The 57,671-nt window shown below is 39.2% G+C and carries 52 protein-coding genes; 34 read left to right on the top strand and 18 right to left on the bottom strand.

Annotated elements, in window-relative coordinates; all coding sequences use genetic code 11:
• The first annotated feature begins 20 nt into the window (after window positions 1-20).
• Genes ACSLUH_RS12310 through ACSLUH_RS12300 form a run of 3 tightly spaced genes read left to right on the top strand, consistent with a single transcriptional unit; the run spans window position 21 to window position 4,806 of the window.
• On the top strand, window positions 21-1,955 hold the full coding sequence (locus ACSLUH_RS12310) for a PrkA family serine protein kinase (RefSeq protein ID WP_448567402.1): 1,935 nt from the start codon (window positions 21-23) through the stop codon (window positions 1,953-1,955).
• A gap of 22 nt (window positions 1,956-1,977) precedes the next feature.
• Complete coding sequence (locus ACSLUH_RS12305) at window positions 1,978-3,255, top strand: YeaH/YhbH family protein (protein WP_448567400.1); 1,278 nt, start codon at window positions 1,978-1,980, stop codon at window positions 3,253-3,255.
• Between the two features lie 24 nt (window positions 3,256-3,279).
• Window positions 3,280-4,806, top strand: a complete 1,527-nt coding sequence (locus tag ACSLUH_RS12300) for a SpoVR family protein (RefSeq protein ID WP_448567398.1) — start codon at window positions 3,280-3,282, stop codon at window positions 4,804-4,806.
• 40 nt (window positions 4,807-4,846) lie between these two features.
• Here the strand turns inward: ACSLUH_RS12300 and fadR are convergent, their stop codons facing one another.
• Complete coding sequence (fadR, locus tag ACSLUH_RS12295; RefSeq protein WP_448567396.1) at window positions 4,847-5,557, bottom strand: fatty acid metabolism transcriptional regulator FadR; 711 nt, start codon at window positions 5,555-5,557, stop codon at window positions 4,847-4,849.
• A gap of 298 nt (window positions 5,558-5,855) precedes the next feature.
• Between fadR and ACSLUH_RS12290 the strand changes: the two genes are divergently transcribed.
• From ACSLUH_RS12290 to ACSLUH_RS12225, 14 genes are all read left to right on the top strand, one after another.
• Window positions 5,856-6,704: a DUF6671 family protein gene (locus ACSLUH_RS12290; RefSeq protein ID WP_448567394.1), complete on the top strand. Its 849-nt coding sequence runs from the start codon at window positions 5,856-5,858 to the stop codon at window positions 6,702-6,704.
• Complete coding sequence (locus tag ACSLUH_RS12285) at window positions 6,701-7,672, top strand: L-threonylcarbamoyladenylate synthase (protein WP_448567392.1); 972 nt, start codon at window positions 6,701-6,703, stop codon at window positions 7,670-7,672. The genes ACSLUH_RS12290 and ACSLUH_RS12285 overlap by 4 nt, the downstream gene beginning before the upstream one ends.
• A gap of 431 nt (window positions 7,673-8,103) precedes the next feature.
• Complete coding sequence (locus ACSLUH_RS12280; protein ID WP_448567390.1) at window positions 8,104-8,580, top strand: Na+/H+ antiporter subunit E; 477 nt, start codon at window positions 8,104-8,106, stop codon at window positions 8,578-8,580.
• Complete coding sequence (locus ACSLUH_RS12275) at window positions 8,577-8,843, top strand: MrpF/PhaF family protein (RefSeq protein ID WP_448567388.1); 267 nt, start codon at window positions 8,577-8,579, stop codon at window positions 8,841-8,843. Before ACSLUH_RS12280 ends, ACSLUH_RS12275 begins: the two co-directional genes overlap by 4 nt.
• Window positions 8,844-8,865: 22 nt before the next feature.
• Window positions 8,866-9,198, top strand: a complete 333-nt coding sequence (gene mnhG, locus ACSLUH_RS12270) for a monovalent cation/H(+) antiporter subunit G (RefSeq protein WP_448567386.1) — start codon at window positions 8,866-8,868, stop codon at window positions 9,196-9,198.
• Complete coding sequence (locus ACSLUH_RS12265; protein ID WP_448567384.1) at window positions 9,198-10,178, top strand: DUF4040 domain-containing protein; 981 nt, start codon at window positions 9,198-9,200, stop codon at window positions 10,176-10,178. Before mnhG ends, ACSLUH_RS12265 begins: the two co-directional genes overlap by 1 nt.
• Window positions 10,175-10,531: a cation:proton antiporter subunit C gene (locus ACSLUH_RS12260; RefSeq protein WP_448567382.1), complete on the top strand. Its 357-nt coding sequence runs from the start codon at window positions 10,175-10,177 to the stop codon at window positions 10,529-10,531. The genes ACSLUH_RS12265 and ACSLUH_RS12260 overlap by 4 nt, the downstream gene beginning before the upstream one ends.
• Window positions 10,531-12,036 carry a monovalent cation/H+ antiporter subunit D family protein gene (locus tag ACSLUH_RS12255; RefSeq protein WP_448567380.1) on the top strand — a complete coding sequence of 502 codons (1,506 nt, stop codon included), beginning with the start codon at window positions 10,531-10,533 and terminating at the stop codon, window positions 12,034-12,036. Before ACSLUH_RS12260 ends, ACSLUH_RS12255 begins: the two co-directional genes overlap by 1 nt.
• Window positions 12,033-13,541: a monovalent cation/H+ antiporter subunit D family protein gene (locus ACSLUH_RS12250; protein ID WP_448567378.1), complete on the top strand. Its 1,509-nt coding sequence runs from the start codon at window positions 12,033-12,035 to the stop codon at window positions 13,539-13,541. The genes ACSLUH_RS12255 and ACSLUH_RS12250 overlap by 4 nt, the downstream gene beginning before the upstream one ends.
• 1 nt (window position 13,542) lies before the next feature.
• Window positions 13,543-13,800, top strand: a complete 258-nt coding sequence (locus ACSLUH_RS12245) for a hypothetical protein (protein WP_448567376.1) — start codon at window positions 13,543-13,545, stop codon at window positions 13,798-13,800.
• Entirely contained in the window at window positions 13,793-15,514 is a 1,722-nt protein-coding gene (locus ACSLUH_RS12240) for a Na(+)/H(+) antiporter subunit D (RefSeq protein WP_448567374.1), read from the top strand. Before ACSLUH_RS12245 ends, ACSLUH_RS12240 begins: the two co-directional genes overlap by 8 nt.
• Window positions 15,515-15,779: 265 nt before the next feature.
• Complete coding sequence (gene nhaB, locus ACSLUH_RS12235; RefSeq protein WP_448567372.1) at window positions 15,780-17,369, top strand: sodium/proton antiporter NhaB; 1,590 nt, start codon at window positions 15,780-15,782, stop codon at window positions 17,367-17,369.
• Window positions 17,370-17,502: 133 nt separating this feature from the next.
• A complete protein-coding gene (gene dsbB, locus ACSLUH_RS12230) occupies window positions 17,503-18,021 on the top strand; it encodes a disulfide bond formation protein DsbB (protein WP_448567370.1) in 519 nt (172 codons plus the stop codon).
• A 129-nt stretch (window positions 18,022-18,150) separates the two neighbouring features.
• Window positions 18,151-19,866 (top strand): MFS transporter, encoded by a 1,716-nt coding sequence (locus ACSLUH_RS12225; RefSeq protein WP_448567368.1) that lies wholly within the window; start codon window positions 18,151-18,153, stop codon window positions 19,864-19,866.
• Window positions 19,867-20,025: 159 nt separating this feature from the next.
• Here the strand turns inward: ACSLUH_RS12225 and ACSLUH_RS12220 are convergent, their stop codons facing one another.
• The 3 genes from ACSLUH_RS12220 to psrA form a co-directional block, all read right to left on the bottom strand.
• On the bottom strand, window positions 20,026-21,408 hold the full coding sequence (locus ACSLUH_RS12220; protein WP_448567366.1) for an SLC13 family permease: 1,383 nt from the start codon (window positions 21,406-21,408) through the stop codon (window positions 20,026-20,028).
• Between the two features lie 28 nt (window positions 21,409-21,436).
• The gene (gene nagZ, locus ACSLUH_RS12215; protein WP_448567364.1) at window positions 21,437-22,435 is read right to left on the bottom strand and encodes a beta-N-acetylhexosaminidase; all 999 of its coding nucleotides are present in this window, start codon (window positions 22,433-22,435) and stop codon (window positions 21,437-21,439) included.
• A gap of 168 nt (window positions 22,436-22,603) precedes the next feature.
• Window positions 22,604-23,227, bottom strand: coding sequence for a TetR family transcriptional repressor PsrA (psrA, locus tag ACSLUH_RS12210; RefSeq protein WP_448567362.1), 624 nt, complete (start codon window positions 23,225-23,227; stop codon window positions 22,604-22,606).
• Between the two features lie 255 nt (window positions 23,228-23,482).
• Here psrA and ACSLUH_RS12205 point away from each other — a divergent pair, with 255 nt between their 5' ends.
• On the top strand, window positions 23,483-25,318 hold the full coding sequence (locus ACSLUH_RS12205) for a M2 family metallopeptidase (protein ID WP_448567360.1): 1,836 nt from the start codon (window positions 23,483-23,485) through the stop codon (window positions 25,316-25,318).
• Window positions 25,319-25,376: 58 nt separating this feature from the next.
• Here the strand turns inward: ACSLUH_RS12205 and ACSLUH_RS12200 are convergent, their stop codons facing one another.
• Together ACSLUH_RS12200 and rimO are read right to left on the bottom strand one after the other, a co-directional pair.
• Entirely contained in the window at window positions 25,377-26,918 is a 1,542-nt protein-coding gene (locus ACSLUH_RS12200) for a glutamate synthase-related protein (protein WP_448567358.1), read from the bottom strand.
• A gap of 254 nt (window positions 26,919-27,172) precedes the next feature.
• Complete coding sequence (rimO, locus tag ACSLUH_RS12195; protein WP_448567356.1) at window positions 27,173-28,618, bottom strand: 30S ribosomal protein S12 methylthiotransferase RimO; 1,446 nt, start codon at window positions 28,616-28,618, stop codon at window positions 27,173-27,175.
• 296 nt (window positions 28,619-28,914) lie between these two features.
• Here rimO and ACSLUH_RS12190 point away from each other — a divergent pair, with 296 nt between their 5' ends.
• Complete coding sequence (locus ACSLUH_RS12190) at window positions 28,915-29,202, top strand: DUF6626 family protein (RefSeq protein WP_448567354.1); 288 nt, start codon at window positions 28,915-28,917, stop codon at window positions 29,200-29,202.
• A 21-nt stretch (window positions 29,203-29,223) separates the two neighbouring features.
• On the opposite strand, the gene ACSLUH_RS12185 is transcribed toward ACSLUH_RS12190, so the two are convergent.
• On the bottom strand, window positions 29,224-29,853 hold the full coding sequence (locus ACSLUH_RS12185) for a response regulator (RefSeq protein WP_448567352.1): 630 nt from the start codon (window positions 29,851-29,853) through the stop codon (window positions 29,224-29,226).
• A gap of 143 nt (window positions 29,854-29,996) precedes the next feature.
• Here ACSLUH_RS12185 and ACSLUH_RS12180 point away from each other — a divergent pair, with 143 nt between their 5' ends.
• The 5 genes from ACSLUH_RS12180 (at window position 29,997) to ACSLUH_RS12160 (ending at window position 34,540) form a co-directional block, all read left to right on the top strand.
• The gene (locus tag ACSLUH_RS12180; protein WP_448567350.1) at window positions 29,997-31,613 is read left to right on the top strand and encodes an MASE1 domain-containing sensor histidine kinase; all 1,617 of its coding nucleotides are present in this window, start codon (window positions 29,997-29,999) and stop codon (window positions 31,611-31,613) included.
• A gap of 130 nt (window positions 31,614-31,743) precedes the next feature.
• Window positions 31,744-33,414: an FG-GAP-like repeat-containing protein gene (locus tag ACSLUH_RS12175; protein WP_448567349.1), complete on the top strand. Its 1,671-nt coding sequence runs from the start codon at window positions 31,744-31,746 to the stop codon at window positions 33,412-33,414.
• Window positions 33,415-33,510: 96 nt separating this feature from the next.
• Entirely contained in the window at window positions 33,511-33,663 is a 153-nt protein-coding gene (locus ACSLUH_RS12170) for a hypothetical protein (protein WP_448567347.1), read from the top strand.
• Between the two features lie 25 nt (window positions 33,664-33,688).
• On the top strand, window positions 33,689-34,072 hold the full coding sequence (locus tag ACSLUH_RS12165) for a hypothetical protein (RefSeq protein ID WP_448567345.1): 384 nt from the start codon (window positions 33,689-33,691) through the stop codon (window positions 34,070-34,072).
• A 102-nt stretch (window positions 34,073-34,174) separates the two neighbouring features.
• A complete protein-coding gene (locus ACSLUH_RS12160; RefSeq protein WP_448567343.1) occupies window positions 34,175-34,540 on the top strand; it encodes a hypothetical protein in 366 nt (121 codons plus the stop codon).
• 38 nt (window positions 34,541-34,578) lie between these two features.
• Here ACSLUH_RS12160 and ACSLUH_RS12155 read toward each other — a convergent pair whose 3' ends face one another.
• Together ACSLUH_RS12155 and ACSLUH_RS12150 are read right to left on the bottom strand one after the other, a co-directional pair.
• Entirely contained in the window at window positions 34,579-34,743 is a 165-nt protein-coding gene (locus tag ACSLUH_RS12155; protein ID WP_448567545.1) for a hypothetical protein, read from the bottom strand.
• Window positions 34,744-34,806: 63 nt separating this feature from the next.
• Window positions 34,807-35,280: an NYN domain-containing protein gene (locus ACSLUH_RS12150; protein ID WP_448567341.1), complete on the bottom strand. Its 474-nt coding sequence runs from the start codon at window positions 35,278-35,280 to the stop codon at window positions 34,807-34,809.
• Between the two features lie 99 nt (window positions 35,281-35,379).
• Here ACSLUH_RS12150 and dbpA point away from each other — a divergent pair, with 99 nt between their 5' ends.
• Complete coding sequence (gene dbpA / locus ACSLUH_RS12145) at window positions 35,380-36,765, top strand: ATP-dependent RNA helicase DbpA (RefSeq protein ID WP_448567339.1); 1,386 nt, start codon at window positions 35,380-35,382, stop codon at window positions 36,763-36,765.
• A gap of 163 nt (window positions 36,766-36,928) precedes the next feature.
• On the opposite strand, the gene ACSLUH_RS12140 is transcribed toward dbpA, so the two are convergent.
• Window positions 36,929-38,611, bottom strand: coding sequence for a M1 family metallopeptidase (locus ACSLUH_RS12140; RefSeq protein ID WP_448567337.1), 1,683 nt, complete (start codon window positions 38,609-38,611; stop codon window positions 36,929-36,931).
• Window positions 38,612-38,844: 233 nt separating this feature from the next.
• Between ACSLUH_RS12140 and ACSLUH_RS12135 the strand changes: the two genes are divergently transcribed.
• On the top strand, window positions 38,845-40,761 hold the full coding sequence (locus ACSLUH_RS12135; RefSeq protein ID WP_448567335.1) for a methyl-accepting chemotaxis protein: 1,917 nt from the start codon (window positions 38,845-38,847) through the stop codon (window positions 40,759-40,761).
• 20 nt (window positions 40,762-40,781) lie between these two features.
• On the opposite strand, the gene ACSLUH_RS12130 is transcribed toward ACSLUH_RS12135, so the two are convergent.
• Window positions 40,782-41,018, bottom strand: a complete 237-nt coding sequence (locus tag ACSLUH_RS12130; RefSeq protein ID WP_448567333.1) for a hypothetical protein — start codon at window positions 41,016-41,018, stop codon at window positions 40,782-40,784.
• A gap of 233 nt (window positions 41,019-41,251) precedes the next feature.
• On the opposite strand from ACSLUH_RS12130, the gene ACSLUH_RS12125 reads away from it, so the two are divergent.
• The 4 genes from ACSLUH_RS12125 (at window position 41,252) to ACSLUH_RS12110 (ending at window position 42,429) form a co-directional block, all read left to right on the top strand.
• The gene (locus ACSLUH_RS12125) at window positions 41,252-41,614 is read left to right on the top strand and encodes a gamma-glutamylcyclotransferase family protein (RefSeq protein WP_448567331.1); all 363 of its coding nucleotides are present in this window, start codon (window positions 41,252-41,254) and stop codon (window positions 41,612-41,614) included.
• Between the two features lie 30 nt (window positions 41,615-41,644).
• A complete protein-coding gene (locus ACSLUH_RS12120) occupies window positions 41,645-41,734 on the top strand; it encodes a DUF7661 family protein (protein WP_448567329.1) in 90 nt (29 codons plus the stop codon).
• 156 nt (window positions 41,735-41,890) lie between these two features.
• On the top strand, window positions 41,891-42,064 hold the full coding sequence (locus tag ACSLUH_RS12115; protein WP_448567536.1) for a DUF7661 family protein: 174 nt from the start codon (window positions 41,891-41,893) through the stop codon (window positions 42,062-42,064).
• 134 nt (window positions 42,065-42,198) lie between these two features.
• Window positions 42,199-42,429, top strand: coding sequence for a hypothetical protein (locus ACSLUH_RS12110; RefSeq protein ID WP_448567327.1), 231 nt, complete (start codon window positions 42,199-42,201; stop codon window positions 42,427-42,429).
• 124 nt (window positions 42,430-42,553) lie between these two features.
• Here the strand turns inward: ACSLUH_RS12110 and ACSLUH_RS12105 are convergent, their stop codons facing one another.
• Window positions 42,554-44,731, bottom strand: a complete 2,178-nt coding sequence (locus ACSLUH_RS12105; RefSeq protein ID WP_448567325.1) for an OsmC domain/YcaO domain-containing protein — start codon at window positions 44,729-44,731, stop codon at window positions 42,554-42,556.
• Between the two features lie 227 nt (window positions 44,732-44,958).
• Between ACSLUH_RS12105 and ACSLUH_RS12100 the strand changes: the two genes are divergently transcribed.
• A complete protein-coding gene (locus ACSLUH_RS12100) occupies window positions 44,959-47,046 on the top strand; it encodes a winged helix-turn-helix domain-containing protein (RefSeq protein ID WP_448567323.1) in 2,088 nt (695 codons plus the stop codon).
• A gap of 292 nt (window positions 47,047-47,338) precedes the next feature.
• Here ACSLUH_RS12100 and ACSLUH_RS12095 read toward each other — a convergent pair whose 3' ends face one another.
• The 6 genes from ACSLUH_RS12095 to speB all read right to left on the bottom strand — a co-directional run bounded on the left by ACSLUH_RS12095 (window position 47,339) and on the right by speB (window position 54,548).
• Window positions 47,339-49,576, bottom strand: coding sequence for a DUF5916 domain-containing protein (locus ACSLUH_RS12095; RefSeq protein WP_448567321.1), 2,238 nt, complete (start codon window positions 49,574-49,576; stop codon window positions 47,339-47,341).
• A gap of 220 nt (window positions 49,577-49,796) precedes the next feature.
• The gene (locus tag ACSLUH_RS12090) at window positions 49,797-51,542 is read right to left on the bottom strand and encodes a PAS domain S-box protein (RefSeq protein WP_448567319.1); all 1,746 of its coding nucleotides are present in this window, start codon (window positions 51,540-51,542) and stop codon (window positions 49,797-49,799) included.
• Window positions 51,543-51,967: 425 nt separating this feature from the next.
• Window positions 51,968-52,102, bottom strand: coding sequence for a hypothetical protein (locus ACSLUH_RS12085; RefSeq protein ID WP_448567317.1), 135 nt, complete (start codon window positions 52,100-52,102; stop codon window positions 51,968-51,970).
• Window positions 52,103-52,222: 120 nt separating this feature from the next.
• The gene (locus ACSLUH_RS12080; RefSeq protein ID WP_448567315.1) at window positions 52,223-52,618 is read right to left on the bottom strand and encodes a DUF3592 domain-containing protein; all 396 of its coding nucleotides are present in this window, start codon (window positions 52,616-52,618) and stop codon (window positions 52,223-52,225) included.
• 117 nt (window positions 52,619-52,735) lie between these two features.
• Entirely contained in the window at window positions 52,736-53,458 is a 723-nt protein-coding gene (locus ACSLUH_RS12075; protein ID WP_448567313.1) for a FimV/HubP family polar landmark protein, read from the bottom strand.
• A gap of 142 nt (window positions 53,459-53,600) precedes the next feature.
• Complete coding sequence (gene speB / locus ACSLUH_RS12070; RefSeq protein ID WP_448567311.1) at window positions 53,601-54,548, bottom strand: agmatinase; 948 nt, start codon at window positions 54,546-54,548, stop codon at window positions 53,601-53,603.
• 227 nt (window positions 54,549-54,775) lie between these two features.
• On the opposite strand from speB, the gene ACSLUH_RS12065 reads away from it, so the two are divergent.
• The 3 genes from ACSLUH_RS12065 (at window position 54,776) to ACSLUH_RS12055 (ending at window position 57,276) form a co-directional block, all read left to right on the top strand.
• Window positions 54,776-55,738, top strand: coding sequence for an adenosylmethionine decarboxylase (locus ACSLUH_RS12065; RefSeq protein WP_448567309.1), 963 nt, complete (start codon window positions 54,776-54,778; stop codon window positions 55,736-55,738).
• Window positions 55,728-56,585 (top strand): polyamine aminopropyltransferase, encoded by an 858-nt coding sequence (speE, locus tag ACSLUH_RS12060; protein WP_448567307.1) that lies wholly within the window; start codon window positions 55,728-55,730, stop codon window positions 56,583-56,585. The genes ACSLUH_RS12065 and speE overlap by 11 nt, the downstream gene beginning before the upstream one ends.
• Before the next feature lie 115 nt (window positions 56,586-56,700).
• Window positions 56,701-57,276 (top strand): AAA family ATPase, encoded by a 576-nt coding sequence (locus ACSLUH_RS12055; RefSeq protein WP_448567305.1) that lies wholly within the window; start codon window positions 56,701-56,703, stop codon window positions 57,274-57,276.
• Window positions 57,277-57,671: the final 395 nt, after the last annotated feature.

Raw genomic sequence — 57,671 nt, 5'->3', positions numbered from 1 at the left:
TTACGGTATGCGGAGGCGTTATGAGCATTTTTAAACATTATCAGTCACGATACGAACAAGCACAGCAAGAAACTTTTTCGATACAGGAGTTTCTCGATATTTGTCAAAAAGACAGATTCGCCTATGCCAGTGCTGCAGAGCGTTTGCTTGCAGCCATTGGTGAACCGGAAATGATAGATACTTCAGCTGAGCCTCGTTTAAGCCGAATTTTTTCAAATCGTGTTATTGCACGCTATCCAGCTTTCAAAGACTTTTATGGCATGGAAGAAGCAATCGAACAAATTGTTTCTTATTTGCGTCATGCTTCGCAAGGTTTAGAAGAGCAAAAACAAATTTTATATTTACTTGGCCCTGTTGGTGGTGGTAAATCTTCGTTAGCAGAAAAGCTAAAAGCGTTAATGCAAAAAGAGCCGATTTACGTACTAAGTGCCAATGGACAACGCAGCCCCGTTAATGACCATCCATTTTGTTTATTTGACAAAAATGCTGACGGTAAAGTACTTCAAGAGGAGTACAATATCCCAGAGCGTTACCTTAATACCATTATGTCGCCTTGGGTGGCGAAACGATTACATGAATTCAAAGGCGATATTGCCAAGTTTGAAGTCGTAAAAGTCTATCCATCTATTCTAGATCAAATTGCCATCGCCAAAACAGAACCAGGAGATGACAACAATCAAGATATTTCTGCATTAGTTGGTAAGGTCGATATCAGACAACTTGAGCACTACGCGCAAAATGATCCAGATGCCTATAGTTATTCAGGCGCACTTTGTCGAGCAAATCAGGGGGTGATGGAATTCGTTGAGATGTTTAAAGCACCAATTAAAGTTCTGCATCCTTTACTAACGGCGACTCAGGAGGGTAATTATAATCCAACAGAAGGATTATCTGCCTTACCCTTTAACGGTATTCTACTCGCCCATTCGAATGAGTCAGAGTGGCAAACCTTTAGAAATAATAAAAATAATGAAGCGTTCTTAGATCGCGTCTACATCGTCAAAGTACCTTACTGTATGCGTGTATCTGAAGAAGTTAAAATCTATAAGAAACTCCTTAATAACAGTGAATTGAGAGAAGCACAATGTGCACCAGACACTTTAGAAACTCTGGCACAATTCTCTGTCTTATCAAGGCTGAAAGAGCCCGAAAACTCTAGTATTTATTCTAAGATGCGCGTTTATGATGGCGAAAGTTTAAAAGACACCGACCCGAAAGCCAAATCATATCAAGAATATCGTGACTATGCCGGTGTTGATGAAGGTATGTCGGGATTATCAACACGTTTCGCATTCAAAATTTTATCGAGGGTGTTTAACTTTGACCATATGGAAGTAGCGGCAAACCCTGTTCATTTATTCTATGTATTAGAGCAACAAATAGAAAGAGAACAACTCCCCAAAGAAACCGCAGAACGTTACTTAGAGTTCATCAAAGGATACTTAACGCCACAATACATAGAATTTATTGGTAAAGAGATCCAAACGGCGTATTTAGAATCCTATTCTGAATATGGCCAAAATATCTTTGATCGTTACGTTACCTATGCTGACTTTTGGATCCAAGATCAAGAATACCGTGACGCAGAAACAGGACAATTATTCGATAGAGAAGCACTCAATAACGAGCTTGAAAAAATTGAAAAACCTGCAGGGATCAGTAATCCAAAAGATTTTAGAAATGAGATCGTTAACTTTGTTCTAAGAGCGAAAGCCAATAACAACGGTAAAAACCCTAATTGGACAAGTTATGAAAAACTAAGAACCGTGATCGAGAAGAAAATGTTCTCCAACACTGAGGACTTATTACCGGTGATTTCATTTAACTCAAAAACATCAACGGATGATCAGAAAAAACATGATGACTTCGTAGAACGTATGATGTCTAAAGGGTATACGAAAAAACAAGTTCGCTTATTGTCTGAGTGGTACTTACGCGTAAGAAAAGCGTCTTAAGGTGCAGGCCTGAGGAGGTTGTATGGCTAACTTTATTGATAGGCGACTAAACAGTAAGAACAAAAGTACTGTCAATCGGCAACGCTTTATTAGGCGCTATAAATCACAGATCAAGCAATCTGTCGAAAAAGCGATTAATAAACGAGGAGTAACAGATGTCGACAGTGGTGAAAAAATCAGTATCACCAAAAAGGATCTGAATGAGCCTGTATTTCACCAAGGACAAGGTGGTGTTAGAGATAGAGTACACCCTGGTAACGACCAGTTCACTCAAGGTGATCGTATTAAACGTCCTCCTCAGCAACAAGGTCAAGGCGGAGGAGAAGGTAAAGCAAGTGACTCAGGTGAAGGAGAAGACGATTTTGTTTTTTCGATATCAAAAGACGAGTATTTAAATTTATTATTTGAAGATCTCGAATTACCAAATTTAGAAAAGAATCAATTAGATAAGCTCATAGACTACAAAACCGTTCGGTCTGGATATTGTGCAGAAGGCGTACCGACAAATATTGATATTGTAAAATCTCTTCAAGGTTCATTAGGCCGCAGAATTGCGATGACATCTTCTAAACGCAAAGCCTTAAAAGAACTAGAGCATCAACTCGCCAAGCTAGAGAGTGAACCTCTTGATAACATCAAAGAAAAGAAAGCACTAAAAAAACAAGTTAAGGAGCTAAAAGATAAAATAGCTAACGTTCCATTTATCGATACATTTGATTTACGTTACAGAAATTATGCTAAGCAACCTATTCCGACCTCAAAAGCAGTGATGTTTTGCTTGATGGATGTATCTGGTTCAATGGATCAAGCAACCAAAGATATGGCAAAGCGTTTTTACATTTTACTCTACCTGTTTTTAACGAGAACTTATAAAACCATTGATGTCGTATATATTCGTCATCATACCCAAGCAAAAGAAGTCGATGAGCAAGAATTCTTCTATTCACAAGAAACTGGTGGAACTATTGCTTCTAGCGCATTGGAACTGATGATAAAAATTATTGATGAACGTTACAATCCAAGGGAATGGAATATCTATGGCGCACAAGCTTCCGATGGAGATAACTGGGCGGATGATTCGCCGCATTGTCATCATTTAATGCTTAAAAAAATATTACCCCAAACTCGTTACTTTTCGTATATAGAAATTACCCAGCGTGCCCACCAAACACTCTGGCAGCAATATGCAAGCATTGCTGAAACGCACGATAACTTTGCTATTCAGCACATAAAATCCGTTGAAGATATTTATCCGGTATTTAGAGAACTTTTCAAAAAGAATACCAGTAAAGCGGCGTAATAAAAGGTTAAAGGAGTATTCCAAATGGCAAAGAAACGCAAACCATTATCGGACACAACCGAATGGACCTTTGAGTTATTAGAGAAATATCAAACAGAAATTGAACGAGTTGCTAAGCTTTACCGTTTAGATACCTATACCAATCAAATTGAAGTGATCACTGCTGAGCAAATGATGGACGCATATGCCAGTGTAGGTATGCCAATTGGCTATAACCATTGGACTTTTGGTAAGAAGTTTATTCAAACCGAACAAACCTACAAGCGTGGGCAAATGGGCCTAGCCTATGAAATTGTCATTAATTCAGACCCCTGTATTTCTTACTTAATGGAAGAAAACTCGATGACGATGCAAGCTTTAGTGATGGCACATGCTTGTTATGGTCATAACTCTTTTTTTAAAGGAAATTACCTATTTAAAGCGTGGACCGACGCTAGCTCAATCATCGACTACCTACTCTTTGCAAAAAACTATATTGCTAAATGTGAACAAAAATATGGTATCGATGAAGTCGAAACTTGTTTAGACGCATGTCATGCATTGATGAACCATGGCGTTGATCGCTATAAAAGACCGCAAAAGATCTCATTAGAAGAAGAATTAGCTCGCCAGCAGTCACGAGAAGAGTATTTGCAGTCGCAAGTTAATGAGCTTTGGCGCACGTTACCCGATAGCAAAGCTAAAGCTGCCAAGCGAAAAGAGCGTTTCCCAAAAGAGCCTCAAGAAAACATTTTATACTTCATTGAAAAGAATGCCCCGTTACTTAAACCATGGCAGCGAGAACTCGTTCGCATCGTCCGTAAAGTTTCACAGTATTTTTACCCTCAGAAACAAACTCAAGTGATGAACGAGGGTTGGGCGTGTTTTTGGCATTATACGATTTTGAATCACATGTATGATGAGGGGTTAGTCACAGATCAGTTTATGATCGAGTTCTTACATAGTCACACCAACGTAGTAGCGCAACCCGATTACAATAGCCCTTACTATTCGGGTATCAACCCATATGCGCTTGGATTTAACATGTTTATGGATATCAAACGTATTTGTGAACAACCAACCGAAGAAGATAAGTACTGGTTTCCTGATATTGCTGGCAGTAATTGGTTAGACACAGTTCACTTTGCCATGGAAAACTTTAAAGATGAAAGCTTTATCAGTCAGTTTTTATCGCCAAAGTTAATGAGGGATTTTAAGCTATTCCAAATTCATGATGACTCAGAAAATGCTTATATTGAAATTGCAGCAATTCACAACGAGCAAGGCTATCGAAATATTAGAAATGCACTCTCAAATCAGTACAACTTAAGTAATCTAGAAGCTAACATACAAGTAATCGATGCAAATATATCAGGTGACCGTTCATTAACGTTAAAGTATACGCCTCATCAAGATATTCCATTGGCAGACTCTAAAGAAGAGGTATTAAAACATCTCTACTATTTATGGCAATTTGATGTCAAGCTGGTTCAAGACAATGCAAGTGGTGAAGAAACCATTATTGCACAATGCCCTAAGCCTCAAGAAACAGAAAAGGCAGGTACTCCCTAGTACCTGCCTTTCATTCTTCATGCTTTATGGCCAGTAAAAGCTATTCAGCAAGCTCTTTAAGTACGTCGTCTTTTAACGCCAACCATAACTTTCCTGATTCGATACCAAATTTACGTACCGCATAAACTGACTCATCAAACTTCCCTTCTTTTGCCAGTTCGATTAATTTCTCATAGTACTGACGAGATATTTCACGGCCTTTAGGATGAGCAAAATATAAACTACCAATCCGTGAATATAGTCCTTTAAAACCATTTAAAATTAATAAATAAATCGAGTTTTGTGAAGCAACGACTAATTCTTTATTAAGTTGATAATCAAATTCAGCAAAGGCTTCACCAGTATCATCGATATCTTTATAGGCTTCGAGGAGCTCAATCGTTTTTTCAGGGTTATTCTTAATAGCACCGCGCACGTAAATCGCACTAATATTGGTTCGTGCCGACATCAAATTATCAACCAGATCTGGGATGCCCTCTTGATCTAATTGCGCTAAAGTTTCAAGAATATTTAATCCTGAGGTTTCCCAAAAGTTATTAACTCTGGTTGGCTTACCGTGCTTAATGGTTAACCAGCCATCTCTGGCCAAACGCTGCAATACTTCTCGTAACGTCGTTCTAGTGACACCAATGAGTTCTGACAATTCTCTTTCCGCTGGTAAAATTGAGCCTGGAGGAAAACCGCCATTCCAGATAGATTCAACAATATACTGCTCAGCAAATCCCGCAGGACTTTGTGCTTTAATAACCATTTGGCTCCACGCTACTTTTAACCGAAAATTGTAACTGATTGTACCAGAAGAATGATTTGGCACAAGCACATTCACGTTAAACGCTTGTACAACGTATTTTGCTTCAAAGTTCTCTTAACCCATATTATGCTTATCGACAAAATTAGTTAAACCGACTTCATCTTTTATTTATAAATTACCCCCTGCTATTTACCTAGTAATTAAGTCTATATTGCTGGTTTCGACGATGTTAAAATAGTCTTAAACCTAGGTTGCCATATTTAGGTTGTCATATTAATAAACGACATGTGAATCACTGATGAAAAACAACGCTTTGTTCAATACTTCACTTAAACGAGTGGCGCTGTTAACCAAACATGGTAAAGAGGCGCAAATAGCTCCTGTATTGAGGTCGATAGATTTTGAATTAGAACTAGTCGATACTTTTGACACAGATACCTTAGGTACATTTTCAGGAGAAATAGAGCGGACCTTATCACCATTGGAATGTGCAAAGAAGAAAGCTCGATTAGCTTGTCAATTATCTAAACATGACCTTGGCCTCGGCAGTGAAGGAAGTTTTGGTGGTGGGCCATTAGCAGGCTTAATGAATTGGGATACAGAAATACTGGTTCTACATGATGCGAAACGCAACCTTGATATCGTCGCCACTGAATCGGGCCCTGTTAATTTAACGAGTTTTAATGGCGATAATGTCAATCAGCTCAAAACGATGTTATCTCAAGTTGATGAAAACCAAGCTTGGATAGTCAAAGTTGGTGATAAAATAATAAAAGGCATAGCAACTGTAGAGCTATTATTTAGCCATCTCACGGAGATAGGTTTGTTGGCTAACAGTGAGCTACTAACACAAACTATTAGTGTTACCCCTGATCTGAGAGCAATGCACTGTCCTCAGCGTCAAGTCTATATTTCTCAAACTGCACAACAACTTGTAAAACGCATTGAAAGCTTATGCCCTGAGTGCCAAGCTCCTGATTTTTGGATACGTGATCGTATCACTGGTTTACCATGCCAATTATGTCATGCTCCAACAGATCTTACTAAAGCGATTATTCGTAAGTGTTTGCATTGTGATCATCAGCACGTAGAAAATTCAACAGAAAAAGCAGCTGACCCTTATCGCTGTCATTGGTGTAACCCATGAAGACTGAAAAACTTTTATCCTCAATCCCCGCAGATATCAATCGAGCAGGAGAGCTATTAATCAGTGGCCAATTAGTGGCTGTTCCAACCGAAACCGTTTATGGGCTAGCAGCTGATGCCAGTAACCCAAATGCAGTTGCTAATATTTTCATTGCTAAACAGCGGCCTAAAAACCACCCGCTGATCACCCATATTGGTCACATTGACCATCTCTCTCGTTGGGTAAAATCAATTCCTGAATGGGTTTACCCTTTAGTGAATGCGTTTTGGCCAGGTCCTTTAACCTTTATTTTTGAACGTCATCCAGATGTTTCTGATGTCATTACCGGCGGACTAGATACCATTGGTATTAGAATGCCAAATCATCCTGTGCTGTTATCATTACTGCAACAATTTGATATTGCGGTAGCCGCGCCATCTGCAAACCCATACCAAAAACTAAGCCCAACCAGCGCTGCACAAGTTTTAAAAGGACTGAGCGGAAAGATAGCCGGGGTTTTAGATGCTGGTGAGTGTCAATTAGGCACTGAATCGACTATTTTAAAGGTCGGAAACCATAAAGCTGAAATTTTAAGAAGTGGTCCTTTATCAAAAGAGCAACTACAACCATATCTGCCTATCGAAATTAAAACACCCAAAATACATAACCAAAAAGTTTCCGGTAATAAAAAAGTCCATTATCAACCAAACGCAAAAGTTATCATCTGCCCTAAAAACGAGATAGAAGCTGCTCTTGATACACACTCTGACAATACAGGTTTTTTATCGCTATCATCAATACAGCCAAAGTCCTTATGCAGCATTGCAATTCAAATGCCTAATAACCATCAAGGTTATCGCCAAGCACTATACTCATCTCTCCATCAACTAGACGACTTAGGTGTAACTACGATTATCGTCGAGGCACCACCTCAACTAGAACCATGGGCAGATATTTGGGATAGATTAAGTAGAGCCGCTGCTAAATAAAATGCACTCATTATTTGAAATAGCTAACGTACTTTTGAGTATTTTAGCTTTTTCAATCAATCACTTTAACAAGTCATGCACGTCAAACGCGTTTAAACCAAAAATAAAATTCAATCGCAAAAGAGCAACCTGCCCTAGGGTCTATTGATAAAATAGCGTCGCTAAACGTTTAAAAACAATACAATCCCCCCTGCCAACGCTCAATCGTGCGCTTTACAATCACAACCCACAAAAAATATATTTAACCAACTTAATTTGAAAAATGTTTATTTTTACGTTTTACTAGTGATAGAGTGTTGAAATAAAAGAATAAAAATTATTGCATTTACAGATATCCACAACGGCTAAAAATACTAGGCTGACAATAAGTATTTTTCTATGTAAGCGCGATAAATAAAAGGTCCAAGCGACATACAAAAAAGGGTTTTATTATGCATCTCTTAAAGTGGGCATTGTTACTTTCCGGCTTTTGGTTATTACTATCCGGCTTTTTACAACCCTTATTACTTTCATTTGGTTTGATTTCAGTTGTCACCGTTGTTTGGGTGATTAAACGTATGGATGATGTCGACCAACAACCTAAAGAAGTTAGTACGGGCAGAAGAGTGTTTCGTTATTTTTTGTGGCTTCTTAGTGAAATCATCCGCTCAAGTTATCACGTCACTAAACTAATTTGGGGACCGGCCGATAGCATTTCCCCATCACTTTCTAAAGTTAGCGCGGCAAAGGTACCTTATGATACTCGTGTACTCTATGCCAACTCGATTACATTAACACCTGGTACACTCGCCGTTGATTTAGAAGGTGACGAAATTACCGTGCACGCGTTACAAAAAAGATCAATAAAAAGGCTCCAAAAAGGTGATATGGAAAACAAACTGAAAAAGATTTGGGGAGAAAACGAATGACACCCATTTATGCAACTGTTTGTGTTGCGATTTTGGTGGTAATGGCGATCGCATTAGCGAGAGCTTTCTACTCTACCACCGTTTACGACCGGATACTTGGCGTCAATATGTTTGGCACTAAAACTGTCTTATTTATTGCAACCGTTGGCTACTTAATGGGACGTCCTGATTTTCTGGACATTGCCATCGTGTATGCGTTAATAAATTTTATCGGCATGGTTGCTGTACTTCGTTTCTTCGAATACATCGCCCCTATCGACTAACCTATATTGGCAAGGATTGGTTATGATTATACTCGATATCCTCAGTGGAATATTTTTGATCCTTGGCGCCTTTTTTGGTTTAAGTGGTGCTATTGGTTTATTTAAATTTCCTGATTTTTTTACTCGCGTCCATGCGGCAAGTGTTACTGACTCGATCGCCGCAATATTAGTGTTAGGTGGTTTAATACTGCAAACTAACCTTGATTTAAACACCGCCAAGTTAGTGTTTATTTTGATCTTCTTGTTAATTACAAGCCCTACCGCTTCCCATGTGCTGGCAAAATCAGCTAGACATGGAGGCCTCTTAACAATGCCTGAAAAAAAACAACAACCTAAAAAGGAGCAAGCAAATTAATGGCGCTATTAATTGATCTTGTCCTGTTAGGGATGCTTGCTTTAACCGCGTTACGAGTAATATTTCTTAAAGATTTATTCGCGGTGGTCATGCTATTTAGTATTTACAGCTTTTTATCCGCACTAATTTTTGTCAGCCTTGATGCGGTAGATGTTGCTTTTACTGAAGCTGCTGTAGGTGCTGGAATATCGACCGTATTAATGCTTGGTACCCTCGCCTTGACCGGTAGAACCGAGAAAACCAATACCCATTCAAAAGTACTGCCTCTTATCGTCGTGTGTGTAACCGGTGCAGCACTTATTTACGGAACCCTCGATATGCCTCCATTTGGCAGTCCTGATAACCCAATTCATGAACATGTTGCACCTCGGTATATCGAGGAATCACCAAAAGAAGTAGGCCTGCCTAATATGGTAACGTCAGTACTGGCCAGTTATCGAGGCTTTGATACGCTAGGTGAAACAGTTGTTGTTTTCTCGGCAGCTATTGGCGTTTTGGCTTTACTGGGTATAAGAAGAAGCGATAAAGAAACTAATCCTGAATCTGGTTTAAAAGCACATCGAGTGCTGCAAGTGGTTGCCAAAATAATTATTCCAATGATTATCTTGTTCGCTTTATATGTCCAATTTCATGGAGATTTTGGGCCAGGCGGAGGTTTCCAAGCAGGTGTCATTGCTGCAGCCGCTTTTATTTTATATGCGTTAGTGTTTGGCCTAAGTAGCGCTTTTAAAGTGGTTGGCCCTAAATTTTTACAAATAATGGCCGCATTTGGTGTGTTGCTTTACGCAAGTGTTGGCTTATACAGTATGGCAAAAGGTGGTAACTTTTTAGATTACAACTACTTAGCTGAAAACCCGCTTCATGGTCAACATTATGGCATTATCATCATTGAACTGGGTGTTGGTTTAACCGTTTTCGCCGTTATGTTAAGCATTTTTTATGCCTTTGCAAGTCAAGCTGAGAGGTCCAACATTCAATGAGTTTACTATTAGATTACTACAACTACTGGATCGTTGTTTTTTTAATGATGACAGGGTTTTATATTGTTATTTCCGCCAATAATCTGGTTAAGAAGATCGTTGGTTTAAATATCTTCCAAACGTCTGTGTTTATGCTTTATATTTCAATGGGAAAAGTAAACGGAGGCACTGCTCCTATTGTCGTTGAAGGTGCGACGCAGTATTCAAACCCATTGCCTCATGTACTAATTCTTACCGCTATTGTCGTCGGGGTTGCAACCACCGCGTTAGGCTTATCTTTGATTGTTCGTATTAAAGACGCCTATGGAACCGTTGAGGAAAATGAATTTGAAAATAAGGATGATGCGATCTGATGATTGAACAACACTTAGCAGCCTTGCCGATCCTGCTTCCGCTTCTCGCAGCGCCAATCGCCTTAATTTTAGGGCGTACAATGCTAACGTGGGCATTTGCAACTTTTGTGAGCGGTGCCGCTTTTATTGTTTCATGGCAACTACTTAGCCACACCTTGACGCATGGTACATTGAGCTACGCTCTTGGAGGCTGGCCTCCGCCTTGGGGGATAGAGCTCAGTATTGATGTGACAAATGCATTTGTTTTATTAGTGGTTAGTGCACTGTCTACGCTTGTGCTGGTTTACGCAAAAGACAGCATAGAGAAGGAAATAGCGCCTTCGAAACATTCACTTTATTATACTGCCCATTTGCTTTGCTTAACTGGTCTTTCAGGTATTCTCATTACTGGAGACGCCTTTAATCTATTTGTCTTTTTAGAAATATCTTCGTTAGCGACATACACTTTAGTGAGTTTGGCATCTGACCGACGTTGTTTAACGGCGACCTTTCGCTACCTAGTGATGGGTACGATTGGCGCGACCTTTATTTTAATTGGCGTTGGCTTACTTTACATGAAAACCGGCACCTTAAATATGGCTGACCTCGCTGTTAGAATGGATGCCTATGACAGCAATCGCACCCTTAACACTGGGCTCGCTTTTATTATGGTTGGTGTTAGTTTAAAACTGGCACTATTTCCTTTGCATATGTGGTTACCGCCAGCATACACACATGCTCCATCTACCGTCACCGCATTTCTTGCCAGTACCGCAACCAAAGTCGCAGTTTATGTGATGATTCGCTTTATCTTTACCGTTTTTGGAGCCCAGCATGTCTTTGACAAGATGGGAATGGAACTGATTCTAATGGTATTAGCCATCGTCGCAATATTTAAATGCTCGTATATGGCAACCGTGCAAAGTAATGTAAAAACCTTACTGGCCTATAGCAGTGTAGCCCAAATTGGTTACATGATTTTAGGTATCAGTTTAGTTAGCGTGACAGGCTTAATGTCAGGTCTGCTGCATATTTTTAATCACGCGTTAATGAAAGGTGCATTATTTATGGCTGTTGGTGCGGTTTTCTATCGTATGGGCTCTGTAGATATAGACGCTTTTAAAGGGTTAGGAAAGAAGATGCCGCTAACAATGGCAGCATTTACGCTAGCGGGGTTAAGTATTATTGGTGTACCACTTACTGTCGGTTTTGTTAGCAAGTGGTATTTAGTTAATGCGGCATTGGAACAAGGTTTATGGCTTATTGCAGCGTTTGTGTTGGTGGGGTCCTTGTTAGCCGTTGTCTATATTGGCCGCGTTATTGAGGCAGCTTACTTTCAACCTTTACCAGAATCAAAAGACAGTAACACAATCAAAGAAGTTCCTTGGTTAATGCTCTTGCCGATGTGGATCCTCGTCATAGCCAACGTATATTTTGGCATCGATACCAGTTTGACCATTGAGGCAGCAAGTAGTGCCTCAGAATGGCTATTTCAAGGCTACGAAAAAATGGAGGGTGCATTATGAACCTCTGGCAAGCGTTAGATCCATCGCAGCTGATCAGCTTATCGATCATCGTGCCTTTTATTGGCGCCTTACTCGTTGTAGCAACTGGAAAGTATCCTAATATTCGAGAAGCGGTAACCTTAATTACCGCCACCTTGTTATTTACCATTGTGTTGGCAATTACAGACAACACTTATAATGGGGTTGTGTTAAGCCAAGATGTCATCGATTTATTCCCTGGTATTGGGCTAAATTTTCATGTTGAACCGCTTGGTGTGCTTTTTGCCTTGGTTGCCAGTTTCCTTTGGATAGTCACTAGCATATATGCCATTGGCTATATGAGAGGACATCATGAAAAAAACCAAACCCGGTTTTTCTGTTGCTTCGCCCTTGCCATCAGTTCAGTAATGGCAATTTGTTTTTCAGCAAACCTATTAACGCTATTTATTTTCTATGAAGTATTAACCCTATCAACCTACCCTCTGGTAACCCATGCAGGCAACGACGCAGCAAAACGTGGTGGCCGAGTCTATTTAGGGATTTTACTCAGTACATCGATAGCGTTTCTACTTTTTGCTGTAATTGGTACTTACGCAATAACCGGTGATTTGAGCTTTAAAGCAGGTGGCATCTTTAATGAGTCACATTCTAAGATAGCTCTTTCTGTACTATTAGTATTGTTTTGTTATGGCATAGGTAAAGCTGCGCTAATGCCATTTCATCGTTGGTTACCCGCAGCGATGGTTGCCCCTACTCCTGTTAGTGCGTTATTGCATGCGGTTGCCGTAGTTAAGGCTGGCGTTTTTAGTATCCTTAAAGTGGTCATCTATATTTTTGGCATCGATACGCTCAAGGACTTAGCAACTACCGATATCATGTTATATATTGGGGCTATTACCATTTTGTTATCATCGTGTATTGCGATGACGAAAGATAACTTAAAAGCAAGACTCGCGTATTCTACCGTTAGTCAATTAAGTTATATCGTTGTTGGCGCCTTGTTAGCTTCTTCGATAGCGAGCGCTGGTGCTGCGCTGCACATAGCAACTCACGCGGTTGGTAAGATCACCTTATTCTTTTGTGCAGGTGCCATCATGGTAGCAAGCCATAAGAAAAATATTTCAGAAATGGTTGGCCTAGGAAAAACCATGCCGATCACCATGACCGCTTTCGCTATTGGTGCTATTAGTATCATAGGTTTACCCCCTATGGCTGGCACATGGAGTAAATGGTATCTAGCCGTAGGCGCTTTAGAAGCTGATAAACTTTTTATTGTCGTAACCTTAATGATAAGTTCGTTACTGAATATTGCCTATTTATTGCCTATACCAGTGAAAGCATTTTTCAATAAGCCAAACGAAAATGAACAACCTTGGAGTTGGAAACAAACGAAAGAAGCTCCCCTACCGATTTTAATCGCACTCAGTGTGACATCAATAGGTTGCCTCTTATTATTTTTCTACCCTCAGCCCTTGATTGAATTAATCAATCTTATTCCGGGCGTTGCAACTAATGGAGAAGGTTAATATGGCTGAGCATAACGATGAAAAACAGTATTTTTTTGATAAACCCGAAAATATTCAAAAAATATTGAAGGTATTTTATGTTATTTGCGCACTGCTAGTGCTGGTTGATTTTATTGTACATCGTCACATTTATCACGATTGGGAAAATATCCCAGCATTTTATGCGATATACGGCTTTGTAGGGTGTGTTGTTTTAGTGCTTATTGCCAAAGAGATGAGAAAGTTCTTAATGCGTAAGGAAGATTATTACGATGAATAGCTTAATTATGCTTCCTCCATTTTTGCCCTTATTTTTAGGAGCTTTAGCGGCAATATTTTTGCGCGGTTGGACGAGAAATATCATCCTATTGCTAGCACCAGTGCTCGGCGCAATTAATCTCTATGGGCTTGAACATGGCGTGTTTTGGTCACTAGAGTTTATGGGCTATTCTTTAGAGCCCGTGCGCATTGACAAGTTAAGTATAATGTTTGGCTATCTTTTCCACATTGCTTCGTTTATTGCGATCATTTACGCCATGCATGTTAAAGATACCATACAACACGTCGCTGCCTTGGCATACGCGGCAAGCGCGGTTGGAGCAGTTTTTGCCGGTGATTTGCTGACGTTGTTTGTCTTTTGGGAACTATTAGCGCTAACTTCGGTATTCTTAATCTGGGCGAGAAGAACCGATAAAGCCTATTCTTCTGGATTACGCTATTTAATTATTCAAGTGCTATCTGGCGTGATGTTGCTCGCCGGACTACTCATATATGCACAAGTCAATGGTAGCTTACTATTTCAAGAAATTGGATTAGCGCATCAAGGCATTGCTCAAATTGGCGCTTGGTTAATATTTTTAGCGTTTGGTATTAAGTGCGCATTTCCTTTCGTTCATAACTGGCTAACAGATGCTTATCCTGAAGCGACACCAACAGGAACAATATTCTTAGCGTCGTTTACCACAAAAGTTGCAGTATACGCATTTGCTCGTGGTTTTCCTGGCACTGAGTTATTAGTTTGGATTGGCGTGACAATGGCATGTTTTCCAATTTTCTTTGCCGTAATTGAAAACGATCTGAGACGTGTTCTTGCTTATAGTATGATTAACCAAATAGGGTTTATGATCGTTGGCGTAGGTATTGGAACAGCCGTGGCGTTAAATGGTGCAGTTGCTCATGCATTTAACGACGTAATCTTTAAAGGATTATTAATGATGACCATGGGGGCGGTATTACACATGACCGGCCGTATCAATGGCTCAGAGCTTGGTGGTCTATATAAAAGTATGCCTAAAACCACGATACTTTGTATTGTTGGTGCCGCCTCAATATCTGCATTTCCGCTCTTTAGCGGCTTTGTTTCGAAATCAATGATCATGAGTGCTGCAGTTGCTGAAGGCTACGATGTCGTTTGGTTATTATTACTGTTTGCTGCTGCAGGTGTATTCCATCATGCTGGGATCAAAATCCCCTATTTTGCCTTCTTTGCACATGATTCAGGGCTCAGAACCACTGAGCCGCCTCGCAATATGTTAATTGCAATGACCGTAGCAGCATGCGCATGCGTTATTATTGGTACCTTCCCTCACCAAACGGTTTACGCACTGTTGCCATGGGAAGCTAGCTATCAACCTTATGACCTAACTCATGTGCTAACGCAGTTGCAATTATTGTTCTTCTCTGCACTGGCCTTTGTCTGGCTAAACCTTCGCCATATGTATCCGCCAGAGTTGCCATCAACCAACTTAGACGCTGATTGGTTCTATCGCAGATTAGCTCCAAACATGATTAAACAAATTGGCGGCGCCTTGAATAATAGTTATCAGCGTATGGAAATGATGGTTATTTCCTCGATTAAACAATTAATTCAAAGCTCATATGATACGGAAAAAGAAAGGCCTCGCGGCTATTTTGCTAAACTTTGGCCAACTGAAACCATGGTTGTTTGGGTTGCGATATTATTAGCAGCTTATTTGGTATTGTATTACGTTTAAGTTGCCAAGCGACGAGATGAATTAGTAACTGACAAAAATCCACTACTTACTTAGGGTAAGTAGTGGATTTTTTAATGGGTAGCATATGGGTAAAATTTTACCTGTTGCTGAGCCAGCACTTAGCGTCAATATTTGCCAAACAAGACTTCCACTTAACTTTATTCGTTTTTCACCCCTTAAAAGCGATAATAAAAAACCTTGCAATTAATGGGTTTACCTGTATAAATGCGCTTTTTTTATCAACAGCAGATAAGGTTCGACAGACATGAATCAATCGGCGACAAGTGCCTTTTATCAAAATTTTTTAGGAAATTCTCCTAGATGGTATAAGCTAGCTATTATCGCATGCTTAATTATCAACCCGATTTTATTTCAAATTAACCCATACATCGCTGGATGGGCACTTGTCATAGAGTTTATTTTCACCCTCGCTATGGCACTCAAATGCTACCCTCTTCAACCTGGTGGTCTCCTAGCTATTGAAGCTGTTGCTATTGGCATGACAACACCGCAACAAGTAATGCACGAAATAGAAATGAACATTGAAGTACTATTACTTTTGGTGTTTATGGTAGCTGGTATTTACTTTATGAAAAACCTGTTGCTATTTTTATTTACCAAAATAGTCACCAAGATACGTTCAAAAACAGTCGTGTCATTACTATTTTGCGCTAGTAGTGCTTTTTTATCAGCATTTCTCGATGCCCTAACCGTTATTGCAGTCATTATTGCAGTAGCCGTTGGTTTTTATGCGGTTTATCATAAAGTGGCATCAGGTAAAGACTTTCAACATCATGAACATGATCATACCTGTGATAATGGCGTACATGAAGTTTCACGTCTTGATTTAGATAACTTTCGTGCCTACCTTAGAAATTTGCTTATGCATGCTGGTGTTGGTACCGCATTAGGTGGTGTCTGCACCATTGTTGGCGAACCGCAAAACCTGATAATCGGCCAACAAGCTGGTTGGGACTTTATCGAGTTTGCGATACGCATGTCTCCGGTAACTATTCCGGTTTTTATCGCTGGTATGATCACTTGCGTCTTACTTGAAAAGCTAAAATGGTTTGATTATGGCTCTGAATTACCTGAAAGTGTTCGCAATATCCTCATCGATTATGAAACTGAACAGTCAGGTAAACGTACCAAAAAAGACAAAATGAAGCTGATCATGCAAGGTGTCGTTGCCATTTGGTTAATCATTGGTTTAGCACTACATTTGGCTGCGGTAGGGTTAATCGGTTTAACTGTTATCATCTTAGCGACATCATTTACCGGCGTTAATGAAGAACACCAAATTGGCCATGCATTCGAAGAAGCGCTACCATTTACTGCATTATTATCGGTGTTCTTTGCCATTGTCGCCGTTATCATTGACCAACAGCTGTTTACGCCTGTAATTACATGGGTATTAACATACGAAGGCAATATGCAGTTAGTGATGTTTTATCTTGCCAATGGTTTTCTCTCTATGGTGAGCGATAACGTTTTCGTCGGTACCGTCTATATCACCGAAATTCAAAAAGCCCTATCGAGTGGCATTATCAGTAGAGATCAATTTGATTTGTTAGCGGTTGCTATTAACACAGGTACTAACCTACCAAGTGTGGCAACACCAAATGGTCAAGCGGCATTCTTGTTTCTATTAACTTCAGCATTAGCACCATTAATCCGTTTATCTTATGGTCGAATGGTTATTATGGCACTACCTTATACGATTGTTTTGACGATTGTTGGCATGATAACGATTTCGTCTGGTTTTTTAGAATCGCAAACACAGAGCTATTACGATAGTCACTTAATTGAACACCACAACGATAGCGAAACAAGTACAGTTAGTTCAGGACATTAACTAACCGTCATCAATGTAGAGCAATAAACTACACTTTGTAACAAAGAAAAGCGCCAATAAGGCGCTTTTTTAGTTTATTCACTTGGCTGGAATTGGTAGATTATTGCTAATAGAAATACCATAGGATTTGTTTGTGAGATTTATTAGTAACTTAACAACGAATGCCAGAGCATGGCAATTACTGGCTTTAACCGCATTAGGCTTAGAGCTTACCGCCCTATATTTTCAGTATGTACTCGACTTAGCACCTTGTATTATGTGCATTTATCAACGTGTTGCAATTTGGGCAATCTTCTTTGCTGGCGTCGTTGGCAGCTTAGGTCATCAATATGTTATCGCAAGATTGGTTGCCTTTGCTTTATGGGGAACTGGCGCGATATGGGGCTTAATTATCGCTTTAGACCACGTAGAGATGCAATCTGCTGCTTTTTCATTTTTGTTTAGTTGCGACATTGTCCCGAATTTTCCGTCATGGGCTCCGTTACATGAATGGATCCCACCGCTATTTGCAGCAACAGGCGATTGTGGAGAGATCCAGTGGCAATTTTTAGGGCACTCCATGCCAGAATGGATGGTTGTTGTTTATAGCGTTTACACTGCTATTTTTGCCGCAGTGCTTACCGCGAGAATTGTCGATAAACGATTAATTTAGTTAAGCACTAACCCTTAGTGCTCTGCAGATAATAGAAAAGCAACTGCTATTGGAGTATGATTAGCAGTTGCTTATTTTAGTTTATTCATTTAGATTGTATACAATATATTCACAATTAAAGAAAGTACAATGTCAGAAAATATAAAAACAACGCCATTTAACGGCACTTTTTATGTTGCCAATACCATGGAAATATTTGAGCGTTTAGCATGGTATGGTTTCTTTGCGCTCTCATCACTGTATATGACCAGCCCTATTTCTCAGGGAGGTTTAGGGTTTAGTGATCAAGAGCGTGGTTTCTTGCAAGGGATGGTGCCTTTTTTCTTATATTTGTTCCCGGTCATTACCGGCGCCATAGCCGATCGTTATGGCTATAAGAGAATGTTTATCCTCTCGTTTGTCATTATGACACCTGCATATTTTTTACTAGGACAAGTCACCAGTTTTTGGGCATTTTGTGGTGTATTCTTCGCTGTTGCTATTGGTGCAGCCTGTTTTAAACCGATAGTTGTTGGAACAATTTCGCGAGTGACCGATGATACAAACCGCGGTATCGGCTTTGGCATTTTTTATACCATGGTGAATATCGGTGGCTTTTTGGGGCCACTGATTGCAGGCTATGTTCGTGTTATAGGCTGGGATATGGTGTTTATCATGTCTTCGTTATGGATTGCGATAAACTTTATTCCTGCGATTTTCTTTTATAAAGAGCCTGCGGTGTCTTCAGAGAAAAAATCGTTTAAAGAAGTGCTCGGAGAAGCTCAACAGGTGCTTGGCAATGGTCGTTTAGCCTTAACGATTGTTCCCGTGATTATCGGTTTAATGATCGCAGCAAAAGGCGCTATATCATGGTCTCTTTTTACCTATATCAGTGTTTTTTGGATTGTTATTAATTTTGTTTGGGATAAGTTGATCCCAACACAAAACAACCAAACGAATCCACGTTGGTTTAAAGAAAAAATGCAGCTCGGTAATACCTCATTTATCGTTTACCTTCTGATATTAACCGGCTTTTGGACAATGTATTTGCAGCTTTTTATCACTACTCCATTGTACATCCGAGACTTTGTTAATACACAAGATTTAGTTCAGCTAATCCAATGGTTAGCTCCTTCAACTCTCGAATTTTTTGCGGGCGTTAATATCGAACAACTAACGAGCTTTATTAGCGATAAAGTGCAATTGATTCAAGATAACAACTTAGACGCGGCATCTGCGCTGTATTTTGAATTGGTAAACTATAAAGTGATGGTGCCACAAGATGTCATTACGGCTGGCTTGCACTCTGTCGCTGAAGGGTCAACTTCTGCAAGCAACTTAGCTAAACTCTGGGCTGAACAATATCGACAAGTCAACCCAGAATATATTGTTAATTTAGACTTTGGCGCCATTATTGTTTTTCAATTATTAATCAGTAAGTTTTGTAATCAGTTTAAAGCGCTTCCGGTCATTATCGGTGGAACCTTGCTTATCGCGCTGTCTTTTATTATTGGCGGTCTTGCGACAGGTATTGGTTTTAGCGGTATCCTTATTGCCCTTTCTATTGTTGGTTTCGCTTTCGGGGAAATGATTGCCTCACCGAAAAGCCAAGAATACGTGGCCGCGATTGCGCCAAAAGAAAATAGCGCGATGTATATGGGCTATTACTTCGTTTCAATGTCATTAGGCTTTTTGTTTGGTGGTTTATTATCTGGCTGGAGTTATGGTTACTTTGCCAGAGAGTTAAATTCCCCGATGTTTATTTGGGTGATTTATGCCGGAATAGGGGTAATTACTGCGCTATCATTATTGGTCTTTAAGCAAAAATGGCTTCCTAGATGGCAACGTCGTGAGGCCATCGCTTAGCAATTCTAATGATTAAAAACACTTTTTGATTAAATAAAATAGCCAGCTAAACAGCTGGCTATTTTTTTTGTGTTGGTCAAACTTAACATTCACGCTTAGGCTTAAAATACGTGACCTCCTGATAATGTTAGCTCACCAAATTAAAGTCACTAAGAGTGACTACATCAATAAGTAGTAGCACGCACTGCCAATGATGATTGCAACAACAAAGCTAAGAATCGCACCTTCTTTAACCATTTCAGCGATAGTTAATTTTCCAGTACCATAGGCAATCGCATTAGGCGCCGTAGCAACTGGCAACATGAAGGCACAACTAGCGCACATAGCTGCTGGGATCATAAATATTACGGGGTCAAAACCAGATGATATCGCCGCGACAGCCAAAATCGGCATCAAAAGTGTCGCAGTTGCCGTATTGCTGGTGATTTCGGTTAAATAGGTAACCACTAAACATATCGTTACTATCATCAGTAACGCTGGTAAGTTTGACAATGACGTTAACCATTGCCCTAATAAATCACTTAACCCTGAGGCGACGAAACCTTTAGCGATAGCAATACCGCCAGCAAACAACAATAACATTCCCCATGGGATCTCCTTTGCAGTTTCCCAATCAAGTAAACGCGAACCCTTACCATTGGGAACAATAAACATCATGACAACCGCTAGGAGTGCAATGGTGCTATCACCAGCGTATGGGACATCAAATAATCCGCTCCAACCGCCAAACGGTTCATTTCGTGTGATCCAAGCTAGTGCCGTTAAACCAAATACCCATAAAGTGCGACTTTCTTCTTTCCGCCAAGGCCCCAACGTTGGCATATTAATGCTGTGTTCAAGCTTTACACCTCGAGTTAACCACAAAGCTATAATTGGAATCACCACCAAAACAATCGGCACCCCTATCTTCATCCAGCTAAGAAAACTAAACTCTTTTCCGGTTTGCTCCTCATATATCGCCATAAAAATAACGTTCGGTGGCGTACCAATAGGTGTTCCTATTCCGCCAACGGAGGCCGCATAAGCAATACCCAAAATCATCGCCACCGCAAGCTTGTGGTTGTCAACGTGTGAAAGGATAGCAAGCGCTATCGGCAACATGATGAGGGTTGTCGCGGTATTGGATATCCACATGCTTAAGATAGCTGATGCAAACATAAACCCCATCACTAAGCGCTTAGCACTGCTGACGCCGACTAGTTTTACCATATAAACGGCTAAACGCTCATGAGCACCACTTTTTTCAATCGCTTTTGAGAGCATAAATGCCCCCATAAGTAACAAAATGACATGGCTTCCCAACGAGGATGCCGCAGTTTTATGATCAACAATGCCGAACATTGGCAATAAAGCAAAGGGGATCAACGACGTTGCCGGGATTGGGATCGCTTCAGTGACCCATAAAATAACCGTTAGCAGCGTGATAGCTGCGGCGGCTGATGGCGAATAATCAAAGCCATTGCTACGTAAAACATAAAAGAGAATAAATGAGAGAATTGGCGCTAACAATAATATCTGCGTATTGGTTATTTTTTTTATCATAATGATTCACTTTGCCTTAATTGCATGATCACCAGTTAGAGATTTCTTGGTTTAAGCTTTGCCATAATGGCATTTGCTTCATATCTTGCCATGTCGATAGGCTTGTTTTTAGCATCTTAGCAATACGTTGCTCACCATATCCGCATGTCACGAGATTCGCGTTATCTATCACTTCAAAGACAGCAAGACGATTATTGCACATCAACAACATGTCACAGCCAGCTTCTTGCGCAGCTTCTGCTCGCTCGATAAAACCACCGATAGATGAGGCGCCGTGCATAGATAAATCATCGCTAAAAATAACGCCATCAAAACCTAAACGGTTGCGCAAAATATCTTGTAGCCAAATACGAGAAAAACCAACAGATTTGTCGTCAACATCAGGATAAATAACGTGTGCGGGCATAATGGCGGCCAATTGGTTATCAGCGATTAACTGCTTAAAAGGTTGCATATCAACTTTTTCAATCGCTTGATAGCTGCGCTCGTCAATTGCCATGGCAATATGCGAGTCCGCTTTGACACTGCCATGGCCGGGAAAATGTTTACCCGTCGCTTGCATGCCCACTGATTTCATACCATTGATAAAATGATGGGCTAGCATTGCGACAATGTCCGGTTGTTGATGAAAGCTACGATCACCAATTACAGCGCTAATATTATTAATATCAAGTACTGGCGCGAAACTAATATCAATGCCAACCGATTGCACTTCCAAGGCCATCAACGTTCCTGCTTGTTTCGCCATCACTGCTGCCTGTTCAATATTAGCGCTGGCTAACTGATATATTTTCCCCATCGCAGGGATAGCACTAAACCCTTCACGAAATCGTTGAACACGGCCACCTTCATGATCAACAGCGATAAGTATATTACCATTAACACTCGTTCTAATATCATCAGTTAACGCTGATATTTGCTGTGGTGATTGATAATTGCGTGAAAATAAGATGACACCACCAACTAGGGGATGATTGAGTAACTCTTTATCTTCCTGAGTTAACGACGTCCCTTCGACGTCGATCATAAGAGGTCCCATAACACCTTCGATAAACAGATAAAAATGCCGTTACTCTACCCAATTTACATGATAAAAACAAAAGAGATCGATGTGCAGAAAAACAAAACTACCCATTTCTAAGAAAATATGAAGAAAAATGCGCTAAGGGATGACCTCAACACCTTAATATAGGCTCTATTCTATTGGTGCAGCAACGCCTGCAGCGATAAAAGGAATAACTTTTTGAATGACATCTTCGATTGACATATTGCGATCGAAATCATTTTGGGCAATATCCATCAAAGCATCACTTGAAGACATGGTAAAGACAATGGTTCCCATGGTGAAATGTAAACGCCAGAAAATATCTTCTGCTGATAATTGTGGGTAAGCTTTTTGAACCGCCAAGACAAAATTACTAATCAACCCTGGATATTGTGTGGTAAAAAACCAACGCAAGAATCCCTGACTATCTGTATATCCGCGCCCTAACAACTGAAGAAAGTTACTGGTACCATTTTCTCGAAATACGTTTAATGACAACAAAGGCGCTACAAAAGCTGAGAATACCTCGGTTAAACTAGGTTGTCTCTCTTGCTTGCAAATATCTTCCAAGGCAATGACAAGATTTGGAGCCAATTCATCCATGTAACGAGACATAACCGATTTTATCAATTCTTTTTTTGAACCAAAATGATAGTTAACCGCGGCTAAGTTAACTTCCGCTAAACTGGTGATTTCTCTTAACGATGTACCATTAAATCCTTTTACGGCAAACAAACTTTCTGCGGCGTCTAGAATTTTATTTTTTGTACTCATTTACAACTCTGTTACACAAAATATTAGGGCTCGAATAACAGTTTAAACAAGCGTTTAAAAACATGCAATAAGCGATTGTAATTCATGCTTTACATAAATATTGCACCAATAAGCATTTTTAGTACATGAAAGTGCCTTTTCCATTCAATCACATTACGTTAGTATACTAGCTTGCAATTTAACGTAATCCCATGCCTATCTTTTTAAATTGCAACCATCAATAAGCGCTAATAGAAAGGATTATTAATAAATATAATGAAAACTTTACTCAAACATTCAAGCATTGCCTTGTGCGTTGTTGCTGCATTAAGTGCATGCCAAGAAGAAAAAAAATCGACAGAATTAACCAAAGAGCCAATTAAACAATTAACGGCGCAAGACGCTGAAAACTTTTTAGCTAAAGTTGAAAAAGAAACCATCGAATTAAATATCGAAGGTGCCCGAGCTGCATGGATAAATGCCAACTTTATCACGGATGATACCAATGCTCTAGCGGCAGAAGCGAGTCGTAAATCAACGGAAGCAGGTGTTGAGTTTGCGATGGAAGCAGCTAAATTTGACGATGTTAAGGTGACGGAAGATCAGCGCCGTAAATTAAACATCCTCAAGCAAAGTCTTGTTATGCCTGCACCTCAAGATCCTGCAAAATCTGCAGAACTAGCACAAATTGGTTCAGAATTAAACAGCATGTATGGTACAGGATCATATACTACTGAGGCTGGTGAAAAGCTTAGCTTAGGTGATATGACAGCCACCATGGCAACATCACGCGACTATGATGAACTACTGGATTTATGGCAAGGCTGGCGCACAATTAGTCCAGCGATGAAGCCTTTGTTTGTTCGTCAATCAGAACTCGCCAATGAAGGTGCTCGAAATTTAGGTTATGAAGACTTGGGTACCATGTGGCGCTCAAATTACGACATGAAGCCGAGCGAATTTGCGACAGAGCTTGACCGTTTATGGGGTCAAGTAAAGCCTCTTTATGATGACTTACATTGCTATGTAAGAACCGAATTGGGTAAAACTTACGGTGAAGACAAGGTACCGCAAGACCAACCAATTCCTGCCCACTTACTCGGTAATATGTGGGCTCAAAGCTGGGGTAATATTTATGATCTTGTCGCACCAGAGGATGCTGATCCTGGCTATGACTTAACCAAACAACTTGAAAAACACGGCTACGATGAACTTGAAATGGTACGTGGCGCAGAAAAGTTCTTTACGTCACTAGGATTTGAGCCTTTACCAGAAACATTCTGGAAGCGTTCACTATTTACTAAACCAGAAGATCGTGATGTCGTCTGCCATGCGTCCGCATGGAACCTTGATGCTAAAGATGATATTCGCATCAAAATGTGTATCCAAAAAACGGGGGAAGAATTTAACGTTATTCACCACGAGTTAGGTCACAATTTTTATCAACGCGCATATAAAGATCAACCAGTATTCTACCAAGCAAGTGCTAACGATGGATTCCACGAAGCCATTGGTGATACCATTGCCTTATCGGTTACGCCTAAATATCTTAAAGAAATTGGCCTAATTGATGAGATCCCAGACGAGTCAAAAGACATCGGCTTATTATTGAAAATGGCACTTGATAAAATTGCCTTTATTCCGTTTGGCTTATTGGTCGATCAATGGCGTTGGAAAGTATACTCAGGGGAAGTTACCCCTGAAAACTATAACAATGCTTGGTGGGAACTACGTGAAAAATACCAAGGGGTTACCGCACCCGTTGACCGCCCTGCCGATGCGTTCGATCCAGGTGCTAAATATCACGTTCCTGGCGGCGTTCCTTATAGCCGTTATTTCTTAGCCCATATTCAACAATTTGAATTTCACAAAGCACTTTGTGAAATTTCAGGCAATACCGACCCGATTCATCGCTGCTCTATCTATAACAGCAAAGAGGCAGGCAAAGCATTGAATACCATGTTAGAAATGGGCTCTAGTCAGCCGTGGCAAGAAGCTTATAAAGTATTAACGGGTAGTGAGCAAATGGATGCGACTGCTATTCTTGATTACTTCGCACCACTTCATGCATGGTTAAAAGAGAAAAACAAAGGCCAACAATGTGGTTATTAGGTTAAATTAAACCTTTTAAGCTCGCAAAAAGCCGCTTTAAGCGGCTTTTTTATTAATACTAATTAAGTTCTTCAAAGCCTGCGTATTTCACTCCTGAAAGCATTGCCATTTCTCGATGCCAAGTTGCTAAATCCTGTTTATTAAAGCCATTAAGATTATCGTGACCACATGCTCTTGCCATCACTTGCATTAGAGATACAGAGGCATTAAAGAAATTTGACAATTGTTGTGCTGATTTTTCAATGTTGAGTCTTTTACGTAATTGTGGATCTTGAGTTGCAATTCCCGCGGGACAATTATTGGTATTACACATACGAGCAGCAACACAACCTATCGCCTGCATCGCACTATTGGACAGCGCAATAGCATCTGCCCCAAGAGCTAACGCTTTAACAAAATCCATCGGCAAACGTAAGCCTCCAGTAATGATCAAGGTCACGTTACCACTTTCCCCTCGCTCATCAAGATATCGCCTCGCTCTGGCTAAAGCAGGTATCGTTGGAACGCTGATATGATCCCTAAAAATTTCTGGAGCAGCACCGGTTCCACCACCTCGACCATCAAGGATGATGTAATCAGCACTCGCATCCAGCGCGAACTGAATGTCTTCTTCAATATGGTTCGCACTTAGTTTAAAACCTATTGGAATACCACCTGTTATTTCTCTTACTCTGTCAGCAAACTTCTTAAATTCTTGCGGTGAACTCATTTTTTCAAAGGTGGGTGGGGATACTGCGGGTTGCCCTTCAGGAATATTCCGTACCTTGGCTATTTTGCCTATATTTTTATTCCCTGGTAAATGCCCTCCTGTGCCGGTTTTGGCTCCTTGGCCGCCTTTAAAATGGAATGCCTGAACATGTAATAGCTTTTGTTCATCGTAACCAAATTGTGCGCTAGCCAGCTCATAGAAATAGCGAGAATTAGCTTGTTGCTCTTCTGGTAACATTCCTCCTTCCCCTGAGCAAATACCGGTTCCCGAAAGTTCCGCCCCTTTTGCTAATGATATTTTCGCTTCTTCTGATAATGCGCCAAAACTCATATCTGACACTAACAAAGGAATACTTAGTATTAACGGCTTCTTAGCCTTAGGGCCAATAACCACCTGTGTTGCTACACTGGCATCTTCTTGCAATGGTTTTGTAGCCAATTGTGCGGTCATAATTTGAATATCATTCCAGTCAGGTAATTGATAACGTGGTACCCCCATTGACACCATGGGACCATGCTCTCCGAGGTTTAATAATCCTTCTTTGGCTAACTGATGAATAAAAGCGACGCTGGGTTCTTCTTTAGTCGCTTGTGCTACAGGGATCTTATCTTCAGCGCTTTTTACCCCTGGACCCTCGCTACCGATATCGCTTTGGTCAAACTGTTTATGGCTACCATCACAAAACGGTTGATTAGCAGAATGCTTACATTGACAAAAATAGGCTTCTTCATTGCGCTGAGCTTTGTGTGCCAAAGGCTTAAACTCTGTACCTGCATGTGAACCATCACAAAAAGGTTGATTAGCTGAGCGTCCACAACGACAAAAATAGTAACTTTTGTCTTTTACTAACGACACTTTCGCAGGTTTGATGTCAGCGATCGTAGGTTTCATCTGCACTTTCCTATTTATCATTGTTTTACTAGGTGAACTAACGTGAATCCATCAGTCTTTAAATAAAGCCTACGCATTTCATGCTTTCATATTTAACAAACTGATACCACAAAGATATTCTTGCGCTAAAGTATAGGAGAAGAATGACAATGTTGAGCAAATGCTGGCAAATTACATAAAAAAACCACATCGGTAAGGATGTGGTTTCTTGGTGGAGATTAGGGGCTACCAATTAGCCATTGGTTATTTAGGCGCTAGTCTTCAACTCTAACGCCCCAAACGTCATGTTCATCGGCGTGAATGATTTGCACCCATACTTGGTCACCAGGCTCAACATCGAATTCATCGGTTAAGTAAACTTTACCATCAACTTCAGGCGCATCCATATATGAGCGACCAACGGCACCTTCACTGTTTACTTCATCAATCAAGACTAAATACTCTTGACCTATGCGTTGCTGTAACTTCTCAGCACTAATTTCAGCCTGAACTGCCATAAAACGTTGTAAGCGATCTTCCATCACCTCATCAGGCACATGATCAGGCAATTCGTTAGCGGTTGCCCCTTCAACTGGAGAGTATTTAAAACAACCAACACGGTCAAGTTGTGCTTGACGCAAAAATTCTAACAACTCTTCAAACTCTTCTTCAGTTTCGCCAGGAAAGCCGACAATAAACGTTGAACGGATCACTAATTCTGGACAAATCTCGCGCCATTTTTTAATGCGCTCCAACACACGTTCTGAGCTACCGGGACGCTTCATCAGCTTTAAGATGCGTTTGTTTGCGTGCTGAAACGGAATGTCCAAATAAGGCAATATCTTGCCTTCTGCCATCAACGGGATGATACTATCAACATGTGGATAGGGATACACATAATGTAAACGCACCCAAACGTCTTGCTTTGCTAATTCTTCACATAACTGCTGCATGTGGGTTTTTACAGGCATGCCTTCATAAAAATCAAGCTTGTGCTTAACATCAACACCGTAAGCAGATGTATCTTGGGAAATAACCAGTAACTCCTTAACGCCAGAATTAGCAAGTCGTTTAGCTTCACCTAATACTTCACCAATTGGGCGAGAATCCAAATCCCCGCGCATTGATGGGATGATGCAGAAAGTACAGCGATGATTACACCCTTCTGATATCTTTAAATACGCAAAATGTTTAGGGGTCAGCTTAACCCCATGATCAGGAATTAAATCAACAAACGGGTTATGCTTAGGTTTTTCTAAATGCTCATGCACTTGTGTTAGCACTTCATCATATGCATGAGGGCCAGTGACCCCTAAAACATTAGGATGCAGCTCGATAATTTCATCTTTCTTGGCACCTAAACAACCCGTAACCAATACTTTGCCGTTCTCTTTTAACGCTTCACCGATTGTATCGAGTGACTCTTGCACTGCTGAATCGATAAAACCACAGGTATTCACAATCACCATATCGGCATCGTCATAGCTTGGCACAACGTCATAACCTTCTGTTCGCAGTTGCGTAAGAATTCGCTCAGAATCAACAAGGTTTTTAGGACACCCAAGACTTACGAAGCCCACCTTTGCAGCGCGCTCTGTGCTATTTTGAGCGGTATTTGACGCCGATTTAGCCTGTTGAACTTCAATAGCCTGCTCTTCTAGCACCTTTTTAGGCGTATCAAGCGTAGTAGTTTGTTTGGGGTCGAATTGTTCAACAGTCATAATGCGCCTTGAAATAAAACAAAAGTAATCAATAAAAATCACTGGTAATTTTGAGTGCGCGGATTATACAGTAAACTATCAAATATTTCAGCATTATTAGGTTAGGAATGGTATAAGAATAACCAATTAATAAAGAAGGAATTTCAATGCATCAAGTTTACTCTAAACTCAAGCTGTAGTGGTCAACTAATACTGGCCACGTTTTTGTAGTTACGGTATTAAATACAAGAAAATTAAATAGTTAATTGAAGTTGCAATGCTTTGTGATAAATACAGCTACAAACATGGAGAATAAAATGAAAATTAAGGATATTCACGAACAAGCAATCGAACTTAGCCTATGTGCAAACGCATATCAATTTAGCCAAGAGTTTTTAGGTATGCACAAAAGTTACTACGGCATGTTAAAAGTAAACGGCAAACAACCAAGCACTGTTTCACTGGTGAACCTATTCTGTGCTATTCAAAGCAAGATTAACATGCTGAACAACTACAGCAATCAAGATTTATCTAAACTACAAAATATTGCTGATGCGGTTATGCAGGAAATCAAAAAGCGAGGAAGTAATAAATCACATTTCTAAACTTCATATTATGAAGTTTGGCTAAGTAGTTAACTCTTCTACAGTTAAAACATTTTTTACCAAGGCTAGTTTTAATAGTTCCTGATGAGTATTTACACCTAACTTACTATAAATATTCGCTTTATGAACATGGGCTGTTTTAGGTTGCATTTCGAGCTGGTACGCTGTCTCTTTAATAGTTAGCCCTTTCGCTAGCAATTTAAAGACTTGCTGTTCGCGATCAGTTAATTGAGTTGAATCAGATTGTGTTCGCATATTAGCTTTTACATCATCACTAAAATACGACACGTTATTAAGTACGCAGCGAATCGATTTAACAATTTCATCTGGCGCAATCCGTTTAGACATATAAGCTAAAGCGCCACTAGCGATCGCTTCACTTATATAAGGTTCGTTGTCATACATACTTAAAGCGATAATACGGGTATCAGGATAATGAGCGGTAACATGCTTCATCAATTCAATGCCGCTAACATCAGGCAATAGAACATCGACTATTAGTACATCAAGCTGTTGGTGAGGCAATTGTTGGAGTGCATCGTTGAATGAACAATATTCTGCAACAACGCTTAAATCCTTTTGAAGCTCAATAAGCAATTTAAAGCCTTGCGCTACAATCGCATGGTCATCAACAATTCCAACTTTTATCACATGAGTTCCTTCAGCATTTTCCTAGATAAATGTTTTAATTGATTAACAACTAATAGTCACTAAGAAATATTCCTATACGAATACATAAAACAATGTATAACATACAGAATAATAACAAGAATTGAACGTATAGAAATAATGTAATGAAAAAAGGATTAACCGACTACGGAAGCAAAGCGTTGTGTATCTACATTGTTTACGCTGTACTGTGGTGCCTTGGCTGGCAACTGTCGGTTAACTTTGAAACCATCGCAGATATTACCTCTTGGTTTTTACCTGCGGGCATACGTGTAAGCGCGCTGTTATTTTTACCAATGCGATATTGGCCTGTTATTGCATTCAGTGAATTCACAAGCATTTTTATTGTAAACAGTGTCGATTCCCCCTTTCAAACGACATTAGGCGAGATAATCGGCACTTTCCCACCAATAATGATTTACATGTATTGTGTAGATCAATACCTTAAATCATCCAAAGAAGTAAAACTAGACTCTGTGCAGCCTGTACTCAACTTATTTTCTTGGGTTGGACTAGGCGCATTACTAACAGCAAGTATTCTTGTGACTAGCTTGGTATTTCAAGAGCAAATACCAAAAGAGCAGCTTGTTACGACAGTAATGTCATTTATGTTGGGGGATTTTGTAGGCGTATTGCTTGTAGCACCTATTTGCTATGCTTTAGCTCAAGTTATACAAAGTAAAGTTAAAATAAATTACCGATATTTAAGTAAAGTTGTATTACTTTCTGTATTAACAATTGCTACAGCAACACTCGTTTTACTTACGCAACCCAGTACAGGTTATTACATAAAGCTGTTAGCGTTTATTCCAATCGTTTTGTTTGCTTATAAGCATGGTTGGATTGGTGCTACTGCGTCCATTGTTGCAGTCAATAGTCTAATTGTTGTTGCCAGCTTTGTGACGAATGACTTTGGCAACATGTTAGAGAAACAGCTTTATCTTATTGCTATGTCGATGACAGGCTTGTTGCTTGGAGCAGCAATGAGTGAACAAAAAATGCTGAATATAACGTTGCAAGACAAGAACACAGCGTTATCTAAAGCCAATGACGAATTGTTAAATCAGTTAAAAAAGAACCAGCAACTTGCGCAAAAGGTTGTAACAATACAAGAAGATGAACGAAAGGTTTTATCAAGAGAACTACATGATGAAATCGGACAAAACATTACAGCCCTAAAAACAAACCTAAGTGCTGTTAAGCAGCTTTCTAACTCACCAAGTATCACGCCAATATTAGACTCGATAAACAATATCGCCGATGCTACTTATTCATCTGCGTACAACATGATGCATTGGCTAAGGCCAAGAATTTTAGACGATTTAGGTTTTGAAAAAGCGTTAACTCACGACAATTTTGTTCAACTGTTAGCTAATGCGGGCATCAACTACATTCCAACATTAAACGGTAATTTAGACTCAATAAATGAAGATATAAAAATTGCGGTATATCGCATCACGCAAGAATGTATCAATAACTCAGTAAAACATTCCAAAGCGAGTAATTTGTGGCTGGATTTATCTGTAAACAAAGCAAATATAAAACTTAGAATCAAAGATGACGGAATTGGTTTTGATACTAAAGAGCAAAAGCAAGGCTTAGGTATACAAGGCATAGAAGATAGAGTAATGGCATTAGCGGGTCGCTATACACTTTTATCAAATGAGGAAGGTACTGAACACTTCATTAACTTTAATGTTGAGCAAACAAACGAGAACAATAACCATACACTTACCAACTAGGAAATTTTCCTATTTTTATTTAACTACAACTCTACTACCTTACTTTTCAAGTAGTTAGTAATTACCGAATGACAGCTTTAACTCGCTGAGCATACAGTAATTTGTCTCTTAACCAGACAAGGAGTAGTTAATGCCTTTCAACTTAAAATACATTATTAGTGTTGCCACGTTAACCTGCTTAATTTCAGCATGCGGTAGCGGTGGCAGTAGTAGCAAAGAAACGCCCCAAACCCCATCAACACCCGTAACCCCAAATATTAGTATTGCAGACGTTACAATTACAGAAGGCAATGAAGGTACAGCAGAAGCTGTATTTACTGTCACATTAAGCCAATCAACATCAAATATTGTCACCGTTGATTATGCTACCAGCGACGATACAGCTATAGCTGATGAGGACTATGTTGCAGTAAGCGGAACACTTACATTTGAAGCAAATACTACGTCTCAACAAGTATCAGTTGCAGTTAATGGTGATATTGAATATGCAGACTTTGATAGCGATGAAGTTTTCTTCTTGAATTTAACTAATGCAACAAATGCAAATATTAGTAGAAATAGAGCAACTGGAATAATTGCTAATGACGACATTACTAAGCTTGAGTCATATGAGCAATTAAAAATTGCTTATAAAGAGTACTTCCAAAGTCTACCCAACGGCCCTTTAGATACTATTATCCCACTAGACTTGGATAATGATTCAGATGAAGATTTGCTTATGCTTTCAGCTAGAATTGATATACATGAAGAAAACAACATTGTCATTTATAGAAATGAATTAGGGAACGGCTTCAAGAGAGAAATAACAGAATTCAAAGTAGGTACAAGAGGAGATCATATTGTAGCCGACTTTAATAATGACGGCCTAAAAGACTTTTACTGGAGTGATTCAGGTTTTGATGATTACGGAGTTAAAATTTATGGAGCTCAAGAGCGTTTATTCTTACAACAAATAGATGGCTCACTAATTGATTCTACAAACACAAATTTACCTGAATTAGTAGTAGCTAGTCATAGTACATGCTCTGGTGACATTGATAATGATGGGGATTTAGATATTTTCGTAGGTGGTTTAGGTGATCCAAGAATGCTCTTAAACCAAGGAGAAGCTAACTTTATTGAAGATAATACTGTTTTACCTAACCAGTTAATATCTGCATCTTGGATAGACGAACATCGTAATGAGACTGGCGTCGTAGCAGATATGATGCCTAGCTTTAGTTGGTGTGAAATGTCGGATTATGACAATGATGGTTATATTGACTTACTTTTAGGAAGTAATAACAATGCAGAAACAAAGTTAGGAAACGGGTTACTTATAGGTAACTCTCACCTGCTCTTATTTAACAATGGCAATAAGACGTTTGAATTTACCGATAGAAGCTTATTAACAAGCGCTGAGAAAGTTACAATTGATATAAAGAATATTGATTTAAATTCAGATGGTTGTTCTGATTTTGCCACTTTGAATAGCGACTATAACCACGAACAAACAATACGTATTTACGAAAATGATTGTACAGGGAGCTTTGAAGTTGCGTTTGAAGAAAAACAAACGAATGAAGAGCACCTGTATTTCGTCAATGCTATTTCCATCCAAGATATAGATCAAAATAACTACGTTGATCTATTTACCTACTACAAATCAGTAATAGTTTCTACACAAGTAGATAGTATCAATAACATGCCAGCTAAAAGTTACTTTAATTTTGGCAACCAAATAGAAGTGCAAAATATTACAGTTGAAACAGCACTAAAGCTAGGTCCAGCTGCTTATATTGCTTTTAGCAGCTTTAAATAAATCAATTGAAATTCAAACATTATTGCATCCAAGCAATTCATGGATACTTAATTTGAACGAAAGCAAATACGGTACAATTTATCAAGGAGAGTTATCATGAGTAGATCGAAATACCATTTTAGAATAAGAACTTCGAACGGTGGGATTGTTGGAAACATAACCAAAGAAGCAAAATCACTTGCAGACGCTGAAGTAAAGCTCAGACGGCAATACCCTGATTGTGAAATATTAGACGTACAAGTTAGTTAACTAATTAGCAAAAGTCGGAGCAAACATGAACGAATTAATAAGCCCAACCAGCGAGCAGTTATTTTATGATGACTTAAAATGGTATCAAAAGTTAGGTAATGTTGCTGGCTTTTTAATATTACTATTTCCACCTTTAGGGCTGTACTGGATATTCAAAGGAACATATAAAAAAGGAAAGGATGGCATAGCGAATAAAGTAGGAGCAGTAGGGAAACTTTACTCTACTTCATACGTTATATTTTTTGTAAGCCTTTTTATTAATAAAGAATTGGCTGCATTAGCTATTGTAAACTTTATTTTTATAACACCAGCAATACACGCATATTTAAAATATATAGAAACAAACAGGAAATCTGATGCGGCAACAAATGGTAAAAATAAAGTAGCTAAAACAGAGCTTTCAATGTAGAGAATCTCTTCAAGTTTTAATAAAGCATTAAATTGGCATACAGAAAGAAAGTTAAATAAAGAGCTAGTTAAAAGAATAAGACGTGAGAAGCTCAACAATATATTGCTGTGCCTAGTTAATAATGAAACATTACCTTTAACAAAATGGTACAACGAGCAAGACGAATATAAAGCAACGGAGCTAATCCCAATCAGCGTATTGTATGAAAAATATATCGAGGTATATGACGATATCCTTGAAGAGTTGCAATCAGAGGGAAATGTTCACGTAATAACTAAAGATCTTGAGTTTTTAAATGAAGGTAAGCTAAAAGCATTTTTTAATCACTTAGCAAAAATTCAAGAACAAAATAGTGAAGAAGCCAATAGTGATACAAGCTGGGTCGATAATAATAGAGGTAAAGTTGCTACGGGCATAGTTGCCGCTAGCTTATTCGCGGGTTATAAAATGGCAAGAAAGAAAAAATAAATATACAAGCCCCTTGCCACTACAAAGCAACGCTTAACTTACCTTAGGCACCCAAGACTTACGAAGCCGATACGAGAGCCTTTGGTTTGACTGTGATCAACGTGGCTAGCCTGCTCTTCTAAAACGTTTTTTGGAGTTTCCAGCGTTGTTGTTTGTTTCCCCTCTGGCTGAGGATGTTTAGGGTCAAATTGTTCAACAGTCATGTTAGGCCTTATCGACAAGTAATACCGAATTTTAAGTGCACAGATTATACAGAAAATCGGATTTTACAACAAAAGCTCTTGCTCTATCGCAGTAAAACACTCTGCAGCGTCCATTAACGATGCAGCCGTTAACTGAGCTACCCCATAGACATGCGTTTGACAGTGATATTTACTCGCTACTTTCGCGAGCAATAAATCAAAGTCCCCATCTCCAGACAATAGTATGATTTTATCGACATCTGGCGCTGCTTCTAAGACATCAATCGCTATTCCTACATCCCAATCGCCTTTAGCCGAGCCGTCACTTCGTTGGATAAAAGGCTTGAGCTTAACTTCAAAACCGATATGTTTAAGCGCCGTTTGAAATTTATGCTGTTGGTCATCTTGCCTTGCGATAGCGTAAGCATTAGCCATTACAATGTTACCTTGTTCACTGACTCGCTGCCAAAATTGTCGATAGTTAAATTGTCGACCAAAGGCTTGACGAGTGGTGTAGTAAATATTTTGTACATCCACAAATATGGCTATTTTTGTCACTGAGCTATCCCTGAAATGTCCGAATAAATGAAAACAATGGCACTATATCATTATGGCTCTGGTATAATCTAAACAATTCACCCCAATTAGGTTCTACTCTTGTCTGCTTTATCTTTTACCAACACTCCACTAAATATTGAAATTGTCGATAATTTAACTCGTTTAGGTTATACCGAAATGACCCCTATTCAACATCAAGCATTACCTAAAGTGCTGGCTGGAAAAGATATTATTGGTCAAGGAAAAACCGGTTCAGGGAAAACAGCAACATTTTCACTGGGTTTACTTCACAGTCTAAACGTTAAGCGTTTTCGTGTGCAAGCGTTAGTGTTATGCCCAACCAGAGAGCTAGCCGATCAAGTAGCAAAAGAAATAAGAAAACTTGCGGCAGCGATTCATAACATCAAAGTATTAACCCTTTGTGGTGGCACGCCTATGGGCCCTCAAATTGGTTCACTTGAACACGGTGCTCATATCATTGTAGGAACGCCTGGGCGAATTGAAGATCATTTACGTAAACAACGTTTAGATTTATCAGAGTTAAATACTTTGGTACTTGATGAAGCTGATCGTATGCTTGAGATGGGGTTTGAGCCAGCACTAGAGCTCATTTTTTCATGTTGCCCGAAAGAGCGCCAAACGCTGTTATTTAGCGCGACTTTTCCAGAGCAAATACAAGTAATGGCAAACAAGATCATGCGACAACCTGAATTAATTAAGGTAGAAAGTAGTCATAGCCATGCCAGCATTAGCCAACATTTTTTTGAAGTAGACAATAATGACCAACGCTTAACCGCCGTAGCATTATTGCTGCAACAATATCAAAGTGAGTCTACCGCCATATTTTGTAATACTAAGTTGGAAACTCAGGCCCTAGCCGATTCATTGATAAATCGCGGTTTTAGCTGCGCAGCATTGCATGGCGATATGGAGCAACGTGATCGTGACCAAACGTTAGTGCGCTTTGCAAATAAAAGTATCAATATTCTAGTGGCAACTGACGTAGCAGCGCGAGGACTTGATATCGATAATATTGCGATGGTGATAAATTACCACATTGCTCATGATCCAGAAATTCATGTCCATCGCATTGGCCGTACTGGCCGCGCAGGAAATTCAGGCATAGCCTGTTCGTTAATTAGTGCCAAAGAAGCTCATAAAGTGATCCGTTTAGAGCAATATTTAAACATTGAAGTGATACCAGAGCCTTTGCCTAGCAGCGACGTTTTAGACAAACCGGTATTAACCGCTAATATGGCAACCATTCAAATTGATGGTGGTAAAAAGCAAAAGTTACGTCCAGGGGATATCTTAGGCGCGTTGACGGCAAATAAACAACTTGATAGCAATGCGATTGGTAAGATCCAAATGTTCCCATTAAAAGCCTATGTTGCGGTGCAAGCACCATTAGCCAAAAAAGCCGTAAAAATCATCTCAGAAGGAAAAATGAAAGGTAAGAGTTTTCGCGCAAGAATCATTAAATGATAAGCCATAAGCCATGAGCTAAATCCAAAGCATTTATACTGTTGGCAGCTTTAGAACATGGCTTAAAATCGTAGCTTTACTTTATCGTTTTATCGTTAAGTGTTGCTAATACCTTAAACCTCAATGCGTTCATGTTAAATGAACTTTTAACACTATGCTCCCCTTACCTTTTTGCATTAAATGCTTGATATTTAGCAATATGTGGCTTTTCAATCAGCACTTTACTTAACGGATCAATAATCACTAAATCATGAGGATTAACCCTAATGCTTTTAGGTGACGTTAAGTCTAACTTACTCAACTTACCATTAACCGAGACTTCTAAAGGCATAGGAAACGGAAGGTTGTTTGGTACTTGCCACTCAATGGTTAGCTTACCATCACCACGTTTTTGCACAACCTGTGGCAATTTCGCTTGATAAAAATATACATCAAAAAACCAACGATAATCTTGCCCGGTTAAACGATTAACAATATTCAAAAAGTCTTCTGTATCAGCCAGAACTGGATTGATTTTTCCGGGTTTGGGGTCCGCAACACCATAAACGAGTTCTGTGGTGGCTTTAAAAAATAGTTCATCACCAACCAAGTTACGTAGCGTATGCAAGACCCAAGGAGCTTTGGCGTAGATATCTGGGCCTGGCCCTCCTTTTTCTTCTTGATATACTCCCTCTACTGTTAGCAGCTTTTTACTGACAATTGGCGCTTTATTGCGTACTTTCAGGCGCATATCATACATATGTGCCATGTAGGCAACCTGACCATGTAAATATTCTTCATAAAGCGGATGAACATATGCGCCAAAGCCTTCATGAAGCCACATCGCATTGGCATTTTTATTGGTTAGCTGATTAGCAAACCACTCATGAGCAAACTCGTGAAATAATAACCAATCAAAACCATACTTATCCGCTTTATAGTGGTTCCCGTAAGCATTTATCGTTTGGTGCTCCATCCCCAAATGAGGGGTTTCGACTATACCAATTTTGTCTTGAGCAAAGGGATACGGACCAATTTTCCTTTCAAAAAATCGAGTAATATCAATGAGCTCTTGGGTCAATCGCTCTGCTTGTGCTTTATTCTCTGGTAAGTAGTAAAATTCTACCGGAATCGTATTGCCATATTGGCTTATAAACTCAGTTTTAATGACATCGAAAGGGCCAACATTAATCGCCACACCATATGTATTAAGCTGTGAAAGTGCCTGCCAAAAATAAGTTGAAGTTTCGTCGGTATGAGTAATTGAGGTTAACTTACCATTGGATGCAGCAACTAAGCCTTTAGGTACAGTGATATAAATGTCTGTTGTTTTTGGCTCACCTATCGGATTATCTATGCATGGCCAAAATAAATCACATCCTTCTCCTTGCACAGCAGTTGCAATCCAATCGTCGCCATTTGAGGTTTTTGACCAAACAAAACCACCATCCCATGGCGCCCTAACCGCCTCTCTCGGTGACCCCGAATAACTAATGTCTAATGTAAACTCACCTTGTATCGATTGTGGTAGCTCTATCAGTAGCAACCCTTGTGGATTTTTATACTGTGTTTTATTAAGCTCGCTACCATTAACGCTCACGCTACTGATAGTAAAAAAATTATCTAAGTTAATCCCTACTTGTTGACGAGGTTTTTGGCTAATTAATCTAAGCGTCGAATTACCCGCTATTGATTTACTGTCTGGAAAAATTTCAAAGTGCAATTCAACATGCTCTAGCGTAAGCCCTTGTTGTGAAGATGGTAACGGCCCATCACTCGCCATGGTAAACGCAGTCCGTTCGCTTGCAGATCCGTAAAATGCAACCAAAGTGAATATAATCGCGAAAAAAGCTAAAACATGCTTCATGACAAATTCCTAATAATGAGTTAACTGTCGTTACGTTACCGATATCAAAATATAAATAAAAGCAATTTGCGTTTAATTACAGTTCTAGCTATATGAATTGCACTGATTTTCAAAAGCTATGTCATCTTAAGTGGGTCTCGAATTTAACCCTACTTACTGTAATGGTAAGATGATCTAAGTTGGAATCGCTTTCGTAATACAGCGAGTGTCCAAACAATAATGGAATCTCAACCATGTCTATATCGAATAAATTTACACTTGGTGTATGCAGTATTATTACGATAATTAGCCTGATTGTTGGCGTTTGGTCGGGACAGACAATTTCTACCGACAAACACAATTTCGCTAAGCAAAAAGTGCTTGATATTAATCTTCAAACTGAAAGGCTTTTAACGTCAACCGACACCTTGATTATGGAAAAAGTGTCATTGGCAATGAGCTATTTTAAACAGCAAAGTCGGGCGTTGGGCGTCGCAAGCCTTTCAGGAACCAAGCAAGTAAAGGATCTGCAAGTACCGGATCTTAATTTTGACGGCACAAGCGTTGTAAATACCCATGATTTGGTTGACTACATCGCCAGGGAAAGCGGCGGAACTGCCACCTATTTTGTCAGAAAAGGACAACAGTTTATTCGCGTTTCGACCAATATTATTCGTAATGGCCAACGTGCAATTGGCACAGAGCTCAATCCCAGCGGCAAGGCTTATAACGCCATCGTTAATGGCAAGAGTTATTACGGTAAAGTTGATATATTAGGCAAGCCTTATTTGTCAGCTTACGAACCGATAAAAAACAGTCAAAATGAAACCATTGGCATTTGGTATGTCGGTTTCGAAGCCAAGCTTGATGCCTTAAAAGCTGCAATAGATCCTGTCACTATTTTATCAAACGGATTCACTGCGCTTGTTGATGACAATAATAGGATTGTGATGCACTCCGCTCATGTCAATGCCAGTGACATTAGTCAGATACTGAGTACTAAAGATGACCGTTGGGTTGTTGAATCGTTGAACTTTACTCCATGGAATTTTCGTATTATCAGTGCTTACTCTTCTGAAGAGGTTAACGATATTATTTGGCGTAACCTGCTGATGTTGGCTATCGCCATTATCGTCGTAGCAGCGATTATTGCCACAACGCTTACCATAATGAGTAAGCAAATCGTGATAAAACCATTGAACTATATCATTGATAAGATGGACCAATTGGGTGATGGCGATCTATCGGTGCGTTTAAATGAAAAACGTGGTGATGAAATTGGCGGTATTGCCAAAAGTTTCAATAAAGTTATTAGCCGACTTCAAACCACCATTACTGAAATTGCTGCAGCTTCAGATCAATTATCAGCAGCTTCTGAGCAATTATCAGCAAGTTCGACCGACGCAGCGCAAAGGATCCAAGAACAAACTTTCGAAACTGAGCAAGCAGCAACAGCCATGGAAGAAATGACGCAATCAGTTAAAGAAGTTGCTCGCAGTACAGAGCAAGCCGCAAATGCCGCTCAAGAGGCTGAAAATCAGACGGAAAATGGTACGCAAATTGTTGCAAGTACTATCAGCGACATCAACACGCTTGCTGAGCAAATCAAAGAAACTTCCGGCGCCATCGATGAGCTTTCCGCCGCAAGTAATAATATTAGCGCGGTATTAGATGTTATCCAAGGCATCGCAGAGCAAACCAACCTTTTGGCATTAAATGCCGCCATCGAAGCAGCACGTGCCGGTCAACACGGTCGAGGATTTGCTGTTGTTGCTGATGAAGTTCGTTCTTTAGCCGCACGAACCCATTCATCAACAGAAGAAATTCAAAACATTGTTGAACAAATTCAACGAGGAGCAAAAAAATCAGTTGATTCGATGAGTACCAGTGTCGATACCGCCTACAAAAATGTTGAGACAGCACAAGATTCAAGTGAAGCGCTAAAAGCAATATTAGCCGCGGTCAAAAATATCAACGATTTGAATAATAATATTGCCAGTGCCTCTGAGCAACAAAGTATGGTGGTGACTGATATTAGTAAGAATATCGTCAATATTAGAGATGCTGCTTTTGATAACAAAGATCAGGCGATGCAATCACAGCAAGCTGGGCAAGAGTTAGCTGAGCTAGCTACAAATTTGCAACGAAGAATTCGTTTCTTCAGGGTTTAATACGACCAAGTGACACTCGATTAATCCTTATTTGATTGCACAACCTGCGCTAATTGCTTTGAATAACGATCGAAATCTTGCGTCACTTTTTCTTTCACTTCTGCACTTTTACCTTTTAGAAGTGCAGCAATCAGTAACTGATCCATAAAGCGGCTATCAAATACTGAGTGGGGTAACTCTAATTCTTTTTGCACATCATTAATCAGAGTGAGGATAGAGGAAGGTATCGTTATTTCGTTAGTGGCATCATTAGACATAAAATCCTTTTCCCATTCTATTCGTTACTATAGCTTTCTATTTGTACTGTAGTACAACATAACAAAAATACAAGCCTGTCCCTCGTTGATTGCAAAATTTAAATAGCCCAATCTTTAAATAAATCGTTACAATAACAAATTGAATATTTCGATAATTCTGGTAATTTAGATATTTTTAAAGCACACTATTGTAGATAAAATCAAGTTCACTATATTCATCAAGGTTAGACAATATGGAAAAGCTATTTTCATACGGAACGTTACAAATGGAAAACGTACAACATGAAACATTTGGCCGCAGGTTAAGTGGGCAGAAAGATGCCTTAGTCGGTTATGTCCTATCTGAAATAAAAATTAACGATCCTTCAGTGATCGCAACCAGCGGAACAGATATTCACCCTATTCTTAAATTTACAGGGAATGAGAGTGATATCGTCGAAGGGACGGTCTTTGAGATAACGCCCCAAGAGCTTGCTCAAGCTGATGAGTATGAAGTAAAAGAATATATCCGTGTTCTTGGTCGTTTTACATCAGGAACAAATGCTTGGGCATATGTTTGTGCTGCAACCGAACTCGCAAAGGCTAACAGTGCCTAACCACGGTTTATCAATCGAGGAGGATTCAATATGGTTATCAAGTTTGACGTATTTGGTAAACGAATGTCTGTCATACAAAAAGAAAATGAGTGGCAGCTATTTAACCTCAGGTTTGTATAAGAAATAGCACAAAAAAAATAAAATCAAACACTTAAGTATAAATTAACTTTCTAGCGAGCTATTTTTGACTTAATTCAAGGCGTATTGTTGTAGGAATAGCCAGCTATTTCACGACAATATAACGCAGAAGTTAGTAAAAATAGACGTTAGAAATGCATTCCTTATGCAGAGCTGGGGTTATTTAATGAATCTGATACGGGTATTCGCTCACGAGTCTATGATGTGATCATTCCTTCAGATATCGACGAGAGTGAATTAGAAAAGTATTTAGTCGACATTTACCATGAATACTCATCAAAAAAGCACCCTAAAGTAAGAAAGATCTTTTGATGAGCTGCTGGTTGACAAACCGATAAGCAAATAACCTTTAACCCTTGGCTTTTGGCTAAGCATTGGTTATTTTAGCTGTTATGTCAGATCTTAAGTTGCAGCATAGCCTGCCCATATACAAATAAGAAGAACGGATGAAAAACATTAAAAACATTTGGTTTTGGTTTACGTTAATCGTATGCCCTATTTTAGTTGTTCTAGGTGTATTTACGCTTGGTGAGCTAATAGGTGAGTTCATCTATTCAACACAATCGAACAGGCCTTCGGTAACAAACTTTCAACTTGTTTTTATTTGTGCAGGAGTATGTGCTTTTTCTGTATTCTTAACAACGTTAAAACAAGCCAAGATTCGTTTTGGAAAATAGTACTGTTTAGTTAGTTCATTTAGCCAGAGAGCTTCTTAGTAAGAAAACAACGGTCAGAATCAATATATTAATCGAATCTGACCGCAAAAATTAAAACGACGTTGAAAAGAAGCAAAGTATCAGTTTACTGCCCTGCTCTAGCTTGATGAAGTTTCTTGTAACTTTCTATCAGGCGCAAGTGCTTGTCCAAACCTTCGAGCTTCATACTGGTTTCGGTTAACCCATAAAACTTCACGCTGCCATCAACCGACCCCACGACATTTTCCATGACTTGCTCACCAAACATACGGGTAAAGTTAGTTAAAAAGTGCTCTAGCTCAAGTTCCTCATCTAAGACAACCTCTAACACCGCATGAACCGCTTGATAAAACAGGCCCCGTTCAACGGTATTATCGTTATATTGCAGAAACTCCCCAACTAGCTCGAGTCCAGTTTCGAGCTCACCTACTGCAAGGCAAATGAGAATTTTTAACTCTAAAATGGTCAACTGCCCCCAAACCGTATTTTCGTCAAACTCAATGCCAATCAGGGTGCGTATATCGATATAGTTATCTAGCTGACTCTCTTCAAGGCGTTCAAACAAATCAATGAGTTGCTCTTCTGATAACCGATGTAGCGACAAAATATCTTCACGGTAGTGCAATGCTTTATTGGTATTATCCCAAATCAAATCTTCGACAGGATAAACTTCAGAATAATCAGGAACTAAAATACGGCAAGCTGAAGCGCCGAGTTGATTAAACTCCGCCACGTACACCTCTTTATCTAAGCGGTGTAAGATATCCATCAGGGTGTGGTCTTCTTGTTCATTAGTACCTGAAAAATCCCACTCAACAAATTCATAATCGGCTTTGCTACTAAAGAAACGCCAAGAAATAACCCCTGTCGAATCTATAAAATGTTCAACAAAATTCTCTGGCTCTGATACCGCCATACTATTAAACGTTGGTTTAGGTACATCATTTAAGCCCTCGAAGCTGCGACCTTGTAGCAGTTCTGTTAAACTTCTCTCAAGTGCCACCTCAAAGCTTGGGTGCGCACCAAATGAAGCAAATACACCTCCCGTTCTTGGGTTCATGAGTGTGACACACATAACGGGAAATTGACCGCCTAACGAAGCATCTTTCACAACAACAGGAAAGCCTTGCTCTTCAAGCCCCTGAATGCCAGCTAAAATATTAGGATATTTTTCTAATACTTGCTGAGGAACATCAGGTAAAACAATTTCTTGAGTGATAATTTCTTTTTTAACCGCACGTTCAAAAATCTCTGATAAACATTGCACTTTCGCTTCATGCATGTTGTTACCAGCACTCATACCATTACTTAAAAACAAGTTTTCAATTAAGTTTGACGGAAAATAAACGGTCTCACCATCTGACTGTCGAATATAAGGTATCGAACAAATACCTCGGTCAATTCTACCTGAGTTAGTATCAATTAAGTGTGAGCCACGCAATTCGCCATCAGGATTGTAAATCGACAAGCAGTACTCATCTAATACCCCCTCAGGTAATGCATCATCTTCAGTTAGTGGGAACCATTTTTCGTTGGGATAATGAACAAAGTCACTATTGGCGATTTCTTCTCCAAAAAACTGATCATTGTAAAAAAAGTTACAATTTAAACGTTCAATAAATTCACCCAGAGCTGAACATAACGCACTCTCTTTACTTGCGCCTTTACCATTGGTAAAGCACATGGGGGAAGCGGCATCACGAATATGCAGTGACCAAACATTAGGCACAATATTACGCCATGACGAGATTTCAATTTTCATCCCTAAGTTGGCTAAAATTTCTGTCATTTTCTTAATGGTTTGCTCTAACGGAAGGTCTTTCCCTAAAATATAGGTCGATGTTTCGACATCAGGTCCGGTCATTAACATCGCTTGTGCGTCTTGCTCAAGGTTTTCGACAATATCAACAATAAACTCTGGTCCTGTTTGTACAACACGTTTTACCGTACAACGATCAATTGAGCGCAAAATACCTTGACGATCTTTTTCGGAAATATCTTCTGGCAATTCAACTTGTATTTGGAACTTTTGCTTATAACGATCTTCAGGGTCGACGATATTATTTTGCGAAAGGCGAATATTTTCTGTCGGAATATCTCTAGCGTTACAATAGACTTTAACAAAGTAAGCCGCACACATAGCCGAAGACGCTAAGAAATAATCGAATGGCCCAGGCGCTGAGCCGTCGCCTTTGTATCGAATAGGTTGATCTGCAATAACAGTAAAGTCGTCAAACTTTGCTTCAAGTCTTAAATTATCGAGAAAGTTTACTTTGATTTCCATGGCAAGGTTCCAACGTTAACGCGAAGCTCAAAAAAGAGCCTTTTTATATAAAACTAGCGGCTATTATCGGTGTTTTTAGTGCATTAGTCTTGGAAAACTTGAAATAAACTAAAATTTAAATCGGCTAACATATAATTCAATGAAATTAGCCAGATTAAGTGATCTTTAGACGGTTACCTGATATCTTTGCCAACCATAGGATTGATAGCAAATGAAGGTTATCTTACGTGCAAAAAGAGTTAATAAAGTTTGGACCTTTTACCTTCGATAAAGAACATGCGCAAATAACTACGCAAGATGCCACTATTCACTTAGAGCATCAACAAGCAAAATTGCTAGAATACTTACTGACCCATCATCGGCAAGTATTAACGCGCGATCAGATAGCCGACGCTATTTGGCAAGGCGTTGTTGTTGAAGACAATACCATCAGTAAAGCGATTACCCGATTAAGAAAAACCCTAAATGACAATGCGAAAGCCCCACTTTATATAAAAACTATTCCGAAAAAAGGCTATCAATTCATTGCTCACTTTGAACAGGTAAAATCAGATATCCAGCAAGAGGATTTATCGGATGCGGTGGTGACTAATTCACTAAACACACTGTTAAATGAAGAAGCATCAAAGCTTAGTAACCTTGCACAATCAAATAAAAGTGATAAAAAGTATAAAGAAAAGGCATCGAACAAACGCACAGTATTACCCTTTGTTATCTTGCTCTTGCTTTGTCTCGCCGTCATAACTTTATGGTCATCAAGCGACGAAAAACAGCGCCAAGCAACTGCCCAAAAAGCTTACCAACCTAAAGCGTTAACTTATCGTGAAGGAAGAGAGTTTAGCGGCCATCTTCACGCTGATAATTCGCAATTATTGTTTGTTGGAGAGACAAACCAAGGTTACGCGATATTTTATAAAAAACTCAATGATGCAACGGCAACCTTACTCACCCCAATAAATAGCAGAAAAAGTAAACCTTATTGGCTGAATATCAGCGACAATCGCTTTATTTACAGTGATATCGACAGCAATGGACAGTGTTTAATTTACCTAGGTTCAACCGAGAAGCAAAAAATAAGCTCTCCAATCACCTCGTGTATTTCGAATCAGCCAGTAGAAGTTTTTGTTCAAGACCAAGGGAAAAGCGTTATTTGGATTGATAATGCCGGTAGCTGGAGGTACACGCTTGACGATAAAAAGCGCCAGCAACTACAAACTATAGCGACCAATGCCGTTTACCAAGCCCCGTCTCCAAATGGGCAAATGTGGCTAACCTTAAATATTGACGATGACCATACCAGCATTGCGATATATGACGTAAACACTCAAGCTCTTCGTTATCAGAAACTTATTCCTTATCTAATTAGTGACGTTAGATGGGCTAAAGATAGTCAAGGGTTCTTCCATTTAAGCGAGCATCCAGCACACCAACTGATCCAACAATTGCTAAACGGCGATGAACGGGTTATCGCCAGTACCTCATTTGGCTCTATTATTGATATTAGTGCAAATCAACATCATCAAACTATTGAATATGCGATTAGTGCCATTGATATCGACATTGCTTTGTTAACTGAGGGTAATGAAACGCTGTTGGTGAATTCCAGTTTCCCTGATTACGGCGCGGCTTTATCAGCAAACGGTAAAAAGCTAGCCTTTGCTTCAAAACGCACAGGATCTGCTCAAATTTGGTTAAAAGATGAAAACGACCAGTTTACTCAACTGACTACGTTTGCTCGGGCAAGTTATATTTATGACATTGTTTGGGCCCCCAACAATCGCCATATATTAGTAAAAAGGAACAGCAGTATTGATATTATTGATAGCGAAACTCATCAGGTTATCGAGCTCTCTCTAAATGCTGAACATAGCAGTAGTTGGCAATGGCTGTCTAATCAGATCATTGCATTTGTCGATCAAAAGAGTCATACACTGTTCAGTTATCATATTGATGATCACGATCAACAGCTCTTAAAAACCAATGTCGGTGCTGCACAATATGTTAATAACTTTTGGTACGTATCAGATTCATTAAACGAATCGCTTGAACAATACGACAGTCAACTAAAGTTTAATAAACAAGTCTCTGATCAGGTACACGGTAGGTATTGGCAAGTTCACCAAGATAATTTGTATCTTTTTGATCAACAGACAAGCGAACTACTTGTTATCAACAGTCAAGGTCAAGAAAAAACGCTGCTCTCAAACAAAGCGTTAAGGGGCTTGTCTTTTAAAGTAACGTCAAATGGTCAATTGTTATATCAAAAAGTCAGCCAAAGTGAAGCTAATATCTACCAGCTTCACTTACCGGACTGAGCATTCCCCTAATTAACAATGCTAGAGCGTGTTGAACTTTGATGTACATTTTTGCAGCAGCTCATTTGAAGTTTATACAAGACAGAGCCTATGTCATGTGGTTATTCCCCATAAATAGGCAATAACGAAGTAGAAATTTTAAATGGGCGCTGTCCTTCGGATTCGTTTAAACGTGATTTACGCTTTGTTGTAACTTATTAGCATAGAATAACTATACTGTATTCGCTACGCCTCGATTAAATCACGTTTAATTCGAACAAAAATTGTACCGCAGAGATCAACACGCTCTAGGTCAGAATAGCCAATTGAGTTTCGCCGTGACGCTTTTTTGGTTTGGATTTGCTATAGCGTTTGATAATAAATCGCGAAAGCCTGTTTGCTCTGCTAACGTGTTGTCTATGCCATTATGTGAATAAACAAAATATAAGCTTGAACCATTATCGAATAAGTATCGGTATCTTGCCTGTAGAGCAAACTGACTCGTATTAAAATCAGTTCCTTGAAGATACTGAGGGTCATTACTCTCAAGCCCATTAGCTTTTATCCCGAACCACTGGGTGGTTAGCGTAAGATCGGAGCGCTCTGATAAGCGAGTGACCAATTTAAGATAAGCTTTATTCATAAAACGTTGATAACGTTTCACCTCACCATCAAGATTGCCTACTAACCAATCATCACTATCAATATAGGTGTAATTGGCATCTAAACGTATCGTATCGCTAAAATAGGTTCTGGTATTAATTGACAGTTTGTTAGCCCAATCATGCTCCCCTTCCTGATAGAAATTAAACATCGCGTTGAATGAAAAGTTAGCGGGTGTTGGAGATTGATAATACAGGTGAAAGTCTTGTTGAGACGAGCGATAGATCATGCCATTTTGACGAGTAATTAAATCATCAAAACCGGCATCATGGTATCTATACCCAGCTCGAAAGTTATGACCGCTTTTTAAACGAATAAAGTAACTGGCGTATGCATTATCTCTTAGATTTGTTCCTTGTGTATTACGTTGATAATTATACTCCCCATAGGCTCTTGCTCTTAATACGGGGCTAGATTGAGCAAATTGATAATCATCATATTGGCTAGAAATAAGTAACGTCGAAATATCATTTCGTTGTTGGTAGCCAAAGGCGTTAATATCTAGGGTATCATCTAAGTAAGTCCACTCAACATTATTCTGCCAGTGCCTGACGGGCACATAGCTTGCTTTTAGGGTAGCCCCTTTTCCCACTTCAGTTATATCGTTATTTTCTTGATTAGATTGACGTTGTGAGTAAATAAAATTGGCAAATAAATTCACTGCATCGTTAAGCTGATAACGACCATCATGATTAACCACTATCGATTGGATATCACTAGCTGGATTATCAACATAATTGACTAGCTGCCCAAAACTCATTTCATCCAAACTTTTATACCAACGACCACTAAAAAATGTTTTGCCATCATTCGCAACAACATCATCTTCTTGGGCTAATAATATGCCTGCGTTGATCAGGTCACCATTATAAATATATTTACCCGCATAAGAGATGTCATGAATTTTACTCGCATCCTGCTGCGCGTTAGCACCGATGCGTCGTGTATTGACAAGTTGCAAACTGTTCGGCCCTTGAACATCAAATAGACTTTGATTTTCTGTGAAAAATGCACGTTTATCGGTTCTTAAAGTTTCTACCGCACTATAATTAACAATTAATTCATCTGACTCGACGGTACCAAAATCTGGATTAACCGTAGCAATAAACTGATGGTTCGTTTTCGGCTTCCACGTTATATCTAGACCAATATTACTCTCGCTTTGCTCAGTTAACACGTTGTAATGTGCTGCGCTATATAATCCATAATCAAAGTTTTGTCCTTTAACGTTATCAACAGCAACCGTAGCGAACTCATAAGTAAAGTTTTTACGCCCTCGATGCGTATCAGGAAATGAGTAAGCTTGAGAGTCAATGACATTTTGTCTTTGAAAATAAACACTAACATTTCGTTTTTCTGCGGTTTCTTCCCGATAGGTTGCCGTTGTCCATGGTATAAAAAACTCACTAAACCAATAGTCATCCTGCTCACTAACATGCACTTGCCATACCCCGTCCCAATCTCTATTCGATTGATTTCCTCGACTATAGGTACCATCCATGGTTCCCCCACCTAGAGTAGCGACAAACTCATAGGCGGTATCACCATCATTGTTAAAATCAATAAAGACCATATTAAAGTCAGCACTGGTGTATTGGTCGTGTCCACTGTACTTTCTTGAACGCTGAGGTTGATAGTTCTTAAAACCAACATATATACCTTCAGCATCGGTTATAAGGTAAGTTGTTGTTGGATACTTGGGCTTTTCTCCGGTATTGGGGAAACTTTGTACATAATTTGAAAAAACTTGCGCCCCCTGCCATTCTTGTTCGGTAATTTTTCCATCAACTACTACATTCGCTGCTGCTGAACAAACAGGCAAAGCTGCAAAAACTACACTGATAATCTTGTGAGTATTACCCCAAAGATGTTTTCGTTTCATCATCATCTTCCATCTAAGTTAATCTAGAGAGAAGCATGATGAAACAAGCACTCAAAAAGGTGACCAAAAAGTGACGAAGCTCGGAAATTATGTGAACTATCAACAAAATCAAGCAGATATTGCTGAAGTAACGTCAGCTTTTAGAAATGCTGCCGATATTTACTAATTGAGTTTCAGGTAATAGGTTATCGACTCTACACCCTATTACCTGAAAGGAAATCGCGCTTTATGAATTACCTAGGTAGTCAGATAATTGATCGACGTGTCCTTTAGTTTCTTCTATTAACGATCCGATTTGCTCGGCAGACTCAGCAGAGCTTTGCGCAAGATTTCTAACTTCATCCGCTACGACAGCAAAACCTCGACCCGCATCGCCAGCACGAGCTGCTTCAATTGCCGCATTAAGGGCTAACAGGTTGGTTTGATTTGAGATGTTATTGATAGATTGCACAATACTACTAATGCGATCAAGTACCTGTGACATTGCTGCATGAGTTTCAGAAATAACGGCATTTTTTCGAGAAACGTCTTCTGCGTATATTAATACTGTTTCCACTTCATTATAAACATTAGTAATTGGTGTAGCCTCAAGCACTAAATGTATTGACGAACCACTTCTCAACGTAACGTTTGCATCTGCAGTTACTGGAGAGCCTTTAATTATATCATTCCATTTATCACTACCAATGAGTTGACTAACTGATGGAATGATCTCTTTAGCCTGTGAGGTGGAGCCACATTCTATCGAGTGCAAAAACTGAGAGTTAGCAGTAATAATATGACCGTGAGCATCGGTTTCTAACATTAAACTGCTATCATTGATAGCGCTCATTCTAATGTCATTTTCTAGCGATTTTCGTTTTGTTTTGTCGATGTCAGCTTGAATAGCAATGTAATGCGTAAGATGCCCACCTTCATCAAAAACTGGGTCAATCGCAAGCGATATCCAATAAGGTTTTCCTTGGCGATCATAGTTTAGGATTTCTTCGTATAACGACTGTTTTGCACTTAAGCGTTTGCTGATCCGTTGAACCGTTTCAGGATCGGTGTGCTCACCTTGAAGTATATCGCCAGGCTTTTTACCTTTAACATCATCTAAGCTATAACCGGTAATACTCTCAAACCCTTGGTTCACATATTCAATTAACCCGGTATTATCAGTGATGATAACAGCATTACTGGTGTTATTTGCGACCAAAGATAATCGTTTAAACGCCTGTCTAGCTAAATATGCCTCAGTGATATCTCTAACAAAAGCGGTATATAAAATTTTGTTGTCTAGCTCTATTTTTGAAAGGGAAAGCGCCACCCAAATATCTCGTCCATCTAATGTTTCAACTTGTAGCTCTAAAGCGGTCCCAACCAATCTATTCTGGCCGGTTTGTCGATTACGATTTACGTAGCTATCATGATGAGGACGTATATGCGCTGGCACGAGCATCTTGACATTATTACCAATGACGTCTTCTTTGGGAGCCCCCCATATTTTCTCTGCTGCTGGATTAAAAAAGACGACATTATTGTTTTCGTCAATAGTAACAACACCATCAATGCATTGAGTTAAGGTTTGATCGATTAACTGCTGAGCTTCGCGTTGCGCACTGATATCTTTCACGATGGCCGAATAGCACTGCTTATTGTTGTAGGTAAACTTAGATAACGATAACGAACACCAAACAACCTTGCCTTGTTTGTTTTCAATATAAAGGTCTATGGTTGAGCCTACTAACTTATCATTCCCTTCTTTTCTGTGACGATTAACATAGCCATCATGATTATCACGATGCTCTGTTGGTACAAGCATCTTTACATTTTTACCGATCACTTCCTGTTTGGTATATCCCCAAAGTTTTTCAGCCGCTTGGTTGAAATACATCACATTGTTGTTGTCATCGATGGCGATAACCGCATCAATACTTTTATCTAAAATCTGTTCAGCGAATGAATCGGCCTTTAACTGAAATCCAAACATAGTGTTTCCATCTATTTCTCAAAGAATCAGTACTTTTACGCGCGTAACGTGTATCAAGTTCAAAAACGTTAATTAATAAAAACTTTTCTTTAAAATTAAAACTAAAGAGAGTCATGGCTAAGCTATGATTAAACGCTAAACATAGCCAGAGCGTAAACTTAATGGCTTACTTAATGACTTAAGTGAATTAATCGTTTATTGACAACATTAAAGATAGTCACGGATTCAACTTTTCGCACTTTTGATTGTAGATCAAAAACCTAAAACCAGGGGCCGTTAACCTTTGTGTGTTTTTCAGCATTAGGAAATTTATGAGAAAAGCAAAGCGGCGTGAGCAGTGTTTGGTTAATCCACAGGAGCAAATATCAAAAATAAATGTGCTTAAGCGAATCTAAAAAAAAGCTTTTACGAGTTAATCGCTACGATTATTGAGCTTCTTCTAATATTTTAACAATTCGACTCAGGTTGATTTGCGATAAATTCCATTCATAACCGTTAAAGTCAGTGGTATTGATAAACTGAACCACAACAGTATCAATGTCTGGATAAAAATAGGCCAAGCTTTAACCTGTATCCACAGGACAAAAAATAACGAAACAATGGTTCCCAGCAACAATGCCAAGCGAATGTAAGTTTTAGTACCAGTCATTTAGGGTATCTCTGCGTTCTACGTTTATTGGTTATATAAACGATTTAACGATACCTAAATATAAAAACGGCAGTGATAAGCCAACAAAAAAAAGTCCAAAAACAACACTAGAGCCTTTATCTATCCTAGCGTTGTTCTCATCCCCTTCAATATAGAGTATGTCAATCTGTTGACCTATCGGAAACTTCTTATATCTAAAAGACAATCTTGATTTTACTCGATAGTGCTCTCCCGAAACCGCGAACTCAAAGTATGGTTTATAGAAAGTTCGCATCATATTATCTGTATCTTTAGATTGATATTGATGATAATCAGTTACTATAGCTTTAGTTTTCGTCGCTTTGCGAGTAAAGCGAAAATGATCAACCAATACAAACACGCCAACAACTGCAAACAAAGCTCCGCCTACCAATGGGATGATTGTCATTTACTTCTCCTTATTTCCACTACTCGTTGCTTAGTTCTAACACTTAAAACTGCAATCATTGCGAGTGCTTCCCAACTATAGCAATGAGCATACAAGTAACTAACAATTCCTACAACCTTATGGTTTTAGTGCCTTTAATCGAAAGAACTCAGTTCGCATTGCTTCTTTATCTCCCATCATCTCTAGTGTTTTTCTTTGAGGGCAAGCTAACTGAACACCATCGATTAATTGATTAATATGTCCATTATTGAATTTAGTTGGATTACTTTGAAAAATTGCCAGCATGGCACTAAAAACGTCGGTTTTCCATTGTGCTTTATAGCGACTTGCTATGCTCCATAATGTTTCTTTAGGGGTGCGTGAAAGCATGCAATCGTCATTAATTTGTTGAACTGCGGTATCCTTTTTCTCTGGGTTGTCTTTTTGGGATTGCGCATGATGATCAGTTGCTGGACTTGCAGCTATTTGAGTGGGAGCTTGTTGAACATTGTTTCTTGGCTTTAGGTCGTTTGACACATCAACCGAGGCAACTCTAGCCCACTCTTTACCATCGAATTGATAAATATAAACGGTAGCTTGACCTTGAACATGTCGTTGACTCGCCAAACGAACCATAAAATCATTTAGGCGATGGTAAGCCATTTCTGTTTCAACACCTTCAGATGCTAAGGTAAATCGCAAAGGTAAACTGCGACCTTTTTCTACGAGATTAATTCTCAAAAATAATGGCTGTCGTTCGGCTGACTCTATTTCGTTTAAACTAACGTAGTCCACTTCAGCGTTAGCTACGTTCAATGTCAGCCATAGAAAAGTAACAAAAAGACCTAGTGCTATACGCATAGGAAAACAATCCTCATTTATTATTTTTAACGCATCCAAAATACGCCTAAACAATAATAACGAGAAATCAATAAATTACTACCAAAGAAAAAGATTTAGTCAATTTAAAATGAAAATCATTAAACTGGCAGCTGAGCTGTTGCTAGTTAGCCATCGTTAATAGTAATTCTCGAACAACTTTCGCTGCAAAGACATCACTATTACCACTACTATCAATTTCAGGTGATAATTCAACCACATCACAACCAACAAAGTTTTTATCTTTTAATAACTTACAGAGGCTAATAAACGAATGAAAATCTTCACCACCAGGTTCTGGTGTACCTGTGCCTGGCATAAAGCTAGGGTCAAAGTAATCCAAGTCTAAGGTTAAATAAATTGGTCTGTCTGCTGGAATATCAGCGATTTTTTGTAAAAACTCAGTTCTTGATTCGCACAAGGTCTTATTAGCTTTCATCCATTGATATTCATCTTTAGTTCCCGAACGAATGCCATACTGAATGAGCTGATGAGACGATTTAAAGTGATCTAAAACTCGACGAATGATTGAAGCATGAGAGTAGTGATAGCCCAAGTAACCATCTCTAAGGTCAGCGTGAGCGTCTAAATGTATTAAAACAAGATCTTCGTAATTGGCCAAATAGGTTGTTATCGGCGCATATGAAATTGAGTGTTCACCACCTAAGGTCAGCACCTTCACCTTGTCTTTACTTAAATCAACGTCTTCGAAAAGCGCAGTAAAATCATCACTTGCATGTTGCCATTGCTCGGTGATCATTTGCTGAGTCTCTTGTTCGCTATACTGAATAAGATCATTCAACTTAGGTCTAATAGCCAAGTTTCCTAAATCATAAAAACTAATATCCTCAAGGTCTTTATCTAAATAAGGCGAATAAGACTCTATCCCATCAGAGACATTCCTTAACGCATTTGGACCAGCCTTTGTGCCTTTTCTAAAGCATGCGGTGCCGTCAAACTCAAAACCAATTAGATGTATTGTATCTTGATATAACCCATCTCCAGCCTCAGCAAAATCAAATAACTGTATATCGTTAACTAAAGTAATCGAGGTGTTTTTTATTTTGGCCACGTTAAGTACTCAAATTTGGTGAAAAAATTGAAGCGTTATTATGCAAATTAACACAGTAAAGTATAGTGATATTTGAAGAACTGTACGACAATTTTTAACTAACAATAACCGCAAGTTATAATACCGTGTTAATCTATTCCAACAAACTGAGTTAATTAGAGAAAATCTAGGCTACCTAAAGGCATATTTGGCATATAATGTATAGGTAACTCTAAGAGGAAAGACCATTGTTTTTTGAAGGCGCAGAAAAAAAAGCGGAAATACAAGTTAACCCGCACGAGATTTCTTTACTAAATGATGTCGATGACAATTTTTGGCACAACTTGGTTAAACATTGTCACGCGCAAATTTTATCGTCTATAACCAATGAAAGCTGCAAAGCATTTCTGCTATCAGAATCCAGCTTATTTGTTTGGGACGATCGATTCTTAATTTTAACGTGTGGGGAAACACAATTAATCAACTCCGTAGAGTTTTTTATTAATACCTATTCTCAACGCGTGCTAAAACAAGTCACCTATCAACGAAAAAATGAGTATTTTTCTCACGCTCAGCCAAGTTGTTTTGGTGATGACATCAAAAAGTTATCAACGATGATAACTGGTGAAGCCTATCGGTTTGGCGAGTTAGATGGCCACCATAACTTTCTATTTCATTATGAATATGACTTCAAAGCTAACCCTAATGACAAAACCTACGAGTTTCTCGCTTATCAAATTAGCAACGAAGCATCAAAAGTGCTAACGACGCCTGGCATTTCAGCACCAACAATTCGAGAGTTTTTACAACTTGATTTACTACTGCCTAATTTTGAAATTGATGATTTTGTCTTTACGCCATTTGGTTACTCTTTAAATGCCCTACGAAATGATGATTACTTCACCATTCACGTTACGCCACAAGCAGACAGCAGCTATGTAAGTTTCGAATCAAGTATCAACTTAATTGAACTTGCACCTAAAATTATAGAAATTCTCGCACCATTATCGTTTGATTTATTAAGCTTTAACGAAACCTCATTTAAAGAGAATATTACTGACTTTTATCAATTGGGTTATGTCAGTAAATCCTTAGTTGATAAAACCTTATCTAATGGCTATTACGTTAACTTCGCAAATTTTATAAAGCCGCAAACAAATTTCACCTCTCCCGTGTCATTAAATACAGAAGGAACAGACCATGTACTCTAATCTTTGGGTCGAAGAGAAGTTTCAAGACTTTCTTGGCGTACGTTTTAAAGTAGAAAACGTACTTTTCTCAGGTAAAAGTGACTATCAAACCGTTGATGTTGTTGAAACCAAAGGTCATGGACGAATGCTATTAAATGATGGCCTTATTATGGTTACCGAAAGAGATGAATTTGCCTACCACGATATGATCACTCATGTACCTTTGTTTGTTCATCCATCACCTAAGAAGGTATTAATTATCGGTGGCGGAGATGGAGGAACAGCGCGCGAGGTGATCAGGCACCCGAGTATCGAAAAATGCGTAATGGTTGAAATTGATGCCATGGTCGTTGATGCCTGTAAAGAATTTATCCCTCAAACTTCCAAAGCGTTATCCGATGATAAAATTGAACTAATTATCGGTGATGGTGTTGAGTATGTTAACAGCACAAAAGAAATCTTCGATGTGATTATTGTCGATAGTACTGATCCTATTGGCCCTGCCCAGCCGTTGTTTGGCGAAGCCTTTTATCAGGACGTTTTTAAATGCTTGGCAGATGATGGTATTGTCGTTTCTCAAGGTGAATCGTCTTGGTATGCTGCCGATATTCAAGCATCCTTACTTTCAGTGTTAAATAATGTATTTCCTAAATGCTTTTTATATAGCTTTAGTAACCTAACCTACCCTGGCGGCCTGTGGAGCTTTACCTTTGCTTCAAAGAAATATCACCCGATTGACGATTTTTCGCTAGAAAGGTATCAACAATCGAATATGACCTTTGATTACTATAACGACAAAATCCACAGCGCGGCTTTCGCACTGCCAAGTTTTGCGATTAAGGCGCTAGATGGGCTTATTCACAACTAAACAATAGTAATTTAACCTAATGACTATCTGATTAGTTTTGTTAACCAGCGACGCAGAACTATGGTAATGTAAATTTAAAAGCAAAAACTTAAAAATATCGATGAACGTATCAAATATGAAAAAGCGAATTGTAATTACCGGTGGTCCAGGTGGTGGTAAAACTACCGCTTTAGACTTAATCCGTCGGGAATTTTGCGGAAAAATTGCCTCTGTTCCAGAGTCCGCGACGATGATGTTTAGCGGCGGAATTGAAAGAAGTAAAGATGATGCCGTATTAAGAGCACAGCAATCAGCCATATTTAGTTTACAAAAACACTTAGAAGATATTCAACGCGCTACTTACCCTGAGTGCTTGATCCTTTGCGACCGTGGCACATTGGATGGCCTCGCTTATTGGCCAGACAGTGAAGAAGACTTTTTTAGAGAAATGAATACCACACTGGAAGAAGAGTTTGCACGTTATGATGCTGTGATTTTCTTCGAAACCGCAGCGAGATCAGGTGAAAGTATTCGCAGTAACAACCCCATCCGTAACGAATCAGAGCAAGTCGCAATTGAACTTGATAAAAAGCTCAAAAAGGTTTGGAAACAACACCCCAACTTTAATCTTGTCGGTAGCTCTGAATCATTTATTCGTAAAGTCATGTTTGGCATTATGACCATTGAAAATGTTATTGGGCAATATCGCTGATCTTAAAACTTACTCGCTCATCAACTTCTATTTATTCTGAGAGGCAGCTATGAGCGAGCATGAGACGGTGATATTAATTTGGTGCTATTGGCTGAACTCTACAAAGCGGACGTTCAGCTAACTTGTTTGTGCCCCAAAATGAGTTTCAAGCAGTATCCAATCAAATAACAAAATTATGGTTTTTGAGTACTAAAGCTTTTTAGGGAAAAAAGTAAGACTTGCCTCTTTTCATTAGGAACTGGGTCAGCATGCTTGCTTGATCGCCCCCACCAACTTCCCTAACTCTGTTTTGACTTCATTGGTTAGTTCAAAGCCCATGTTGATTCTTAAGCAGTCATTATATAGCGATAGCGTGCTGAACAGTCTTCCCAAGCGAATATCAATTTGATTCTTTG

Source organism: Thalassotalea ganghwensis (assembly GCF_053485795.1).
This window is presented reverse-complemented; position numbering and strand designations above follow the sequence as displayed.

Bases quoted from the DNA above. Each gene is read 5' to 3' on its own strand.
- ACSLUH_RS12305 (WP_448567400.1), top strand. From the start codon at position 1,978: ATGGCTAACTTTATTGATAGGCGACTAAACAGTAAGAACAAAAGTACT.
- psrA (WP_448567362.1), bottom strand. From the start codon at position 23,227: ATGAGTACAAAAAATAAAATTCTAGACGCCGCAGAAAGTTTGTTTGCC.
- ACSLUH_RS12250 (WP_448567378.1), top strand. From the start codon at position 12,033: ATGAACCTCTGGCAAGCGTTAGATCCATCGCAGCTGATCAGCTTATCG.
- ACSLUH_RS12300 (WP_448567398.1), top strand. From the start codon at position 3,280: ATGGCAAAGAAACGCAAACCATTATCGGACACAACCGAATGGACCTTT.
- nhaB (WP_448567372.1), top strand. From the start codon at position 15,780: ATGAATCAATCGGCGACAAGTGCCTTTTATCAAAATTTTTTAGGAAAT.
- ACSLUH_RS12165 (WP_448567345.1), top strand. From the start codon at position 33,689: ATGAACGAATTAATAAGCCCAACCAGCGAGCAGTTATTTTATGATGAC.
- ACSLUH_RS12180 (WP_448567350.1), top strand. From the start codon at position 29,997: ATGAAAAAAGGATTAACCGACTACGGAAGCAAAGCGTTGTGTATCTAC.
- ACSLUH_RS12255 (WP_448567380.1), top strand. From the start codon at position 10,531: ATGATTGAACAACACTTAGCAGCCTTGCCGATCCTGCTTCCGCTTCTC.
- ACSLUH_RS12140 (WP_448567337.1), bottom strand. From the start codon at position 38,611: ATGAAGCATGTTTTAGCTTTTTTCGCGATTATATTCACTTTGGTTGCA.
- ACSLUH_RS12095 (WP_448567321.1), bottom strand. From the start codon at position 49,576: ATGATGATGAAACGAAAACATCTTTGGGGTAATACTCACAAGATTATC.
- speE (WP_448567307.1), top strand. From the start codon at position 55,728: ATGTACTCTAATCTTTGGGTCGAAGAGAAGTTTCAAGACTTTCTTGGC.
- ACSLUH_RS12130 (WP_448567333.1), bottom strand. From the start codon at position 41,018: ATGTCTAATGATGCCACTAACGAAATAACGATACCTTCCTCTATCCTC.
- ACSLUH_RS12220 (WP_448567366.1), bottom strand. From the start codon at position 21,408: ATGATAAAAAAAATAACCAATACGCAGATATTATTGTTAGCGCCAATT.
- ACSLUH_RS12205 (WP_448567360.1), top strand. From the start codon at position 23,483: ATGAAAACTTTACTCAAACATTCAAGCATTGCCTTGTGCGTTGTTGCT.
- ACSLUH_RS12285 (WP_448567392.1), top strand. From the start codon at position 6,701: ATGAAGACTGAAAAACTTTTATCCTCAATCCCCGCAGATATCAATCGA.
- ACSLUH_RS12310 (WP_448567402.1), top strand. From the start codon at position 21: ATGAGCATTTTTAAACATTATCAGTCACGATACGAACAAGCACAGCAA.
- ACSLUH_RS12175 (WP_448567349.1), top strand. From the start codon at position 31,744: ATGCCTTTCAACTTAAAATACATTATTAGTGTTGCCACGTTAACCTGC.
- ACSLUH_RS12280 (WP_448567390.1), top strand. From the start codon at position 8,104: ATGCATCTCTTAAAGTGGGCATTGTTACTTTCCGGCTTTTGGTTATTA.
- mnhG (WP_448567386.1), top strand. From the start codon at position 8,866: ATGATTATACTCGATATCCTCAGTGGAATATTTTTGATCCTTGGCGCC.
- ACSLUH_RS12105 (WP_448567325.1), bottom strand. From the start codon at position 44,731: ATGGAAATCAAAGTAAACTTTCTCGATAATTTAAGACTTGAAGCAAAG.
- ACSLUH_RS12155 (WP_448567545.1), bottom strand. From the start codon at position 34,743: ATGACTGTTGAACAATTTGACCCTAAACATCCTCAGCCAGAGGGGAAA.
- nagZ (WP_448567364.1), bottom strand. From the start codon at position 22,435: ATGATCGACGTCGAAGGGACGTCGTTAACTCAGGAAGATAAAGAGTTA.
- ACSLUH_RS12200 (WP_448567358.1), bottom strand. From the start codon at position 26,918: ATGAAACCTACGATCGCTGACATCAAACCTGCGAAAGTGTCGTTAGTA.
- ACSLUH_RS12110 (WP_448567327.1), top strand. From the start codon at position 42,199: ATGAAAAACATTAAAAACATTTGGTTTTGGTTTACGTTAATCGTATGC.
- ACSLUH_RS12125 (WP_448567331.1), top strand. From the start codon at position 41,252: ATGGAAAAGCTATTTTCATACGGAACGTTACAAATGGAAAACGTACAA.
- ACSLUH_RS12290 (WP_448567394.1), top strand. From the start codon at position 5,856: ATGAAAAACAACGCTTTGTTCAATACTTCACTTAAACGAGTGGCGCTG.
- ACSLUH_RS12080 (WP_448567315.1), bottom strand. From the start codon at position 52,618: ATGACAATCATCCCATTGGTAGGCGGAGCTTTGTTTGCAGTTGTTGGC.
- rimO (WP_448567356.1), bottom strand. From the start codon at position 28,618: ATGACTGTTGAACAATTCGACCCCAAACAAACTACTACGCTTGATACG.
- ACSLUH_RS12190 (WP_448567354.1), top strand. From the start codon at position 28,915: ATGAAAATTAAGGATATTCACGAACAAGCAATCGAACTTAGCCTATGT.
- ACSLUH_RS12090 (WP_448567319.1), bottom strand. From the start codon at position 51,542: ATGTTTGGATTTCAGTTAAAGGCCGATTCATTCGCTGAACAGATTTTA.
- ACSLUH_RS12240 (WP_448567374.1), top strand. From the start codon at position 13,793: ATGAATAGCTTAATTATGCTTCCTCCATTTTTGCCCTTATTTTTAGGA.
- ACSLUH_RS12055 (WP_448567305.1), top strand. From the start codon at position 56,701: ATGAAAAAGCGAATTGTAATTACCGGTGGTCCAGGTGGTGGTAAAACT.
- fadR (WP_448567396.1), bottom strand. From the start codon at position 5,557: ATGGTTATTAAAGCACAAAGTCCTGCGGGATTTGCTGAGCAGTATATT.
- ACSLUH_RS12265 (WP_448567384.1), top strand. From the start codon at position 9,198: ATGGCGCTATTAATTGATCTTGTCCTGTTAGGGATGCTTGCTTTAACC.
- ACSLUH_RS12075 (WP_448567313.1), bottom strand. From the start codon at position 53,458: ATGCGTATAGCACTAGGTCTTTTTGTTACTTTTCTATGGCTGACATTG.
- ACSLUH_RS12225 (WP_448567368.1), top strand. From the start codon at position 18,151: ATGTCAGAAAATATAAAAACAACGCCATTTAACGGCACTTTTTATGTT.
- ACSLUH_RS12120 (WP_448567329.1), top strand. From the start codon at position 41,645: ATGGTTATCAAGTTTGACGTATTTGGTAAACGAATGTCTGTCATACAA.
- ACSLUH_RS12260 (WP_448567382.1), top strand. From the start codon at position 10,175: ATGAGTTTACTATTAGATTACTACAACTACTGGATCGTTGTTTTTTTA.
- ACSLUH_RS12245 (WP_448567376.1), top strand. From the start codon at position 13,543: ATGGCTGAGCATAACGATGAAAAACAGTATTTTTTTGATAAACCCGAA.
- ACSLUH_RS12275 (WP_448567388.1), top strand. From the start codon at position 8,577: ATGACACCCATTTATGCAACTGTTTGTGTTGCGATTTTGGTGGTAATG.
- ACSLUH_RS12135 (WP_448567335.1), top strand. From the start codon at position 38,845: ATGTCTATATCGAATAAATTTACACTTGGTGTATGCAGTATTATTACG.
- ACSLUH_RS12170 (WP_448567347.1), top strand. From the start codon at position 33,511: ATGAGTAGATCGAAATACCATTTTAGAATAAGAACTTCGAACGGTGGG.